41 protein-coding genes and 1 other annotated feature (1 of these 42 running past the window's edge) are annotated in these 43276 nt (G+C 44.6%); of the genes, 18 read left to right on the forward strand and 23 right to left on the reverse strand.

What is annotated here, in order from left to right; genetic code table 11:
- The 3 genes from AB6D06_RS01235 to AB6D06_RS01245 all read right to left on the reverse strand — a co-directional run.
- Positions 1-847 carry the 5' portion of a pyridoxal-phosphate dependent enzyme gene (locus tag AB6D06_RS01235; protein ID WP_229647088.1) on the reverse strand. It extends 89 nt beyond the left edge of the window, so the window shows 847 of its 936 coding nt (coding positions 1-847); the start codon lies at positions 845-847; the stop codon falls past the left edge of the window.
- A 138-nt stretch (positions 848-985) separates the two neighbouring features.
- Positions 986-2272: a sensor histidine kinase gene (locus tag AB6D06_RS01240; RefSeq protein WP_372100498.1), complete on the reverse strand. Its 1287-nt coding sequence runs from the start codon at positions 2270-2272 to the stop codon at positions 986-988.
- Entirely contained in the window at positions 2269-2946 is a 678-nt protein-coding gene (locus AB6D06_RS01245) for a response regulator transcription factor (RefSeq protein ID WP_065585153.1), read from the reverse strand. Before AB6D06_RS01245 ends, AB6D06_RS01240 begins: the two co-directional genes overlap by 4 nt.
- A 125-nt stretch (positions 2947-3071) precedes the next feature.
- On the opposite strand from AB6D06_RS01245, the gene AB6D06_RS01250 reads away from it, so the two are divergent.
- The 3 genes from AB6D06_RS01250 to AB6D06_RS01260 are packed head-to-tail and all read left to right on the forward strand — an operon-like array spanning position 3072 to position 6026.
- Complete coding sequence (locus tag AB6D06_RS01250; protein ID WP_102398635.1) at positions 3072-4091, forward strand: glycosyltransferase family 2 protein; 1020 nt, start codon at positions 3072-3074, stop codon at positions 4089-4091.
- Positions 4088-5575 (forward strand): ArnT family glycosyltransferase, encoded by a 1488-nt coding sequence (locus AB6D06_RS01255; RefSeq protein ID WP_372100500.1) that lies wholly within the window; start codon positions 4088-4090, stop codon positions 5573-5575. The genes AB6D06_RS01250 and AB6D06_RS01255 overlap by 4 nt, the downstream gene beginning before the upstream one ends.
- Positions 5562-6026, forward strand: a complete 465-nt coding sequence (locus AB6D06_RS01260) for a GtrA family protein (RefSeq protein ID WP_372097804.1) — start codon at positions 5562-5564, stop codon at positions 6024-6026. The genes AB6D06_RS01255 and AB6D06_RS01260 overlap by 14 nt, the downstream gene beginning before the upstream one ends.
- 85 nt (positions 6027-6111) lie before the next feature.
- Here the strand turns inward: AB6D06_RS01260 and AB6D06_RS01265 are convergent, their stop codons facing one another.
- The gene (locus AB6D06_RS01265; protein ID WP_372109835.1) at positions 6112-8496 is read right to left on the reverse strand and encodes a YgiQ family radical SAM protein; all 2385 of its coding nucleotides are present in this window, start codon (positions 8494-8496) and stop codon (positions 6112-6114) included.
- 237 nt (positions 8497-8733) lie between these two features.
- On the opposite strand from AB6D06_RS01265, the gene AB6D06_RS01270 reads away from it, so the two are divergent.
- Entirely contained in the window at positions 8734-9414 is a 681-nt protein-coding gene (locus AB6D06_RS01270) for a hypothetical protein (RefSeq protein WP_029235143.1), read from the forward strand.
- A gap of 115 nt (positions 9415-9529) precedes the next feature.
- Positions 9530-9730, forward strand: coding sequence for a DUF4250 domain-containing protein (locus AB6D06_RS01275; protein ID WP_010437991.1), 201 nt, complete (start codon positions 9530-9532; stop codon positions 9728-9730).
- A 138-nt stretch (positions 9731-9868) separates the two neighbouring features.
- Here AB6D06_RS01275 and AB6D06_RS01280 read toward each other — a convergent pair whose 3' ends face one another.
- On the reverse strand, positions 9869-10780 hold the full coding sequence (locus tag AB6D06_RS01280) for a LysR substrate-binding domain-containing protein (protein WP_010437993.1): 912 nt from the start codon (positions 10778-10780) through the stop codon (positions 9869-9871).
- Between the two features lie 281 nt (positions 10781-11061).
- On the opposite strand from AB6D06_RS01280, the gene metE reads away from it, so the two are divergent.
- Positions 11062-13416 carry a 5-methyltetrahydropteroyltriglutamate--homocysteine S-methyltransferase gene (metE, locus tag AB6D06_RS01285; RefSeq protein ID WP_016789268.1) on the forward strand — a complete coding sequence of 785 codons (2355 nt, stop codon included), beginning with the start codon at positions 11062-11064 and terminating at the stop codon, positions 13414-13416.
- A 107-nt stretch (positions 13417-13523) separates the two neighbouring features.
- Here the strand turns inward: metE and AB6D06_RS01290 are convergent, their stop codons facing one another.
- From AB6D06_RS01290 to AB6D06_RS01315, 6 genes are all read right to left on the reverse strand, one after another.
- A complete protein-coding gene (locus AB6D06_RS01290) occupies positions 13524-13919 on the reverse strand; it encodes a GspS/AspS pilotin family protein (RefSeq protein ID WP_010437997.1) in 396 nt (131 codons plus the stop codon).
- 1 nt (position 13920) lies between these two features.
- Positions 13921-14217 (reverse strand): YciI family protein, encoded by a 297-nt coding sequence (locus tag AB6D06_RS01295; RefSeq protein ID WP_010437999.1) that lies wholly within the window; start codon positions 14215-14217, stop codon positions 13921-13923.
- Positions 14218-14412: 195 nt separating this feature from the next.
- Positions 14413-14811, reverse strand: coding sequence for an acyl-CoA thioester hydrolase YciA (gene yciA, locus AB6D06_RS01300; RefSeq protein ID WP_010438001.1), 399 nt, complete (start codon positions 14809-14811; stop codon positions 14413-14415).
- 188 nt (positions 14812-14999) lie between these two features.
- Complete coding sequence (locus AB6D06_RS01305) at positions 15000-15566, reverse strand: septation protein A (protein WP_372109836.1); 567 nt, start codon at positions 15564-15566, stop codon at positions 15000-15002.
- A gap of 133 nt (positions 15567-15699) precedes the next feature.
- A complete protein-coding gene (locus tag AB6D06_RS01310; RefSeq protein WP_017069991.1) occupies positions 15700-15948 on the reverse strand; it encodes a hypothetical protein in 249 nt (82 codons plus the stop codon).
- 285 nt (positions 15949-16233) lie between these two features.
- Positions 16234-17121 carry a LysR substrate-binding domain-containing protein gene (locus tag AB6D06_RS01315; protein ID WP_017063534.1) on the reverse strand — a complete coding sequence of 296 codons (888 nt, stop codon included), beginning with the start codon at positions 17119-17121 and terminating at the stop codon, positions 16234-16236.
- A gap of 181 nt (positions 17122-17302) precedes the next feature.
- Between AB6D06_RS01315 and hisC the strand changes: the two genes are divergently transcribed.
- The 5 genes from hisC (at position 17303) to AB6D06_RS01340 (ending at position 22645) form a co-directional block, all read left to right on the forward strand.
- A complete protein-coding gene (gene hisC / locus AB6D06_RS01320) occupies positions 17303-18445 on the forward strand; it encodes a histidinol-phosphate transaminase (protein ID WP_102427834.1) in 1143 nt (380 codons plus the stop codon).
- A gap of 10 nt (positions 18446-18455) precedes the next feature.
- Complete coding sequence (locus tag AB6D06_RS01325) at positions 18456-19229, forward strand: ABC transporter substrate-binding protein (protein WP_029235360.1); 774 nt, start codon at positions 18456-18458, stop codon at positions 19227-19229.
- Positions 19230-19809: 580 nt separating this feature from the next.
- On the forward strand, positions 19810-20769 hold the full coding sequence (locus AB6D06_RS01330) for a TRAP transporter substrate-binding protein (protein ID WP_017063537.1): 960 nt from the start codon (positions 19810-19812) through the stop codon (positions 20767-20769).
- A gap of 67 nt (positions 20770-20836) precedes the next feature.
- Positions 20837-21316, forward strand: coding sequence for a TRAP transporter small permease (locus AB6D06_RS01335; protein WP_017094468.1), 480 nt, complete (start codon positions 20837-20839; stop codon positions 21314-21316).
- 21 nt (positions 21317-21337) lie between these two features.
- A complete protein-coding gene (locus AB6D06_RS01340) occupies positions 21338-22645 on the forward strand; it encodes a TRAP transporter large permease (RefSeq protein WP_010438025.1) in 1308 nt (435 codons plus the stop codon).
- Between the two features lie 102 nt (positions 22646-22747).
- Here the strand turns inward: AB6D06_RS01340 and AB6D06_RS01345 are convergent, their stop codons facing one another.
- The 8 genes from AB6D06_RS01345 to AB6D06_RS01380 form a co-directional block, all read right to left on the reverse strand.
- Positions 22748-24067 carry a dicarboxylate/amino acid:cation symporter gene (locus AB6D06_RS01345; RefSeq protein WP_346393668.1) on the reverse strand — a complete coding sequence of 440 codons (1320 nt, stop codon included), beginning with the start codon at positions 24065-24067 and terminating at the stop codon, positions 22748-22750.
- Between the two features lie 310 nt (positions 24068-24377).
- Positions 24378-25184, reverse strand: a complete 807-nt coding sequence (gene trpA, locus AB6D06_RS01350; protein WP_017070760.1) for a tryptophan synthase subunit alpha — start codon at positions 25182-25184, stop codon at positions 24378-24380.
- Positions 25184-26374, reverse strand: a complete 1191-nt coding sequence (gene trpB, locus AB6D06_RS01355) for a tryptophan synthase subunit beta (protein WP_017067402.1) — start codon at positions 26372-26374, stop codon at positions 25184-25186. The genes trpA and trpB overlap by 1 nt, the downstream gene beginning before the upstream one ends.
- A 131-nt stretch (positions 26375-26505) precedes the next feature.
- Entirely contained in the window at positions 26506-27945 is a 1440-nt protein-coding gene (trpCF, locus tag AB6D06_RS01360; protein ID WP_372100514.1) for a bifunctional indole-3-glycerol-phosphate synthase TrpC/phosphoribosylanthranilate isomerase TrpF, read from the reverse strand.
- Positions 27946-27970: 25 nt separating this feature from the next.
- Positions 27971-28966: an anthranilate phosphoribosyltransferase gene (gene trpD / locus AB6D06_RS01365; protein ID WP_017063543.1), complete on the reverse strand. Its 996-nt coding sequence runs from the start codon at positions 28964-28966 to the stop codon at positions 27971-27973.
- A gap of 9 nt (positions 28967-28975) precedes the next feature.
- Positions 28976-29584 (reverse strand): aminodeoxychorismate/anthranilate synthase component II, encoded by a 609-nt coding sequence (locus AB6D06_RS01370; RefSeq protein ID WP_017063544.1) that lies wholly within the window; start codon positions 29582-29584, stop codon positions 28976-28978.
- A gap of 2 nt (positions 29585-29586) precedes the next feature.
- Complete coding sequence (locus tag AB6D06_RS01375; RefSeq protein ID WP_017063545.1) at positions 29587-31176, reverse strand: anthranilate synthase component 1; 1590 nt, start codon at positions 31174-31176, stop codon at positions 29587-29589.
- 125 nt (positions 31177-31301) lie between these two features.
- Positions 31302-31416, reverse strand: a sequence feature (Trp leader region).
- The gene (locus tag AB6D06_RS01380; RefSeq protein WP_009848753.1) at positions 31363-31488 is read right to left on the reverse strand and encodes a trp operon leader peptide; all 126 of its coding nucleotides are present in this window, start codon (positions 31486-31488) and stop codon (positions 31363-31365) included. Its footprint overlaps the feature before it by 54 nt.
- A 120-nt stretch (positions 31489-31608) precedes the next feature.
- Here AB6D06_RS01380 and rnm point away from each other — a divergent pair, with 120 nt between their 5' ends.
- From rnm to rluB, 3 genes are all read left to right on the forward strand, one after another.
- Entirely contained in the window at positions 31609-32463 is an 855-nt protein-coding gene (gene rnm / locus AB6D06_RS01385; RefSeq protein WP_017061496.1) for an RNase RNM, read from the forward strand.
- A gap of 62 nt (positions 32464-32525) precedes the next feature.
- On the forward strand, positions 32526-33146 hold the full coding sequence (locus tag AB6D06_RS01390; protein WP_009848751.1) for an L-threonylcarbamoyladenylate synthase: 621 nt from the start codon (positions 32526-32528) through the stop codon (positions 33144-33146).
- A gap of 159 nt (positions 33147-33305) precedes the next feature.
- Complete coding sequence (gene rluB / locus AB6D06_RS01395; RefSeq protein WP_017055112.1) at positions 33306-34340, forward strand: 23S rRNA pseudouridine(2605) synthase RluB; 1035 nt, start codon at positions 33306-33308, stop codon at positions 34338-34340.
- 193 nt (positions 34341-34533) lie between these two features.
- Here the strand turns inward: rluB and AB6D06_RS01400 are convergent, their stop codons facing one another.
- The 3 genes from AB6D06_RS01400 to yeiP form a co-directional block, all read right to left on the reverse strand.
- Positions 34534-35016 carry an RNA methyltransferase gene (locus AB6D06_RS01400; protein WP_017061495.1) on the reverse strand — a complete coding sequence of 161 codons (483 nt, stop codon included), beginning with the start codon at positions 35014-35016 and terminating at the stop codon, positions 34534-34536.
- A gap of 147 nt (positions 35017-35163) precedes the next feature.
- Positions 35164-35493: an HI1450 family dsDNA-mimic protein gene (locus tag AB6D06_RS01405; RefSeq protein WP_004741258.1), complete on the reverse strand. Its 330-nt coding sequence runs from the start codon at positions 35491-35493 to the stop codon at positions 35164-35166.
- A gap of 10 nt (positions 35494-35503) precedes the next feature.
- Positions 35504-36073, reverse strand: coding sequence for an elongation factor P-like protein YeiP (gene yeiP, locus AB6D06_RS01410; protein ID WP_017055115.1), 570 nt, complete (start codon positions 36071-36073; stop codon positions 35504-35506).
- Positions 36074-36210: 137 nt separating this feature from the next.
- On the opposite strand from yeiP, the gene AB6D06_RS01415 reads away from it, so the two are divergent.
- Complete coding sequence (locus AB6D06_RS01415; RefSeq protein ID WP_017061494.1) at positions 36211-36978, forward strand: hypothetical protein; 768 nt, start codon at positions 36211-36213, stop codon at positions 36976-36978.
- Between the two features lie 93 nt (positions 36979-37071).
- Here the strand turns inward: AB6D06_RS01415 and AB6D06_RS01420 are convergent, their stop codons facing one another.
- Positions 37072-39435: a DNA polymerase II gene (locus tag AB6D06_RS01420; RefSeq protein ID WP_372109837.1), complete on the reverse strand. Its 2364-nt coding sequence runs from the start codon at positions 39433-39435 to the stop codon at positions 37072-37074.
- Positions 39436-39860: 425 nt separating this feature from the next.
- Here AB6D06_RS01420 and uvrY point away from each other — a divergent pair, with 425 nt between their 5' ends.
- The 3 genes from uvrY to pgsA are packed head-to-tail and all read left to right on the forward strand — an operon-like array spanning position 39861 to position 42957.
- Positions 39861-40505 (forward strand): UvrY/SirA/GacA family response regulator transcription factor, encoded by a 645-nt coding sequence (gene uvrY / locus AB6D06_RS01425; protein ID WP_004729778.1) that lies wholly within the window; start codon positions 39861-39863, stop codon positions 40503-40505.
- A 15-nt stretch (positions 40506-40520) separates the two neighbouring features.
- Entirely contained in the window at positions 40521-42353 is a 1833-nt protein-coding gene (gene uvrC / locus AB6D06_RS01430; protein WP_372109838.1) for an excinuclease ABC subunit UvrC, read from the forward strand.
- A 46-nt stretch (positions 42354-42399) separates the two neighbouring features.
- The gene (pgsA, locus tag AB6D06_RS01435; protein WP_017061490.1) at positions 42400-42957 is read left to right on the forward strand and encodes a CDP-diacylglycerol--glycerol-3-phosphate 3-phosphatidyltransferase; all 558 of its coding nucleotides are present in this window, start codon (positions 42400-42402) and stop codon (positions 42955-42957) included.
- The last annotated feature ends 319 nt before the right edge of the window (positions 42958-43276 follow it).

Here is a 43276-nt window from a genome sequence, read left to right on the forward strand (position 1 = left end):
TGCCACCTTGGTGGATATAGATGACGGTTTTTGTTGGGTTCTCTTCTTGCCATTGCTCTAGGCATTGCCACATCAATGGGTCGTAGAGCAGGTCGAATTCAATATCCGTCTGTTCTTGCAGATCCAACCAAGTTTGATAGTCCTGCTGGTAAAGCTTACCAAAGTGGTGTTTGGCTTTAAGTGGTAATATCTGCGGGTGATCGGTTTCGCCGAGTTCATTGAACTGCTGTGTTAGGTAATCACTGCCGCCAACACAAGCGCAAGTTAACACTGGGATGTTGTGCATTTTTAAATGCTTATGCAGATACAGAGCTGTGCTGCCTGTGCCTGCTGGAAGTGCTACCACGAAATCGTGTTTGTTTTCGAAACGCGTCCAGCTGAGTATTTCAATCGCCAGTTGCTTCACGCCGTATTCAGAAAGCTGAGAGCGTCCACCTTCTGGTAACACAATGCATTGTGAGTCAGGTTGTCTTACTTGCTCAATATACTCTTGTGGATGAAGCTCAGAGCCTGTTTCTTTGACTGAAATAACCTTAGCCCCGAGATCGATAGCGCCACGGTAGTTGCCGAGTGGGCGTTCTTGTAGCCATTGAGGCAGGTGGTCGACGTAAAACTCAAGCGTCCAGCCTTTGATTTTCGCAAGTGCGGCGAGTGAGAACAAGGAGTTAGCCTGAGCGGAACCATAGCTTATTAGAGTGGTGGTGTTTGGGCTATCGTCTTCCAGTAGCTTCATGAACTTTCTGGCTTTGTTGCCGCAAAAGTGGGAGTGAAGCTGATCGTCACGCTTTAAGAAAAAGGTGTGCTCGTTGTATTGATGTTGAGTTACAGGGCTATTATTTAGTTTCATCGCACTTAGACAAAATGCTGACTCAGAGCCAGCATTTATAGTTCAAATAGGACTGACGAGTATCTAGTAGCTAGGGACCGCTGTAAACCAACTAAATCAAGTTTTCGTTCGATATTGAGCTTCGAACTATGAACTCATTTACTCTGGGGTGGATGCGGATAGATCGGTTTGAAAGGTGATCTTAGCGGTACATCCACCACAGCTGCGATTGACCAATTCAAAGCCCCATTGGAAGCGTTGACATAAGTCCTCGACAATCAATAAACCTAACCCATGCCCATTTGGATTGTATTGTTCTTGGAGGCCTTCTCCTTGGTCTTCAATCACAACACTCTCGTGGGACAGAGTGACCGTTACGGTGCCACTATTGGTCGCTGCAATGGCATTTCTCAACAAGTTTCCGACCAACATGTTCATTATCGCGCTGGTGGCTTGAATGGTGGGTTCGGATTGAGCATGCATGGAAATTTCGACGTCTTTCTCATCTGCCTGTGCTGAGTTTTTTGAGACGATAGCCTCTAACTCTTGTTGGCTAAACAATCGCAGTGGCGCATCGTCACTGTTTCTTTCGTAACGCACGAGGCCGAGTAGGGCATCGACCATCTCTGACATCTGAACAATGGCTTCATCAATGCGCTCAATCTGGCGAGATTGAAACTCGGTGGTTTCGCTTCTTAGCAGTAATTTATTTGCGCCACGAGCGACCGTTAACGGTGTTCTTAGTTCATGACTTGAGTAGCGAGCAAAGGCTTGTTCACGTTTGAGTAAGGAATTGATTTCTCTTCGGTACTGATTGAGTTGATCTGTGAGCTGACGAAACTCAACTGCGGCGTCGTCATTGACACTAAATTCTTCATTGAGGTTGAGCTTATTGGATTCCAATTGTTCGGAAATAGAATTGAAGGGTTCAATCAGTCGTTTAGATAATCGATAGAGCAGAGCACCAAAGCTAAAAATTAGAATAGAGAGTAATGTTAGTACAAAGGTGGTCGCATAAACCAGTTCGTAAATCTCAAACTCGACGCGGTCGATCTCGGAAAGCAGAACGATTGGGTGGGTTTGACCTTTATCAGAATACTCACCAACATACACCATGCGAGAGTTAGGTTCTTCACCTACCTCGCCAACAAAGCTTTCTTTGCCTTTAATGTATTTGAGGTATTCGGCAGGTATCAATGAAAGATCATTGTAGGCGATTGTCAGGTCATCAATTCTTAACGTACCGCTTTCCCCTGCTTGGAATAAACCAACCGCATAGTTACGGTCGATCAGGATGCGTCTTTCACCGACGCGATCTTCTGACATGTAGAGTGCGGCAACAAAGACTAAATAGACAAAGGCCGATACAATCACGGCCATTAACCCAAAGAAAACCGCTAAGCGGCCGGTTAGGGTTTTGGTGCTCGTGAGAACATTTAAAATCAATTCGATGACTCCAGACGGAATCCAACTTTAGGGACGGTAATCAACATCTGAGTATCAAACGGCTTGTCGAGTTGGTTACGTAATTGATAGATGTGACTGCGCAACACGTCATTGTTGGGTTCGTCTTCTTCCCAGAGTTTGTAGGAAATATCTTCGCGAGTAACCACTTCTGGTGCTTTTTGGCACAACATCTCAAGGATGGTGTAAGTGGTTGGGTTGAGTGCGAGTAACTTATCTTGACGGTAAGCTTTACGCGTTTTTTGGTCGATGGTGAGTTCATCAAACTGCAATTTAGAAGAAGCCACTTTTCCTCGGTAACGACGAACAAGCGCTTTCATTCTGGCTTCCAAAATATCCAAATCAAAAGGTTTGGTTAGATAGTCATCGGCACCATGCTCAAACCCTTTTAACATATCATCGCGGCTATCTAACGCAGTCAACATCAAAATAGGTGTCGCGTTGCCTTGGTCTCGCAGTTTATTACAAACCGTGAGGCCGTCCATTCTTGGCAACATCAGATCCAATATGATGATATCAAATGAGTTTTCCAACGCGAGTTGCAGGCCGAGTTCGCCGTTGTCCGCATAATCGAGTTCCATGCCAATACACTCAAAATAATCAAACAAGACACCTGCGATTTCACGGTTATCTTCGACTAATAGAACTCGTTTCATTTTGATTCTCATACAGAAATAGACGGTAACATTATCCTGAGTGAGCGTGAAAAATATGTCAATAACATAACTTTCACTTATGAGGGGGTAGATTGGATTCAGATTAAAAAATAGAAGAACGTATTATGTCTGAACTTCATATTAGCCGACCTAAAGTCTCCACATCACGGATCAATCCCGCCGTTTCACTATCGATCATTGTGCCGTTTTACGATGAACAAGAGGTGTTAGAAGAGTTTCATTCTCGCTTAACCAAGGTACTGGATAGCTTACCCATCACCAGTGAAATTGTTTATGTCGATGATGGCAGCAAAGACAACAGCTTGGATTTGGTGAGTTCATTCACTTCAATCAATAGCTCAATTTCTGTGATCGGTTTAAGCCGTAACTTTGGTAAAGAATCAGCGATGAGTGCTGGTCTTGAGCATTGCCGAGGACAAGCGGTGATCTTGTTAGACGCAGACCTGCAAGATCCGCCGGAGCTGATCCCACAAATGGTTGCCAAGTGGCGCGAAGGCTATGACGTTGTGAATATGCAGCGCAGCCAGCGTGATGGTGAAACGTGGTTTAAGAAGTTTTCAGCAGCAAGCTTTTACAAAGTCATGAACGTGGCAGCGAAGATCGATGTTCCAGAAAATGTCGGTGATTTCCGACTGTTAAGCCGAGAGGTTGTCGACCATATCAACCAACTGCCTGAACGTAACCGTTACATGAAAGGCATCTTTTCATGGCCAGGTTTTAGACAAGCAACGATTCAGTTTAAGCGCGATGCTCGCTTCTGTGGCGAGACGAAATGGAACTACCTGAAACTCATCGGATTGGCGATGGATGGCATCACATCATTTTCTATCCGCCCACTGCGTATTGCGACGGCCGTTGGTGGATTAGTGGCGCTTACCGCTTTTGTGTATGGCGTCTTCATCGTGTTCAAAACCATGATGTTTGGTGAGCCTATTACTGGCTACCCATCCATGATGGTGGTTCAACTTGCCCTTGGCGGCATTCAACTTCTGAGTATTGGTTTAATGGGGGAATACATAGGTCGTATTTTCATTGAAACCAAGAACCGCCCTTTGTATCTGATTCAATCGGTGGTCGATACCCCAGCATTAAAAACACATTTTAAATTAGAGGAGTCAGCATGAGCCTGAACCGAACGCACCTATGGTATTTGTTGGCTTTTGCATTGGTTCTAAGGCTCTTATCTCTGGCGACATACCCTTTAATGGATACTACGGAAGCGCGCTATGGAGAAATGGCTCGCTTGATGGTAGAAACCGGCAATTGGTTAACCCCTCAATTTGATTACGGCATCCCTTTCTGGGGTAAACCACCGTTGTTCACATGGATGAGTGCGGCTGGGATTGAGCTGTTTGGTTTGAGTGAGTTTGCTGTGCGTGCACCACACTGGCTAGCAGGTTTTGCGACGATTCTGTTGGTTGCATACATGGCTAAGCGTACCGGACAAAGTGCCTTGGTGGCGGCTGTGGTATTGGCGACATGTGGGATTTTCTCTATTGCGGCGGGTGCTGTGATGACCGACATGGCGTTAACGTTAGCGATGACCATTGCCATGTTAGGTTTTTACCTATGTTGGTTAGGAGGAGAGAGTTGTAAGGGAGAGGGCAATGCTGAGACTAATCGGTCTTGGGGTTATGTTGGTTTCATTGGTTTAGCACTAGGCTTGCTTGCAAAAGGGCCGGTAGCGATTGTGATCATGGGTATCGCTGTTTTCCCTTGGTTAGTATTGCAACATGGCTTCTTTGGCGCTTTCAAAGTGTTATGGCAACGCTTTCCACTGTTGTCTGGCTTAGGTGTGATGCTGGCGATTGCCTTGCCTTGGTACATCATGGCTGAAATGGCAACACCGGGTTTTATTGATTACTTTATTGTTGGCGAGCACTTTAAGCGTTTTGTTGTGAGTGGCTGGGAGGGCGATTTATACGGTTCTGCCCATGACCAAGCAAGAGGCATGATCTGGTTGTTTTGGCTTCAAGCGGCTGCACCGTGGTCGATTGTGTTGCCTATTTTGACTTTCGCCCGTCGTAAGAAAATCGCAGAAGTTAACGCTGAACATAGTGGATTGTTTTCATTCCTCGTGTGTTGGTTGGTCTCTCCTCTGATTCTTTTTACCATGGCGGGTAATATTCTTCCTGCCTATGTGTTGCCAGGCATTCCTGCCCTTGGCTTGTTGGTGGCAATGCTTGTAGTAGAAAAAGATAAGAAGTGGTTCTCGAGTGTGGCTTTAGTGCTACCTGTGTTGCTAATGATTGCAATGGTCTACCTCAACTTAGGCAAAGCGAATGAGAAAAGTGACCGTATTATCTTCGAACAGATTACGGATGAAGCGCCGAGCTTTTATGTCGGTAAACGACCGTTCTCCGGGCAGTTTTACAGTCATGGACAAGCGAAAAAGTTACTCGATGTTGAACAGTTAGATGGTATCGACAAGTTCTATCTGATTGGTAAAAGAGCGGAAGTAGAAACCAAGATTAAAGACAACGCGTTAACCTGTATTTTAGAACCGACGGTGAAGATCAAGCGCGCTCTATTTAGTTGTCATAGCCAAAATATCAAACCAAATCTATCGTTGAGCCATATTCGAAGTGATGGCGATGTTCAATTTTAACTCGTCATCGAGACTGTTTAGCCACAAGTTCGACGCGCTAAACAAAAAACTACAACCTCACCATAAGATGATTAAATTCGCTATGGTGGGGGCGGGTGGCTTTGTTGTCGATTGTGCCGTGTTTGCATTGCTGCATTACGTTATTGGACTGCCTTTGATGAGTGCTCGAATTGGCTCTTTCATCGTTGCAGCAACGACAACCTGGTTTGGAAATCGAGTGTTGACCTTTGAATTCAAAGGGCAGGGGAATTGGTCCGAAAAGCTGATTCAATGGCAAAAGTTCATGTTCTCTGCATCAATATCGGCGATACCTAATTTGCTGTGCTTTAAGTTGATGACTGAATTGCTGCCTGCATTTACTGGGGCAGTGTTTATCGCAATGGCGGTTGGCATCTTGGTGGGCATGGTCAGTAACTATTTGCTTAGTCAGTATTGGGTGTTTGCTCGTTAGGCTATCTTGTAACAGACACAAAAAAGCGCAGCTAAATAGCTGCGCTTTGTGTTTTTACGATAGCGAAGTCAATCGGTTCGCGATATTAGCGTTGTGCTGCGCGCTGGCGGTTCTTGCCGTTACTTGCAGGTTTGCCACCTTGACCATTGCCCGCTTTGTTACGGTTTGGTTTGCCATTTCCGCCGCCATTACCTTGTGATTGCTGACCACCAGGACCTTTCTTAATGAAGCCAGTCGCTGGTTTACGAGCATTGCCATTACCGCCACCTTGGTTAGCATTACCTTGGCTACCGTTACCATTCGGCTTCTTGCCACCCGGTTTCTTACCAGAGTGGTTACGTGGGCTTTCGCCACCAAGACCTGGCTGAGATTTACTGTGCTTAGTCGCAAAGCGTTGTGAACCGTGACGACCAGACTTACGACGTTGTGCCGGTGTTTGTGCATCAAAGTCTTCTGCTGGTACTAGGCAGTTTGCTTTGTCACCAATTAGGTGCTGTTTACCCATGCTGATCAGTGCTTCACGGATGATTTTCCAGTTTTCAGGATCGTGGTAACGAAGCAGTGCTTTATGCAGACGACGTTGACGATCACCTTTCGGCACAGGAACATCTTCACGCTTCTTATATTTCACGCGTTTCAGAGGGTTAGTCTCTGAGTAGTACATCGACGTTGCATTACACATTGGCGATGGGTAGAAGTTCTGTACTTGGTCACACTCGTAGTTGTGCTTTTTCAGCCACATTGCTAGGTTAAGCATGTCTTCATCTTCTGTGCCCGGGTGAGCAGAGATAAAGTAAGGAATTAAGTACTGTTTCTTACCGGCTTCAGCGCTGTACTTCTCGAACATCTCTTTGAAACGATCGTAAGTGCCCATGCCCGGCTTCATCATCAGATCCAGTGGGCCTTTTTCAGTATGCTCTGGAGCAATCTTCAAGTAACCACCAACGTGGTGAGTCACAAGCTCACGAACGTATTCTGGAGATTCAATCGCTAAGTCGTAACGTACACCAGAAGCGATCATGATCTTCTTAACACCCGGTACTTTTCTCGCAGAGCGGTACAGGTCGATAGTGTGTTGATGGTCTGTGTTTAGCTTTTCACAGATTTTCGGGAACACACATGATGGACGACGACAGTTAATTTCAGCTTTTGGATCTGAACAACCTAAACGGTACATGTTCGCCGTTGGGCCGCCCAAGTCAGAAATAGTACCTGTGAAGCCCGGTACTTTATCTTTAATGTCTTCGATCTCATCCAAGATAGATTCTTTCGAACGGTTCTGAATGATGCGACCTTCGTGCTCTGTGATTGAACAGAAAGAACAACCACCAAAACAACCACGCATGATGTTAACCGAGGTTTTGATCATGTCGTATGCTGGGATTTTCGCTTTGCCGTACATCGGGTGCGGAACACGCTTGTACGCAAGGCCAAACACGTAGTCCATCTCTTCTGTGGTCAATGGAATAGGCGCTTGGTTAATCCAAAGCTCGCGATCACCGTGACGTTGAATCAGAGCACGACCTGAGTACGGGTTTGTCTCAAGGTGCAGAATACGACTAGCGTGAGCGTAAAGAATACGGTCATTGTTTAGCTTTTCGTAACCTGGGATACGAACCGCTGTAGTTTTTGCATCGTGACGAGAAGGGCGAATAGTAATAGGTTGCGCTTTTACTTCTTCTTTTTCGTCTTTCTTGGTATCACACTGAGTTTCAACTTCGTACGGGTTAACCGGAACATACGCTTTGTTCGGCTTTTCGATACGAGAAGAGTCAATGATCTTGAAGCCTTCAGGGGCCGCAGGAAGATTGATAGCAGTACCGCGGATATTGGTCAGCGTAGACATGTCTTCACCATCGGCAATGCGGTGTGCTACTTCAACCAATGCACGCTCAGCGTTACCAAAAAGAAGAATGTCAGCTTTTGCATCAAACAATACAGAGCGGCGAACTTTATCTGACCAGTAGTCGTAGTGAGCTACACGACGTAAGCTCGCTTCAATACCACCAAGCACGATTGGCGTGCCTTTGTAAGCTTCACGACAACGTTGAGAATAAACCAGAGTTGCACGATCAGGACGCTTGCCACCTTCATTGTTCGGAGTATAAGCATCATCGTGACGTAATTTGCGATCAGAGGTGTAGCGGTTGATCATGGAGTCCATGTTACCCGCTGTGATGCCGAAGAATAGGTTAGGTTTACCTAGCTTCATGAAGGCATCTTTATTGTCCCACTTTGGTTGAGCAATAATGCCCACGCGGAAACCTTGAGCTTCAAGCAGACGGCCGATGATAGCCATACCAAAGCTCGGGTGATCGACATAAGCGTCACCAGTTACAATAATAATGTCACAGCTATCCCATCCAAGAGCATCCATCTCCTTTCTACTGGTAGGCAAAAAGGGTGCAGTTCCGTAGCACTCGGCCCAGTATTTTTTGTGTTCGTGAATAGGAGTGATATCGCTGTACATATTTCAACCTCTGATTTTTGAGGCGGGAATTATAGCGGCATGAGCCTAGACTAGCCAGTAGAACATGCCCCTGTTAGTTCTGGTGTCTTTCGTCTTTTTACGGTAAATGGCGATAAAAGAGCCATACAACAGCATAGTTGAAGCCTTGAATAACGTCGCTAATTTGTGATTTTGATTAGTGTTCGCAGCAGTTTTTGATATTATTCGCGAAAATAAGTCTGAAGAAGTAGATCCACAATGGTCGAAACGTTATTAGTACAATTTGCTCCGATGCTTTTAGGAACCCAACTGATCTTAACCCTCATCTTGGTGAAAGGGGATATTTGTCCGGGGCAGCGTGGTCGGATCCACAAGATGTTACCTGCGATTGGCGTGCTGTGGCTTGCCGTCGCTTCAGTAAAAATTGAAGCCTTTCTGGTCGTGTTCGCGATCTTTTATTTCTATTCTCAAGTTCAAACCAAGAAGACTCGCGATTCTGGTCCTATCTGGGTGATGTACTTGGCCTGTGGTTTAGCGTTGTCATATGTTGCTATACAAGCGACTGAGCAAGCAACCGCTGTTGGTATCATTACTACTTTGCTGCTAGTGGTACTGTTAGGAGCAGCGTTTGGCCATCTACTACTGACGATTGCAAGGACACGGTTGCAGGCATTTCATCGAGTGCTTCCTGTTGTGGGCGTGCTAACCGGTATGTTGGTAGTACTGGCGACCGTCGTGAGTGTTTACTCTTTGTCTGAAGCTCAATTAGAACCTGTGATTTCCACTTTGCTATTTAGTTTTGCTTTGTTGATCTCCTCAATCGTGGTGTGGTGTTGGCATTTACTGTTCGCAAGAACGCCTGAAAAGCTTCAACTGAGTATTTCGTTGTTGATGTTATTGGTGGCCGTTGTGGGTTTAACGCCAGTTTGGGCGCTTTAATCACGCACTTTCATTAATTACGTATTCTTGTTAAGAAGTGTGATCTGTTTTTTAGCGTGACGTTGGTAAGCGTTCTAAACTTAACTCTAGTCAGTGTGTTCGTAAGGAGTACGAGATGGATTTAAGCAACGTCAAAGGTTTCGATAGCATTATTTTGCTAGGAATCGTTAATGAAAAACTTCGCCTAGAATGCGATAGCTTTGAAGAGCTGATCAGCATGTATGAAATGGATACAGAAAGTGTTGTGGGCAAGCTCGATATGCTTGGCTATCAATACGATCCATTGACTAACCAGTTTAAGTCTTACTCGAGATAAGCTAAAGATTAGCGCATCTTTTATCGAAAATGACATGCATCGCGTGTTGTGGGTGTTGAGAGAAAAAAAGTCACAGATTATCTGTGACTTTTTTGTTTCTGACGAATCGATCGAGCTTAACTTAGCCATAAATCATCTTTAAACGACCTCTATGCCATCTAAGTGACTCTTACTTTGCTGTCTTGCCGTGCTAAAGAAAGCTTGCAGGTAACGTTTATCTTTCTCAGAGTTTCTTACCGCTGCGAACAGTCTTCTTGATAGTCCTTTGCCTAATGGCTTGCTGGCAATCAGCCCTTGTCTTGAGAATTCACTGATCGCCCAGTTTGGTAGAGCCGCTACTCCCAAACCTGCTGATACCATTTGAACTAGCATTAACGTGTTGTCCGCTTGTTTCCACTTTTTAGGTTCTACACCCGCAGGCTGTAAAAAGTGCTTCACGACATCTAAACGCTGTTTTTGAACAGGGTAGGTGAGCATGGTGAGATCGCTAAGATCTTGCGGTTCAATGCTCGCTTTTTCTGCCAAAGGTGAGTTGATTGCGGTGATCAAACGCATCTCAAAATCAAAGAGTGGTTCGTAGTGAACCTCAGAGCGAGGCTGTATATCAGAGGTGATCACCAAATCTAGCTCGCCTGCCATTAGCGCGGGTAGCGGCTCAAACCCAAAGCCTGACGAGAAATCTAGCGTTACGCTTGGCCAAGCCACTTGATATTCCTTCAAAGCAGGCATTAACCATTGGAAGCATGAGTGACATTCAATCGCCATGTGCAAACGACCATTCACATCCTCTTTCAGGCTCGCGAGTTCGTTCTCCGCTTTAGCTATTCTTGGCTGTATCTCATCGGCAAGCCTAAGCAAAATCTCACCTTCAGAGGTGAACTTAACTGGTCTAGTTTTACGTAGGAAAAGCTGACCACCGATACGCGCCTCAAGGTCTTTCAGTTGGTGAGAAAGCGCCGACTGAGTCAAGTGAAGAGAAGTTGCCGTCGCTGTTAGCGAGCCGCTGTCTCTTAAGGTAGTCAATGTTCGAAGGTGTTTAAGCTCTATCATGAGTTTTCCTCATATTCCCTAAGCTAATTCAATATTTCTTAATAATCACCCTACGGGGTTTTCTTCCATTTGTAAACGTCTAGATGTCCAGATGGATTTAATTTTTTCAGCTTTAGATTATTCAAGATGAATATTTTTAATAAACAAGATGAATATTTGGACGTTGTTCATCGTTCAGATTAGGGAGATAGTTTAGCCATCCAGACGCCTTATAAAGAACTTAAACCATAAGCTAGGCAGTTTGATCGAACACTAAAAATTATTGAATAAGGAACAGGTTCATGACTACGACAACGCATATTTTAGGCTACCCACGTATCGGCGAAAAACGCGAACTCAAATTCACTTTAGAAAAATACTGGCGCGGTGAGATTAGCCAATCAGATTTAAAGCAACTCGGTAGCGAACTAAGAAATCGTAACTGGAATGTACAAGCTGACGCGAATCTTAGCTTTGCAACTGCGGGTGACTTCGCATGGTACGACCATGTATTAACAACGACTTTACTTCTAGGCCACGTACCAAAGCGCCATACTGGTGGTTCTGAAGATGAAAAATCCTTCCCAGATTTAGATACTTTGTTCCGTGTGGGGCGTGGTCAATCTCAGGTTCAGTCGACTTGTTGCGGTGGTACGCATACGTCTAGTGACGGCACTAAAGATAGCTCTGCGGCTTCTGATATGACTAAGTGGTTCAACACCAACTACCATTACATTGTGCCTGAGTTCAGCAAAGACGATTCCTTTGAAGTGAGCTGGCCACAACTGTTTGACGAAGTGAGTGAAGCGATAAAATCCGGGCATAAGGTGAAGCCAGTTTTGTTAGGCCCGTTATCTTATTTATATCTTGGTAAAGAAGTGGAGGAGGGTTTTGATCGTTTATCTCTTCTTCCGCGCCTTCTTACCGCTTACCAAGCAATTTTGGCAAAACTCGCTAAGTTGGGGGTTGAGTGGGTTCAAATCGATGAACCAATTCTTTCGCTTGAGCTTGAGAGTCAATGGGCAGATTCATTCAAGTTGGCGTATCAAGTGATTCAAGGTGATGTAAAACTGCTGCTCACTACTTATTTTGATTCGGTGACTGATACCTTAGATAAGATAGTAGAGCTACCAGTTAATGGCCTACATATCGACTTAGCAGCAGCACCACAGCAACTTGATGAAGTAGTGGGTAAGTTACCTGAACACTGGGTACTTTCAGCAGGGGTGATTAATGGACGAAACGTTTGGCGAGCTGATTTAGCCGCTCAACTAGAGTTACTACAACCAGTGAAAGAGAAGCTAGGAGACAAACTTTGGGTAGCAAGTTCATGTTCACTTTTGCATAGTCCAGTCGACCTTGAGTTAGAAGATTCACTCAGCGATGAAGTGAAGAGTTGGTTTGCTTTCGCGAAACAGAAAGTGACCGAGGTGAGTATATTGGGTGCGGCACTAGACGGTAACCACAATGCTATCTTGGCGTGTGAAACCTACAGCCAGCCGATTGTTGCACGCAAGAGCGCGACTCATGTGAATAAGCCGCAGGTTCAAGCTCGTATTAACACCATTACCAAAACCCTAACCGAGCGAAGTGCTCCTTATGCCGAACGCGCTTCACATCAGTCTGAGGTGTTAGGTTTACCATTATTGCCAACCACAACAATTGGTTCATTTCCACAAACCGGAGAGATCCGTGTTCAGCGTAGTGCTTACCGCACTGGCAAACTGAGTGAAGCGGAATACAACACCGCGTTGAAAGGTCATATTGCGGATGCGGTGAAACGACAAGAAGCACTTGATTTGGATGTACTGGTTCATGGTGAAGCTGAACGTAATGATATGGTGGAGTACTTTGCTGAAAATCTAGCAGGCTTCCAAACTACCAAATTTGGTTGGGTACAAAGTTATGGCTCTCGTTGCGTGAAACCTGCGATTGTGGTTGCGGATATCGAGCGTGAAAAACCAATGACGGTGGAATGGTCGACCTATGCTCAATCTCTGACTTCAAAGCAGATGAAAGGCATGCTAACTGGGCCTGTTACTATCTTGTGTTGGACATTCCCACGTGAAGATATTTCACGCAAAGAGATAACCAATCAACTGGCGTTTGCGTTGCGAGATGAGGTGTCTGATTTGCAAGACGCAGGTATCAACATTATTCAAATTGATGAGCCTGCCATTCGTGAAGGTTTGCCATTGAAAAAGCGTGACCATGCAGAATACTTAGAGTGGGCAGTGGATGCCTTTAAGATTTCAGCTGCGAGTGCTAAACCAGAAACTCAGATTCACACCCACATGTGTTACAGCGAGTTCAACGAGATCATTGATTCAGTCGCTGCGCTAGACGCCGATGTGATTACCATAGAGACTTCTCGTTCGAACATGGAACTGCTGAAAGCGTTTGAAGAGTTCAACTACCCGAATGCGATTGGGCCTGGCGTTTATGACATCCACTCACCAAACATTCCTTCAGAAGAGTGGATTGTTGATTTACTTAAGAGAGCGGCAAAGAAAATCCCAGCAGAACGTTTGTGGGCAAACCCTGATTGTGGGCTGAAGACGCGTAACTGGGCAGAGACAGAAGCGGCACTGGCTAATTTAGTTTCAGCGACTAAAATGCTGCGTAAAGAGTGGGAGTCGGCAGAAGCATCAGCATAATTAAAGCTAGGGTGTTATCGTTCTAAAAACAAAAGTCTGAGAAAAGAAAGGCCTCGCATCTGCAAGGCCTTTCTTGTTTGTTACTAGCTTAACGTTAGAAATCAAATCTAGTTAATGCTCTGACATGTCTCTTTGCTGATTAGCTTTTCAACCATCAGTTGTCCGCGAGTGTTGCGAACCTTAATGTTGTAAGCCAAGCCCATGTCAAGGTTTGCTCTAACTTCAGAGTTGGTGCAGTAGCTGTTAACACTCATATCTACGACTTGGTTTAAAGGCTTAGCACCTTTAGCGTCTTGGTTGTAGATCATCATGATCTCGATAACGGTGTTTTTTGCCAGTACACGCATGACTGACAGTGGGCCATACTCAATCGGCAGGCCGGCAGATAAAACGCCAGCACGGTGTTGCGCCATCATTTCAAGCTGTCTTTGTTGGTCTTGCTCACTTGAAGCACAGCCTGCGAGCAGAGCTAAAGCCAGAGAGCCAATAATCCATTTTTTCACGTTAAAATACTTTCTTGAATGGTTTTACAATGACATTTTGGTAGACACCTGCCTCAATGTACGGATCTGCGTCTGCCCATACCTGTGCGTCCTCTAAAGAATTAAACTCAGCAATTACAGTAGAGCCAGTGAAGCCGGCTTCACCAGGGTTGTCTGAATCAATCGCAGGCATTGGGCCAGCAGTCAAAAGTCGGCCTTCATCGTGAAGTGTTTGCAGGCGTTCTAGATGTTGTGGGCGAACACTTAGGCGCTTTTCTAATGAATTTTCGACGTCTTGAGAAAAAATCACGTACCACATATTGGTATATCCTTATTTTACTTCACTGAATTGGGGGCGTTTAAATTCGCTATCTTGCTAATTTACGCGAACTAATTGGTATTGGAAGAGCTAATGATAAGAAATTGTGAAATGGTGCGAGAGAGAAGTATGGTCTTTAGCGATTTCATTCGTTGAAACTAAAGACCGTCTACATTAGCAGCTTGGTGAAAAGTACTATTTATTGATCGGGCGAGGCTTACCACCCTCATCGACAGCAACGTAGTTGAATGTCGCGCCACAAACCTTGTAGCGGTCGCCGATACCGTGATCAAGTACAGGCTTAACCCAGACTTCTAGGTCGATATTCATCGAGCTGCGACCAATCTTAGTGCAGTCACCATAAACACACACAACATCACCCACTGAAACCGGCTGTTTGAACTCGATACTCGATACTGAAACCGTGACTATCTTGCCGTTAGATATCTCTTTTGCCAGTATGCCGCCAGCAAGGTCAAGCTGTGACATTATCCAACCACCGAAAATCTGGCCTGCTGCATTTGTATCAGAAGGCATCGCTAATGTGCGAAGAAGTAAAGAACCAATCGGGTTCAAAGTTGATTGAATAGTCATTGTCGTACTCTTAATGGTATTGATTGTTTTATATAAAAATAGATGTGTTTACGAGACTCGTGGTGGTCTAATTTTTAACGTCTTCACCGAACACAAATAATCAGCGGCCAATGATCACGAGTATCATTGGCCAATCGCATATTGATAATAATTGTATCAAATAGGGTATGAGGACTCATCCCTAAGGGCTATTTCTCGTCGGTATTTTTATCCGTTAACTCTTTCTGCTGGTCTTTTGGTAGATGCTTATAGATATAAACACCAGTGAGCAAGGTGAAGAGCAAGGTCGCGATGAGTAGACCAAACACTTTGAAGTTGACCCAAACATCCAACGGTAGGCTGAAAGCAACGTAAACGTTGAGAACGGCACATAGGGTAAAGAACAGCGTCCATGCCCAGTTGATCTTGCCCCATACCGAATCAGGCAGTGTGATCTCTTTGCCTAACATACCTTTAATCGCTGATTTGCCTATGATGTGACTGACCGTCAGGCCAATCGCAAACAGTGCGTAAACGATGGTGACTTTCCATTTAATGAAGTTGTCGTCGTGCAAGAAGATGGTCATGCCACCAAATACGGCAACCATTAGAAAGGTGATGACCTGCATTTTTTCGACTTTCTTGTAGATGAAATAAGTCAAAATAATTTGAACTGCAGAGGCAACGATCAAAGCGCCGGTCGCGGTATAGATGTCGTACATCTTATAAAGCGCAAAGAAAATAATGAGAGGAATGAAATCAAGAATTTGTTTCATGAGACACTGACTATCCAGTTAGTTGAGTTGCTGACAGTCTAACGAAAACTGTCTCGATGCTAAATAGCTCGAGACAATTGGGTGCCAATTAATTCAATCTAACCACTCATCGTGTTTAAAGAGTTGAAGCAGGTTATCGCATTGACGAGGTTTGATAGCGAGGTATCAGCTTTTTGATATCTTCAAGGTAACCTTCGCTCTTTAAGCTGTCTAAGGTGTTTTCGAGCTCTTGCTCACTCATGGCAAAACATGTCGATTTACCGGTCGTTAAGTCGAGATACTCGTGATATTCACGCTCTGTGAAGTGGCCAATTCTGTCCATTAATAGGGTTTTAATTCCATGGTGAATCAAGCCGTAATACGTATGTCTTTGTAAGGTCATAGCCTATCCTCCGTGACAAGCTGCAGTGAAACTGGTGCAACCTGCTGTATATTGGTTGGGTTATCTATGACAAAGCAACTCGAATGCCATTTTCTCCAACGGAACAGAATAAATTCCAGGCTAAATAGAATTGAACTTCTTTTCAAATAGTTAAAGGAAGGTACGTTCTATTCTCTGACAATCAATACGAAACAGACATCAAATAGTTTCATTTTGAGAACGGAAAAATTCTCATTATGACGCTCTCCTGCCGCTTATAAAGAGGCCTACCAACAATGATTGCCGCTAATCGACGAGCCAATCAACAAGCGTAGATAAGGATGTATTTTGTCGATTCTTGGGTTGCAGCAAGAAGTAACCATTTCCAGAGAAGACACTGCCTTCACTCACTTTCACCAATCTACCCAAATCAATATCTTGCTTGGCCAGCGTGATGTCGCCTATGGCAATGCCAAACCCTTGAATGGCGGCGTTCATAGCTTGATCGAGTGTTGCGAATTGTTGGTTGTTCTTGCTTGAAAGGTCGTGGCTGCCTATGTGCTCTAACCAAAGTCGCCAATCACTTTGCTCATTGTTGGCGTGTAGCCAAGTGTATTGGGCAAGCTTGTGTGGCTTGATGATGGTCGATGCGTCGTCGACAAGATGGCTCTGTGTAATGCTTTGTGCTTGGCAAACGGGCGCTAGCTGCTCGTTAAACAATAATTGGCTGATAATCGATTGTTGGTTTGGCTTCTTACCATAGGTAATTACGGCGTCAAACGGATCAAAGCTTGGTTCGAAGACGTGCTTGATGGTCGACGTCAGTTCGACATCAATTTCAGGATAGGCTTGCTGAAAAGACATCAACTTAGGTAGTAGCCAAGAGGTAATACAGCTCGGTGCGTTGAGTTTGATCTTAGACGGAGAGCTAGCCACTTGATTTAGAGCCGATTGCAGCTGATGAATCGTTCCTTGTATCAGGGGAACCAGTTCTTCTCCTTTCGGCGTTAAAGACAATCCGCGAGCATGGCGATAGAAGAGATCACAGCCAAGGCTTTCTTCAAACGACAATACCTGACGACTCACTGCACCTTGCGTAACATTGAGCTCATGTGCCGCGCGTGTAAAGTTGAGGTGCCTTGCCGTAGACAAAAACGCGAGCAAGGTTTTGGTTGAAGGAAGTGTGCGATTCATATCTTTACCTATGACTTTTTATCATGGCTATTATGTGATTATTTCGATTCATTTATCAATAGTGTTCTGTTTGAATGTAAATACTTAATCATCATTTGTGATTCAATATTTGTATAAGTCACATTTTTTGAATATGAAGGCAATGATGAAGACATTGTGATTTTGTGAAAGGGATAGCTTCTTGACATCTTTTATTGATAGCTTAGTGCCTCAGGCTGTAAAAAAATTAATACCTTATCAATCGGCAAGAAGAATTGGTGGTGATGGACGTGTCTGGCTAAACGCCAATGAATTGGAAAGCTCGCTGTTTCAAGGAGAAGCAAGTCACAACCGATACCCAGACTTCTTACCACAAGATATTGCTAAGGCTTATCAAGATTACTGTAGTACCGATGCCGCGACTGTGGCTGTTCGTGGTGCAGATGAAGCGATTGATTTGCTGATCAGAACATTCTGTAAACCGGCGTGCGACAACATACTTATCTGCTCTCCAACGTATGCGATGTATGAGTTTTGCGCTGATGCATTGGCGATTAATACCTTGGACTCTCCATTGCAGGAAGACTTTAGCCTGAACGTCGCTGATATTGTGAATAAGGCAGAACTGGCGAATATCGTGTTTCTTTGCTCACCAAACAATCCAACGGGCAATGTGATTCCTAAATCGGATTTGATTCAGGTATTGGAAGGCACGATTGGGAAGTCGCTAGTGGTCGTCGATGAAGCGTATATCGAATTTGAACCACAAACGTCAGCCGTTAGTCTTATTGAACGCTATCCACATTTGGTTGTGATTCGCACCTTGTCTAAGGCATTTGGACTGGCTGCGGTTCGTTGTGGTTTTATCTTAGCGAGTCAAAATGTGATGCAGTATGTCGCGAAGCTGATTCCACCGTATCCGATGCCAGATTGCTCATCTCAAATCGTGCTAGACGCTTTGTCCGATGAACGAGTCTCAGTGATGCAAGACGCGACGCAAAAGCTGGTTGAACTACGTAACTGGTTTGCTTGTGAGCTAACGCGGTTTGATTTCATCGAGTCTGTTTACCCTTCATCGACAAACTTCATTTTGCTGCGTCAAAAAGCAGGGCACCAAGTGTTCAGTGTCTTGGCGAAGGACGGCATTGTGACAAGGAACCAAAACCATGAACCGGCTTTGCGTAACTGTGTTCGAATCAGTATTGGTAGCCAAGAGAGCATGCTAGAAGTGATAACGTCACTAACACGTTACCAAACCGAATTAGAACAGAGTCAACAAGGCAAACAAATTCAACAAGCTCAACATAAAGAAATTCAATCTCAACTCGATAAAGATCATATCTAGGATGGCAATGATGAAAAAGATAATACTAGGACTCGCTTGTGCGGCCGCTTTACTTGGTACAACGGTACAGGCGAAAGAAATCCGTTTAGCGTCGGACTTTACGTATCCGCCATTCAACTATAAAAACAGCGACGGTGTGCCTGTCGGGTTTGATATTGAGATAGCTGACGCCTTGTGTGAGCAAGCTAAACTCGATTGTACTTGGGTTTCACAAAGCTGGGATTCGCTAATTCCAAGTTTGTTGGCAAGAAAGTCGGATGTGATCATGGCTTCGATGCGCATTACCGAAGAGCGTAAGCGTAAAATCTTATTTACTGACAAGTACTACCAAACACCAGCCGTATTTGTTGCTGCTAAAAGCGCAGAATTCAGCGTTGATGAGGCAGGCTTAGCGGGTAAAACCATCGGTGTTCAGCAAGGTACGATTCACGATCGCTACGTAACCGACAAGTTTGGTAGTGTTGCCAACATTAAGCGTTACACAGGGCAAGATGAAGTGTATCTGGATCTGCAAAACGGTCGCTTAGATCTAACCTTCGGCAACTCAGATCAACTGTCATTGGCTTTCTTAGATAAGAAAGAAGGCGAGGGTTTTGAGTTCAAAGGCAAAGCCGTTACCGACAAAGCCTACATCGGTGAGGGTACGGCGTTAGCATTAAGAAAGCAGGATTCAAAATTGGCGAAACAATTCAATGCTGCGATTGAAGAGATCAGAGCAAACGGTACTTACGACAAGATCGCCGCTAAGTACTTCACGTTTGATATCTATGGCGCTGATTTGTAATTCGTTTAACGCCTAAAAATTAGAACACCAAAAACAAAAATCCGAGGGCTGTAAGGCTCTCGGATTTTTGTTACAAACAATTCATCCTCTCAAGCTTCTCTCTATTGCCTTTATCTATTCTTGTTACCTAAATCCAACCGAAAACCTTGCCTTCATCACCTCACAAAGCACTGTTCACGACTCGCGTTTTCGAGCGAGGAGACCTTCTTTGTCGTGCTCCATAACTGAATTTAATGTCTTAAAATAACATAAATAGATCGATACTCTTTTACTAAGAGATTGTTCTTAAAGCAGTTGAAAGTAATCGAAATTACAAAAAAATCCAAAGTAGAACTGATTAATGGTCTAATTAGTCCCAAATATGATTGGTATCACAATCAATTAGGTTCTCAGGCCAATAGATAAACCTTAGTTCACAAAATATACATATAGTATTGTAATACAAGATTCATAGGGTAAGAATATTGTAATGAAACGTTACTGCTATGAGCGATGTGCAATTGAACGTTAGATTTCAAACTTAGCTATAGCGTTGCATATAAAAACTGTACCTCTTACAAAATGGATTCTGGAGAAGAACATGAAAAAACACCTACTGACGATTGCAGCGGCTTCAATTCTTATGGCATTTGGCGCTCAAGCAAAAACTTTGACGTTAGGGCATGCAATGTCATTAGAAAGCGCAGCTCACCAAGGCATGGTGATCATGGCTGATAAAGTTAAAGAAAAATCGAATGGTGAACTTACGATTAAGATCTTTCCAAACGGTCAATTAGGCTCTGAACGTGACCAAGCGGAGCAAGTTGTTACTGGCGCGATTGATATGGCCAAAATCAATGGTGGGTTAGCCGAATCTTTTGAACCAACGTTTAAGGTTAATGCACTGCCTTTCTTATTCCGTGACGTTCCACATATGAGAACCTTCATGCGAAGTGAAGCTGCACAAGAGATGCTGCTTTCAAGCGAAGGTAAAGGTTTCATCGGTCTTACATTCTATGATTCAGGCACACGTAGCTTCTACGCTAAGAAAGCCATCAACTCACCAGCAGATCTAGCTGGCATGAAAGTTCGAGTTCCTGGTTCTCCAACCATGATGGAAATGGTTAACTTACTTGGTGGTAAAGCAACACCTGTACCTTTCAATGAGGTATACACGGCTCTGCAACAAGGTGTAATTGATGGTGCTGAGAATAATATTTCTAGCTTAGTTGAAATGAAACACAGTGAAGTTGCCAAATTTTACTCTATGGACCAGCACATGATGACACCTGACGTGATCATCATTTCAGAATACAAATGGGGTTCATTAACGGCAGAAGAGCAAAAGATCTTAAAAGAAGCTGCTGCTGAGTCTCTTGAAGAGCAGATCAAAATCTGGGATGCAACAGATGACATGAACAAAGAGAAAGGAATGAAAGAAGGTGTCACGTTTGTTGAAGTTGATAAAGCCCCTTTCCGTGCAGCTGTTAAACCTATGATTGATGAGGCGAAAAAAGATCCAAAACTAGCTCCATTCATTGAAAAAATTGAAGCTCTTTAATCAGTCTTAGTGAAAATATAATTTTGCCTTGGCTTTGCTAAGGCAAAATTTTTTGAGGTATCACACCATGTTAGCAACTTTCAGAAACCTACTTGATAGGCTGATTCTTTTTGTCTCTTCTTTTGCACTAATGTTACTTGTCGTTACTGTCACTTGGCAGGTCTTTAGTCGCTATGTTTTGAATGATCCAAGTAACTGGACTGATGAACTTGCTCGTTATGCGATGGTATGGCTTGGCTTATTAGGAGCAAGCTACTTATTCGGTATCAAAGGACACTTAGCAATAACGTTATTGGATGGTTATCTTAAGGGTAAAGCACATATCGCATTACATGTGCTCATCAATTTCATTTCTGGCGCATTTGTATTTCTAGCAATGCTTCAAGGTGGCATCGCCTTAATGGGAAGAACCACACAACAACTCTCTCCAGCACTACAATTACCGATGTCGACGGTGTATTCAATCTTGCCGATTTCAGCCGTTATTATCCTCATCTATTTGGTCATGAATACGTTTGATCTTTTTTGTGAACCCAACAAAAAATAAGTTTTAAAAGGACTCTATATTATGGATTTGTCCATTGGTGTTTGGCTGCTAGGCCTATTCTTATTCATGATCGCGATAAGCATGCCGATTGCGATTGCAATTGCCATGTCATCTTTAACCATCATGTATTTCATCTTACCGTTTGAAGTCGCCAGTATTACTGCGGGTCAAAAAATCATTACCGGTATTGATAGTTTCAGTTTATTAGCCATCCCTTTCTTTATCCTCGCGGGGAATATAATGAATGTAGGTGGCATCGCGAGTCGACTCATCAACCTTGCAAAGCTCTTGGTTGGTTGGATCCCGGGCTCACTTTTTCACGTGAACATCTTCGCCAATATGATGTTTGGCGCCGTTTCAGGATCAGCCGTTGCAGCAGCAGCTGCGGTTGGTAAAACCTTAGGCCCAGAATTAGAAAAAGATGGTTATGATAAAAACTTAGCAACAGCAGTAAACGTTGCATCTTGCCCGGCAGGCTTATTAATACCGCCGAGTAATTCACTGATCGTATTTTCAGTGGTATCGGGTGGAACATCCGTTGCGGCGTTGTTTATCGCAGGGTATGTCCCAGGTATTCTAATGGGCTTAAGTTGTATGGTCGTCGCCTATTTCATCGCTAAAAAGAAGGGCTACAAAACAAGTGCGAATGACGGCTTCACAACGAAAGATGTGCTGAATATTGTTTGGCAAGCAACACCAAGCTTAGGGCTTATTGTTGTTGTTATTGGCGGTATTATTGGTGGTATATTCACTGCAACAGAAGGGGCATGTATAGCGGTTCTATACTCTTTTATACTGTCACTCTGTTACCGAACCCTCAAATGGGCACACTTTCCGATAATTTGTAGAGAAACGGTTCAGGTTACTGGCATTATGCTGTTCTTGATTGGTGCTTCTACCATTATGTCATGGGCAATGGCGTTTACCGGTCTACCAACCATGATCAGTGATTGGATGCTCTCTATTTCAGACAATCCAATTATCATCTTTATTCTGATGAACCTGATTCTACTGATTGTGGGTATGTTTATGGACCTTACGCCAGCCGTATTGATCTTTACCCCTATCTTTATGCCGATTGCTGAGCATTTAGGCATGCATCCAATTCACTTCGCGATGATGATTATCTTCAACTTATGTATTGGCATTGCAACGCCACCCGTTGGTACGGCGCTATTTGTGGGTTGTAGTGTCAGTGGCTCTAAGATTGAAAACGTTATAAGAAGTATCATGCCGTTTTGTGCCGTATTGATCGTCACACTGTTGGCCATTACTTTTATTCCTGAAATTAGTTTGGCTCTGCCTCGTGCGTTTGGACTCATCAATTAGCCTGACAAGGGTGAGATTTACCGAATCAATATCGATCATTACCTAATAAAAAAACCGCCTCATGAAGGCGGTTTTATTTATCAATCAAACTGAAGCTTAATATTACGCTTGCTGTTTTTGTAGCTCAGCTTCTTTCGCTTCGTCTTCGATTAGAGAATCAACGATGACTGCACATGCTGCATCACCAGTGATGTTTAGAGCAGTACGGATCATGTCGAAGATACGGTCTAGAGCGAACAACAGAGGTAGACCTTCAATAGGGATACCAGCTGCTAGAAGAACCGCAACCACTAGGAAAGAAGGACCTGGAACACCTGCTTGACCAACTGCGCCTAGAGTCGACGTTACGATGATAGCAATGTAAGCGCCCATAGACAGGTCGATGTTGAACAGCTGTGCGAAGAAGATAGCAACTAGGCCGTAGTAAATTGCGTTACCAGACATGTTGATCGTCGCACCAAGTGGCAGAACGAATGAAGCCGTAGAGTTACGAACGCCAAGTTCTTTCTCTACCGTTTCCATTGTTACTGGCAGTGTCGCCATTGAAGAGGCTGTTGATAGTGCAACCGCTTGAGGCTTCTTCATTGCCACTAGGAACTTCTTAGCAGAAGTCTTAGTGAAGATTTGAATCATTAGCGGGTAAGCAACAAAGCCGAAGATCAGAATCGCAGCGATGTAGACAACGAACAGTTTGAACACAACCATAAGTGCGCCAAAGCCGAATGTACCCACAGCTTCTGCCATTAGGCCGAATACGCCTAGTGGTGCAATGATCATAACCTTGTTGATCATCCAAACCATAGCGTCAACAATCGCGTTTACGCCATTGATGATAGGGTCACGTTTCTCTTTCGCTTGTTTAGAAATCGCAATACCGAAGAATAAGCAGAAAACTAGAATTTGCAGAATGTTTGCTTCATTCAGTGATTGGAAAACGTTGGTCGGGATCATGCCTGTGATGGTTGCCCAGAACGTTGGAAGTTCACCTTTCGCAGCGTATTCAGAAGAGAACATGCCTTCAACGCCAGAAACATCGATACCACGACCTGGTTCGAATATTTCACCCATTACTAGCGCTAGTGCTACAGCAAGTGCAGACGTTAGTGCAAAGTAACCTAGAGTGGTCACGCCCACTTTACCTGCTGATGAGCTGTTGCCTAGACCAGCAGCACCTGAAATTAGGGCAACCGCGACTAGAGGGATAACCAGCATCTTGATCAAATTGATGAAGATAGCACCCAGTGGAGCGAACATAGTTGCGCTGTCACCCATCATCGCACCGACTAGGGTACCGATGATCATTGCAATAACGACTTGAACGCCGATGTTGCTTAGTAAACTCTTTTCTTTTAACACTTCCATAACCTCTGTGCTACTAAATATAAAAATCCCAGAACTACTCACCAATGTACGATGTACCATTGGATTAATATTTCGCGAGAAGTTTTACACGTATCTTTTACATTTATCAATATGAGCAGAGATGAAAGAACACCAAAAAGCAGTAATCAAATGTCATTTGATGATTTTTCACACTAAAGCAAACGTTTGCCTTTTGGTTTGTCATTATTTTTATAAATGGTGGTGATGTTTTGGTGGGGTATTATAGGTGTGCTACAGGTTTGTATGAGGTGTTGTTTTTATCAGGAATTTAACAATTGAGAGGGTTTGGACGTGTTCTCGGAGAAAAACTCCCACAGCGCAAATTATCGCACTAGTGGGAGCCTATTTATTATTTTTGCGTTGCCGCTTTCATTGGCGTAACAAACTCAGCAAGTGCTTTAAGCATTGCTTCTGGTTGTTCAACGTTGTTTTCAATGATTTTCACAACCGCAGAGCCAGAGATAGCACCAGCAGCGCCAGCTTCGATGGCTTCTTTTACTTGCTCAGGAGCAGAGATACCGAAACCAAGCAGTGCTGGTGGCGCATCAAACTTGTTCAAACGGTCAAGTAGGGCTGTCACAGGCATGTTTGCTTTGGTTTCTGCACCCGTTACGCCAGCACGAGAAAGTAGGTAAGTGTAACCACCACCTAGCTCAGAAACCGATTGAAGCGTCTCATCACTTGCTGTTGGTGGAGCAATAAAGATTGGGTGAATACCAAACTTCTTAGCTGCAGCAACAAACTCGCCACTCTCGTTGGTTGGTACATCAGCAATCAATACTGAATCGATACCTGCATTCGCACAACGCTCGTAGAAGTTCTCGATACCACGTGCGTACACCAAGTTTGCGTACATCAGTAGGCCGATTGGCAGATCTGGGTATTTAGCACGAATTTGACCAATAAGATCAAAACACACATCTGGCGTTACTTTTGAATCTAACGCGCGAATATTTGCGCCTTGGATTGTCGGGCCATCTGCAAGCGGATCGGAGAATGGAATACCAAGCTCAAGTGCATCTGCACCCGCTTCAACCAAAGTTTCCATGATCTTAAGAGACTGCTGAGGGTTAGGATCGCCAACCGTTACGAATGGTACAAATGCGCCCTGATTCTTTTCAGCTAAGCGAGTGAAGAGTGATTGATAGCGATCCATTATAATGCTCCTTTCTCTTTAAGAATGTCGTGTACAGAGAAGATGTCTTTATCACCACGACCAGATAGATTAACCACTAATAGCTGTTCTTTCTCTGGGTCATCGTGAGCCATTTTAACAGCATGAGCCAAAGCATGAGATGACTCTAGCGCTGCGATAATACCTTCTTTACGTGCAATCAATTGGAACGCTTCTAGCGCTTCGTCGTCGGTCACGTTGTCGTATTCAGCACGGCCAATAGCATTTAGGTGCGCGTGTTGAGGACCAACTGATGGGAAGTCTAGACCCGCAGATACAGAGTAAGACTCTTCTACTTGGCCGTTCTCATCTTGCATCAGTGGCGCTTTCATGCCGAAGAAGATACCGGTTTTACCGTGCTTAAGCGGCGCGCCGTGTTGGTCGGTATCAATACCTTTACCAGCAGGCTCTACACCGATTAGGCGTACAGACTCTTCTTCAATGAAATCCGCGAACATACCGATAGCGTTTGAACCACCGCCGACACAAGCGATAACCGCATCAGGAAGGCGACCTTCACGAGCTAGAATTTGGTTCTTCGTTTCTTCACCAATCATGCGTTGGAAATCACGAACAATCGTTGGGAATGGGTGAGGACCCGCTGCAGTACCCAATAGGTAATGCGCGTCTTCATAAGTTGCAGACCAGTCACGTAGTGCTTCGTTACACGCATCTTTTAGCGTTGAAGAGCCAGAATGAACAGGGATAACCTCTGCGCCCATTAGCTTCATACGGAACACGTTCGGGCTTTGACGTTCAACGTCTTTTGCACCCATGTAAACACGACACTTAAGACCTAGTAGAGCACACGCTAGAGCCGTTGCCACACCGTGTTGGCCTGCGCCAGTTTCAGCGATGATTTCCTGCTTACCCATACGTTTTGCTAGCAATGCTTGACCAAGAACTTGGTTTGTCTTGTGAGCACCGCCGTGAAGTAGATCTTCACGCTTTAGGTACAGTTTTGTTTTTGTACCTTTTGTTAGGTTGCGTGCTAGCGTTAGTGCCGTTGGACGACCAGCGTACTCTTGAAGAAGCGTCATGAATTCGCTGCGGAACTCAGGATCGGCTTGTGCATCGATAAATGCTTGTTCAAGTTGGTCTAGTGCTGGCACTAGGATCTGCGGTACGTATTGACCACCGTATTCACCAAAGTAGGCATCGAGTTTAGCCATTGTGTTATTCCTTCAATTCTACTGATGTGTATTCACACCAAGTCATTTAATCTTGTTTGAGCTTCGCAAAAGGCAAAGCTCACAAATATGTTTTTAGTTTCTGCTTTCTAATTTCTAGCGCCGAGCTTGGACTAGTAATTACGAATCGCAGCAAAAGCACGTTGCAGTTTGTCTGCGTCTTTTTTGCCTGGAGCAGATTCAACACCAGAGTTTAGGTCTAATCCTAAGCAACCCAACTTAGCCGCTTGGTTAGCATTTTCTGGGGTTAGACCACCCGCCAACATGATTGCGCTTTGGTTGTTGATTAGGTTCCAATCGAACACTTGGCCTGTGCCACCAGTTTGAGAACCCACTTTAGTATCTAGCAGGTGACGAGTCACGTTGCTTTCCAGTAATTCTGGTAGCGAGCTCTCAGCATCGGGAGAAACACCGTAAGCTTTCCAAATCTCAACGCTTTCAGGTAGTGACTGTTTTAGCTCATCGACAAACGCTTGAGACTCATCACCGTGCAATTGCACAGCGAACAGGCCTAGCTCAGAAACCGTTTTCGCAACGTCAGTAACGCTGTGGTTTTGGAACACACCCACGTAGTTCAAAGGTGCGCCGCTCATAGTCAAACGAGCCGCTTCGATATCCACATGACGCTTAGATGCTTCAACGAATATCAGACCACCGAATACCGCACCAGCTTGATAAGCCTTTGCTGCATCGTCAGAGTGAGTTAAACCACACACCTTGTTTTCACCCAGTGTTACTTTGCGTACCGTAAGCTCGAGGTTCTTCTCTGCCATTAGAGAGCTACCGATTAGGAAGCCATCTGCAAACGTTGAAAGGTCACGAACTTGTTGATGTGTGTAGATGCCAGACTCTGAAATCACAACTGCGTTTGGAGCCAGTTCGCGAATCAGCGGCGCCAACTCTTTAGTACGGTTCAAATCAGTCGAAAGGTCACGAAGATTACGGTTGTTAATGCCGATCACCTTAGCGTTTAGAGCGACTGCACGGTGAAGCTCTTCTTCGTTGCTGACTTCGGTCAATACACCCATGTTGAGTGAGTGAGCGACTTCCGCCAGCGCTTTGTACTCTTCGTCATCTAATACCGATAGCATTAACAAGATAGCATCAGCTGAGTAATGACGAGCTAGATACACTTGGTAGGTATCAACCATGAAGTCTTTACACAGGATAGGCTGCTTAGCAATGCTGCGAACTTTAGGTAAAAACTCAAAGTCACCTTGGAAGTACTTCTCGTCTGTCAGCACAGAAATCGCGTTTGCGTGGTTGTTGTAAACAGAAGCAATGTAGTCGAGGTCAAACTCGTCACGGATTAAACCTTTTGACGGAGAGGCCTTTTTACATTCAGTGATGAAAACCGTTTGTTCTCCGCTCAGAGCGTCATAAAAGCTGCGGTCTGTTGCAGTTAGTGACGCTTTAAACTCGTCTAATGGTTGAGTCTGCTTACGTGCTTCAACCCATTGGTATTTATCACGAACGATTTTTGCTAATACTTCCGCCATTTCAGCTTCTTTGACTGAAACGTGGGTCGACAGTTTATCGGTAGTCTGTGTCATGTTCTTTGTCTCGATTCGTCGTTCGTTAGGCGTGTGCAGCAAGCTTTTGTACAAGCTCGTATGCTTTGCCAGAGTTCATCGCGTCAATTGCTTGCTGTGCGTTGGCTTTTAGGTCTTCGTGACCAAACAGACGCATCAGTAGAGCAACGTTGACTGCCACTGCGCCAACTTGACCATCAGTGCCTTTACCCGTCAGGATATCGGTTGTGATGGCTTTGTTCTCTTCTGGCTCGCCGCCCTTGATTGCTTCAAGAGGGTGAGTGTTCAAACCAAAGTCTGCTGGTGTCACTGTGTATTCGTGAATTGTGCCATCTTTGATTTCAGCAACCATGGTTTCGCCGTGAATCGCTACTTCATCAAGGCCGCTACCGTGAACAACCGCCGCGCGCTTCATGCCCATTTGCAGCATGGTTTCTGCGATAGGGCGTACCAGCTCTTTGCTGTAAACACCCATTAGCTCGATGTTAGGGCGAGCAGGGTTAATCAGTGGGCCAAGAATATTGAAGATAGTGCGCGTTTTCATTGTTTGACGAACCGGCATCGCGTGACGTACACCAACGTGATATTGCGGAGCAAATAGGAATGCTACGCCAAGTTCATCAACAGCCGTACGTGTGTCTTCAGCTGTCATCGCTAGGTTGATACCGAACGAATCCAGTAGGTCAGAAGAGCCTGATTTGCTCGATACGCTGCGGTTACCGTGCTTCGCGACTTTTAAGCCACACGCTGCGGCAACAAATGCAGAAGTCGTCGAGATATTGATGGTGTTGTGACCGTCGCCACCTGTACCTACGATGTCTGCGAAATCGTAATCAGGGCGCGGGAACGGGTTTGCATTCGCAAGTAGTGCTTTTGCTGCGCCTGCAATTTCATCGGGCGTTTCGCCTTTGATTTTCAGTGCAGTTAGCGCAGAAGCCATCAAGATTGGGTCTAGTTCACCCTTGATGATCACATCAAATAACTGTTGGCTTTCTTCTTGAGTAAGAGACTGCTGTTCGTAAAGTTTATTAATCTGTTCCATGATCGTTTCCTATTTTCCAGTCTTTTCAAGGCGAAGAGGTTTCTCAAGAGCCCATTCGATAGCGTTTGCTAGAAGCGTTGCACCGTAGGTCGTCATAATTGATTCAGGGTGGAATTGGAATCCACACACCTTGTCTTGTTCTTGAACCACAGACATCACCAAATCATCTACTTCAGCGGTCACCGTTAGGCTATCAGATACATGCGTTGCCACTAAAGAGTGGTAGCGAGCGATAGCCAATGGCGAAGGTAAGCCTTGGTAAGTCGCATGGTTTTGGTGTTCCATCATCGACACCTTACCATGAATGATTTCGCCAGCGCCTGCAACGGTGCCGCCATAGGCTTCAACAATCGCTTGGTGGCCTAAGCAAATACCAATCATTGGCACTTTACCTTTTAGAAGCTGAATCAGCTCTGGCATACAGCCCGCATCTGCTGGAGCGCCAGGGCCTGGTGAAAGCAGTGCAACAGGGTTGTCTAGTTCGTTGATCGCAGCTTCAACAACCTTTGCCGGAATGTTGTTACGGTAAATCTTTACGCTGTGACCTAATGAACGAAACTGGTCTACAAGGTTGTAAGTGAACGAGTCGAAGTTATCGATGAATACAATATCAGCCATGATTACGACTCCTTCTTATTTGTTAGGTTCTTAGTATGAGCTGCTTGAATCGCTGAGATAACCGCTTGTGCCTTGCCGCGAGTTTCATCGGCTTCTGCTTGTGGGTCTGAATCGAATACCACACCAGCGCCAGCTTGTACTTGTGCTACGCCATCTTCAACGTAAGCAGAGCGAATTACGATACAAGTATCTAGAGTCCCTTCACCGGTTAGATAACCGACTGCACCACCGTAGCTACCACGACGCGTTTTTTCTACGTCACGAATAAGCTGCATTGCGCGGATTTTTGGTGCGCCCGTTAGCGTGCCCATGTTCATACAAGCTTGGTAAGCGTGCAGAGCATCTAAGTCTTCACGGAGCTGACCAACAACACGAGAAACCAAGTGCATTACATGGCTGTAGCGGTCTACTTTCAGTAAGTCTGCTACGTGGCGAGTGCCAGCTTCGGCAATACGTGCCACATCGTTACGCGCTAGGTCAACTAGCATCATGTGCTCGGCGTTTTCTTTCTTGTCGGTACGCAGTTCAAGCTCGATACGGCTGTCTAGGTCGAAATCGATTTGACCGTCAGGGCGCTTACCACGACGACGAGTACCAGCAATCGGGTAGATCTCGATTTGGTTGGTTTCTGTCTCGTATTTCAGCGCGCTTTCTGGAGATGCACCGAACAGAGTAAACAGCTCGTCTTGCATGTAGAACATGTAAGGGCTTGGGTTGCTTTGTTTGAGTTCTTTATAAGCCGCCAGTGGGGCAGGGCAAGGTAGAGTGAAGCGGCGTGAAGGTACCACTTGGAATACATCGCCTTTAACTACGTACTCTTTTAAATCACGAACCGTTTGGCAGAAGTCTTCATCTGAAACGCTAGGTACAGCTTCAACGTTGTCTAACGGCGTTACTTCAGTGATGGCTTTCAGGGACTGACACTGAGTTTGAATGTCGGCTAGACGGTCAGTTAATTGCGCTTTGATGTTGTCATCTTGAGCAAATAAGCTCGCGTGAAGTAGGCCTTCGTTCTCTTGGTGATCGAAACGCAATAGTGTTTCAGCTACGTAGAATACAAAGTCAGGACAATTGTTGGTTGCTTCAGCATCACCTAGTGGCTCAAAGTTTGCCACGATGTCGTAAGCGAATAAGCCCGCCATGAATAATGCGTGTTTGTTATCCGCGTCTTGCTCAAAGCTGTGCTGAACCAAACGCAGTGCATCGAATGAAGAGGCTTCTCTTAAACGTGAGTCTTCGTCTAATTCGTTGCTTGGTTCGATAAAAGTCAGCGTCAAAACGTTATCAGTAAGGTCAGATTTAATTTCTGCTTTCACGTTTTGAGTGAGATGTTCGATAAGCGCTTGACCGTTTTCAGTCAATGCTTGAAAGGTTACTTCATGTCCGCGACATACGATGCGAACAGCAGAGTCGATAAGGAGTAGGCTTGTCAGGTTCTGTTTAGATTCAATCTCGGCAGATTCCAACAAAAGACTATCAGTTTTGTTTTCACACAAAGTATGAAAAACGCTGGTTGGATCTTGCGAGTAAGGAACTGAGGAATTGATGACCTCAATGGTTCCCAGCTTTTTGATTTCAATGGCCTTGTTCACAAGACCTCCTTTATGATTCTTTAAATTTCCTGCCGTACATAGTCGCATAAAGATACCTTTCACCCAATCTAGAATATGGTCAATTCGATGATTTGTTAGTCAGTTGAATGTGAGATGTTCGACAAATTAAAAAGCCCGCTATTAAAGCGGGCTTAGTGATAACTTTTTTATAAACAAACTGTTTAACTAGAAGTACACGTTAGCCCACCAAGAACTTGTCCAAGTGCGCCACCAATTAAGCTCTGAACTTGCTTCTACTGAAGAAAGTTCTAAAACTTTATCTTTATGGTTTTGGTTAAATTCTTGTAACATGGTGAACCTATCAAATGTGATACTTCGTATTTTTGTACTAGTTAACTAGTTTTCTGCTTGCGGGTCAAGTGTGTTGACACAAATATAACGATAAAAATTGAAAACAATGAAAAAGAATATATGAGAATTGATCTACATAGTCATACAACAGCCTCAGATGGCCGACTTACTCCACCTGAGCTAATTGACCGAGCGCTTGGCTTTAACATCGAAGCGCTAGCGATTACAGATCATGACACGACTGATGGGCTTGCTGAAGCACGCAGCTACATTGCGGATAACAACCTTCCTATTCAGTTGATAAACGGCATTGAGATTTCGACTGTTTGGCAAAACAAAGATATCCATATTGTTGGGTTAAACGTTGATCCTGAGTCACCAGAACTCAAAGCGCTCATTGAACAACAGAAGCAACACCGTATTGGGCGTGCTGAGATGATCGCTCACCGTCTTGAGAAAGCGACTCGTGAAGGGGTGTTAGAAGAAGTTAAATTGATTGCGGGTGATGCACCAATCACTCGCGCTCACTTTGCTAAGTGGCTAGTCGACAATGGCTATGCGAAAACTATGCAGCAGGTGTTTAAAAAGTTTCTTACTCGTAATAACCCAGGTTATGTGCCGCCAACTTGGTGTTCAATGAGTGATGCTGTCACGGCTATTCATGCTGCTGGTGGACAAGCCGTGCTCGCTCACCCTGGGCGATATGGCCTTACAGCCAAGTGGGTTAAGCGCCTGCTAGCGGCATTTGTTGAAGCGAAAGGGGATGCGATGGAAGTAGCTCAACCTCAGCAAGCGCAACAAGAAAGACGCACACTCGCGGATTATGCTATACAATACAAACTATTAGCCTCCCAAGGCAGTGATTTCCATTACCCATCTCCGTGGATGGAACTTGGACGCAATCTCTGGCTACCTTCTGGGGTCGAAGAAGTATGGAAAGATTGGGAGTTTCAAACGGTTTCACCATCTGAATAGTCTTTAGGTGAGCCAGCTCCTTCTGATGATAGAGTCGAGAGATTCGATAACGAGGATCAATAATGAGCCAGTTTTTTTATGTACACCCAGATAACCCACAAGCACGCTTAATTACTCAAGCGGTTGCGATTATTCGCAATGGCGGCGTTGTGGTTTATCCAACAGATTCCGGTTATGCGCTGGGCTGTCAGCTTGAAAACAAACAAGCACTTGAACGTATCTGTAAAATTCGTCGCATCGATGACAAGCACAATTTCACCTTGTTATGTCGTGATCTTTCTGAATTATCACTGTATGCACGCGTCGATAACGTGGCTTTCCGTCTACTGAAAGCACATACACCAGGTGCTTACACGTTTATCTTTAAAGCAACCAAAGAAGTGCCAAAGCGTTTGATGAACGCCAAGCGTAAAACGATTGGTATTCGTGTTCCAGACAACAAGATTGCACTCGACCTTTTGGAAGCGATGGGTGAACCATTAATGTCGACGTCTCTGATTCTGCCGGGTAACGAGACTACGGAGTCGGATCCAGAAGAAATTCGTGACAGCCTAGAGCATGCGGTTGATGTGATTTTGAATGGCGGTTACTTAGGTGAGCAACCGACGACGGTTATTGACTTCAGTGACGATGATGCCGTGGTTCTACGTCGTGGTGCTGGCGATCCTGCGCCGTTTGAATAATCGCTTTACTGATTAACAGTCTGTAACGATACAGCAAACCTGCCACAGTAAATAACAAGTGCTTTTTGGCAGGTTATTTGCGATAATACGCGACCGCGATTTGGTCGCGAAAAATTCATTCGACGTCTGTGAAGACGACAATTAGGTAGAAAAGAGTAAATGAGCGAAAAATTACAGAAGGTTTTAGCGCGAGCTGGTCACGGTTCTCGTCGTGAACTAGAAGGTTTAATCAAATCTGGTCGTGTAAGTGTTAACGGTCAAGTTGCGAAACTGGGCGAGCGTCTTGAAGACGAGAACTCAGTGATCCGTATCGATGGCCATACTGTTTCAGGCAAGGCTTCTGAAGAAGTGGTTTGTCGTGTACTTGCTTACTACAAACCTGAAGGTGAGCTTTGTACTCGTCACGACCCTGAAGGCCGCCGTACTGTTTTCGATCGTCTACCTAAGATCCGTGGTTCTCGTTGGATTTCAGTTGGTCGTCTTGATGCAAACACATCAGGCCTTTTGCTTTTCACTACTGATGGTGAGCTTGCAAACCGTCTAATGCACCCAAGCCGTCAGGTTGAGCGTGAGTACCTAGTACGTGTATTCGGTGAAGTGACTGAGCAAAAAGTTAAAAACGTTACTCGTGGTGTACAACTAGAAGACGGCATGGCTCGTTTTGAAGATGTTGTTTACGCTGGTGGTGAAGGTATGAACCATACTTTCTACGTAGCGATTAACGAAGGTCGTAACCGTGAAGTTCGTCGTCTTTGGGAATCTCAAGAAACGACAGTAAGCCGCCTGAAACGTGTACGTTACGGTGATATCTACCTTGATAAGAAACTGCCTCGTGGCGGTTGGAAAGAGCTAGATCTTCAAGAAGTTAACTACCTGCGTGAGCTTGTTGAGCTTAAGCCTGAGAAAGAGACACTGTTGGATCTTGATCCTTCAAACACTTCTCGTAAGCGTGAGCGTTCTCGTAGCCAAAAAATTCGTCGTGCTGTTAAACGTCACGAAGAGCGTGCAAACGCACCAAAAGGCCGTAGCAACCAAACTAAGCGTAAGAAGCCTGCAACTCGCGGTACTACAACACCTGATTCAGGTCGTAGCGCTCCAGCTGCAAACAAAGGTAAACCTCAGGCTAACAAAAGTAAGCCTAAACTGAACAACGGTCGTCCGGCTAAACCAGCTAAGCCAAGAACACGTCAGTAATTACGTAATTTCTTACGCGTAAAGCTTCATTAGCTGAAAGCACTGAATACTAAAAAACCTGCTCATTGAGCAGGTTTTTTTACGTCTGGAGAAATAGCAGATGCGGGATGCGAGTAACCGAGTATCGAAAACATGCTGCCATAAGTGACAGTAAGCGAGCTTTTCGCATCTCTTATCTCGTATCTCGTTTCTTTTACTTATGATTCGAAAAGTTATCGCCTTTCGCCAGTCGGTCGTAAAGCACAACATTCACTGATGCCGCTAGATTCATACAGCCGTTGGTCGGAACGTAAATCGTCTCACGACAGAAATCTGTGATTTCTTTCTTTAGCGTGCCATCTTCTGGGCCAAAAATGTAAAACGCACGTGGTGGGTGCTTGTAATCAGGTAGAGGCTTAGCACCTTCAATCAGATCAACAGCAACCGGCACGCAGCCTACTGGAATAATATCTTTCAGCTCTTCAACACCAATCAAAGGCAGGGCTAAGTGCTTTTCTTTGGTATCGGTATGGAATTTTCGCGCATGGTCGTAGCGTGTGCCAGTGTAAAACACAGAGTTGGCGCCGTAGCAGCCAGCTGCTCGCATCACTGAGCCTACGTTTTCTGGCGTCTTTGGGTTAACTAGGCCAATGCAGGCATAGCCTTTTGATTGTGTGTCTGTTTTTGCTTTGGTCATAATCAGTGAATCTAACGTTGATGATGAAAGTGATGAATCACGATGGAAAATAGCGTGATAAAAATAGCCGAGCAATGGGCTCGGCTAACTTTTAACTCGCTTACATGAATACTTGTTTACTCATGCAGATGAGCGTCAACAGCGGTATTAGTCGCGTTTCCACAGCATGTGACAGAACTTATGTTCTGGATCACGGCTGATTAACATGCGAGCAAATACGTCGTCTAGAACGTCATCAGCTTCATTCACAAGACCAATGCGCACTTCAGCGTAGATTTCTTTGTCGACTTCAAAGCCAACATGTTCAACCCAATCATCGCCAGTTTCAACAAGTTCTGCAGCACCACGATCTTCAAACTGAGCTGTGAATAGAATCACGTCTGCAGGTTCAAGATTATCAGGTGCCATCTCTAGAAAGATGTCGTATGCAGTATCAATTGCATCGTCGTAAGACATTAGGTCGTTAGCTTCGGTCATAATAAGTATCTTAGCTTGCGCGGTTCATGTATTTACGTTCAGCAGTGTTTACTACTACTTTGTCGCCAGTCGCGATGTATTCAGGTACTTGAATAGTAAGACCTGTAGAAAGACGAGCAGGCTTAGTACGAGCAGACGCTGATGCACCTTTGATTGAAGGATCAGTCTCTTCGATAACTAGTTCAACAGATGTTGGTAGCTCAAGCGTTGCAGCGTTGCCGTCGATAAGGATCGCGTACATGCCTTGAGTTTCTTCGTTGATGAACAGTAGTTCGTCTTCGATAGTCTCACCGTTGAAGATGAATTGTGTGTAATCTTCGTTGTCCATGAAGATGTACTCGTTGCCATCAACGTAAGAGAACATTACTGCACGCTTAGTTACGTCAATAGTTTCAACAATTTCGTCAGCCTTGTGGCGAACTTCAGTTTTAACGCCAGTTGCTACATCGTTACCACGGAAGCGGTAAATCTTTTGGCCGCCACGGCCGCCTGGTGTTGTTACTTCGATATCTTTAACGATCACTGTTTTGCTTTCTACTGTGATAGCAAAACCTTTTTTAATTTCACTTGCTCTAGGCATTTTGTGTTTGTCCTTAGTGGGTCTATCCGCTGATTATATCTCGGAGATGCTATAAATAGGAATAGCTTGAATCATAAAGTCACCTAGGCGATCATAGAGTTATAGTTAAATCATTATTTTATTTACCGAAACGACCTATGCAGCTACCCGTTATTGACCCAACACAGCCTTTTCAACCTGAATTTCAACCTGTGGTTAACGATCTGATTACCTTTCTAAAAGGTGGGTTAGGATCTAATCTGCACAGTATTTATATTTATGGCAGTGTGGCTCGTAAGCAAGCCGTCTTCGGTCGCTCCAATCTAGATGTGGTTGTGGTGACCCATCGACCGTTTCCTGACCAACGAACCACTTTGTTGAACACCATCAAATGGCGTTTCCAAAAGAGCTTCCCGCAGGTAACTCAAGTGGCGATAAAAACTACCTTAGTGAGTGAGATAGTCGATTTCGACAATATCTTCACTTGGGGTTTTATGCTCAAGCATTTAGCCGTGTGTGTGCATGGTGAAGACTTATCAGACTGCTATGGTGATTTTGAAACAAGTTGGGAAATCGCTAAGCACTGGAATATGGATGCGGAAAACTGGTTGGCGGTGTATCGCAACAAGATCGCACGAGCGACAACGCCAGAACAACAAGTCGCTGCGCAGGTGATTATTGCCAAGAAGCTTCTACGGGCGAGTTACTCACTGGTGATGTACCGCGATAAATATTGGTACGATGATCCTGTTGAATGTGGCCAACAGTTCTTGAAGTATCACCCAGATCGAGAAGTCGAAATCCAAAGGTTGGGCATTTTACTTTCTGGTCGACCAATCCCTAAACGTTCGGTGATCGGTATTCTTGATGGCTTTGGTGAGTGGTTGATTAAGCAGTATCAGAAAACCGAGTTCAGAATCGGATAGAGATTTATAACCGATCCATTGATACTAAAAAGCAGAGTGTGCTGAAGAACATATCTCTGCTTTTTTCGTTTTAAGAGCATATTGAATATAGTGCTAGAACAAACCCAACTGCTGCCCACTAACTCTTTCAAAGTCTAAACCGATGAAGGGCAGTATTGCCTCTGCGACCGGTTTAATTTGCTTGTCGATATAGTGCTGATAATCGATACCACTCTTTAAATACTCCTTGGGCTCAGGGCCACTCAGAGTAATCAAATACTCAATGCGTCCTTTATTTTGGTATTGAAGAGGGCGCCCTAACTGAGCATTGATTTCATCGGCCATACGAGCTGCGCGAACCTGCGGCGGAATGTTCTTTTGGTATTCATGTAATTTGCGGCGTAAGCGCTTTTGATACACCAATAAATCATCATGTTTGCCAGCAGAGGTTTCATCAACAAACTGTCTGACGTAGTCGGTTGGATCTTGATCGTGAAACACCATCTCATACAAGGTTTGTTGGAATTGCTGTGCGAGAGGTGTCCAATCGGTGCGTGCACTCTCAAGCCCTTTAAATATGATCTTTTCTTTATCGCCTTGAGTGATTAATCCGGCATAACGTTTCTTCGAGCCGGTTTCTGAACCTCTAATGGTCGGCATTAGAAACTTGCGATAGTGAGTCTCGTATTCCAATTCGAGTATTGAGGCTAGGTTGTGGGTCTCTTTTAAGTGATTCGTCCACCAATCGTTGATGTAAGCGACCAGTGTGTTCCCGATCTCGTCTGCTTTTTGCTGATCATAACTGCCGTTCAGAGACACGAAGGTTGAATCGGTATCGCCGTAAATCACTTGATAGCCTTTGTCTTCGATCAGAACCTTGGTTTGCTTCATGATCTCATGTCCACGCATGGTAATTGAAGACGCTAACCGGGTATCGAAGAAACGACAACCAGACGAACCTAACACACCATAGAATGAGTTCATGATGATCTTAATCGCTTGAGAAAATGCTTTTTCGTTGTTCTTCTTAGCCACATCACGTGCTGCCCATAGGTTCTCAATCATTTCTGGCAGAAAGTGTTTAGAACGGTGGAACTGACCACCTCTAAAACCTTCGACCGCTTGGTTTTCTCCTGGGCCTAGTTCCAGCTTCAACCCTTCAATCAGCCCCATAGGATCAATCAAGAAAGAGCGGATGATCGATGGATACAGGCTTTTAAAGTCGAGAACTAAAACTGAGTCGTACAGGTTGGGAATCGAATCCATCACATAACCGCCGGGACTCGCAATCCAGTTCTCCGGCTCTAAGTTAGGCGCGACATACCCCGCTCTGTGTATCTGAGGCAGATATAAGTTAGTAAAGGCCGCAACAGAGCCACCAACGCGATCCAGCTCAACACCGGTTAATCGAGAGCGCTCAATCGCGAAGTCGAGTAGGTGAGTGTGCTCGAAGATGCTGTTTACCAGTACGCAGTCTTGAAGGTTGTACTTAGCGAGTGAGGGTTTATCGAACTTAAACATTCGGTTTATCTCATCCATACGGTCATGAACGTTATGGATGTCTTTGCCTTCCCCAAGCAGCTCTTGCGATACCGACTCAAGAGACCAAGAACGGAAGTGGTAGGTCGCTGTCTTGAGCATATCAATACCATCCAAGACAACGCGCCCCGGAATAGTGATAAAACCTTGCTGATTTTGAGCAGAACTGCGGAAAAAGCTCGGTTGGTTGTCTCTGCCGATGTTGAGCTTCACTTCGTTCCATTCTGAACGTTTGTGCAGCAGCCTAAAATCGAAGTCGATAACATTCCAGCCAATGATGATGTCAGGATCAAACTCCGAGAACCAAGCTATCATCGCTTCAAGCAGCACTTTTTCGTTGACAACCCATTGGATGTTGGTGTCTGCTTCTTGTGGTTCGCCGACCATGATGACTCGGCTGTCCATCGGGCTGTCTAAGCCAATGGAATAAAGCACGCCTTTTTCTGAGCATTCAATATCAAGTGACACTACTGACAAGTTAGGTAAGTAATCACCTGCTCGGCATTTTGCGTTTGAGACTCGACGATGCTGATTTTTTTGCACAGCAGATCCGGTGAACTCAATACTTCCCTTGATAAAACGTTCCATCAAGAATCGATCGGCGAGTCGAATATCGCTTTCAAAGGTTTGGATTTCTTCGTTGTGAAAGGCTTGCGCTAAACCAAAGCTGCTTCTCGACAGTGAGGTGTAACACGCGGCGAGAGGTGTTTGCTCGAATGTGGCTAATTCTAGAGGCTTAAATTGGCAATCGATCGACTCTTTCGCTGCGATTGCCTGACATGCCTCAACGTCAGATTGAGCGACAAAAAATACCGGTTTTTCATTTTGAATCGTCAGCAGAGTAGGGCCTTGAGGGGTGCTTAACCACAAGTCGATTTGTGTGCGCCCTGAAAAATCTCTTGCTTGTCTTGTGAGTACAAAGCCTTGCTGAATATCCAATGTAGTAACCTATTGAAATGGGGAATCGAATACTACCATCTAGCGACCCTCTGCGCACAAAAGGCAGTAAAAATACTAACTAAATTCTAGTTAGTAGAGGCAAATAACGGGACTCTATAAGCAAATAAGTGAAATTGTCGCGAATGGTTATTCAATGGTATTGAAAATATCTTTATCTTATGTAATTTTATTGGGTGTTGTTTTAACTGGTTGATTTTTAGAAAAAGCTTGTTGTTTTAGTTAGCTTATTTGTTAATAAGTACTTGCTAAAGTTCGTGTTTCAGCACATATTCAACAGAGCTTTTTTTTAGTAATTAAGTTAAGATGTACTCAATGCTGCATCCACTGTTCCTTTGTTCAATTGTTTCAAACAGATGAAATGACACAGTGGTTGCAGAGCCAATTAATAGTGTGGAGATACAAGTTTGATAAATGTTTTCCTTGTAGATGATCACGAGCTGGTTCGCACAGGGATACGACGTATTATTGAAGACGTCCGTGGAATGAACGTAGCAGGGGAAGCTGAAAGCGGTGAAGATGCTGCAAAATGGTGTCGTACTAACAATACTGACGTTATTTTGATGGATATGAATATGCCTGGTATTGGTGGCTTAGAAGCAACCAAGAAGATCTTGCGTTTCAACCCTGATGTTAAAATCATCGTTTTAACTGTTCATACGGAAAATCCGTTTCCAACTAAAGTGATGCAAGCTGGAGCTGCTGGTTACCTTACTAAAGGGGCAGGTCCGGATGAAATGGTAAATGCAATTCGAGTGGTTAATAGTGGCCAACGATACATTTCACCAGAAATTGCGCAGCAGATGGCTTTGAGCCAATTCTCGCCTGCGTCTGAAAATCCATTCGCAGACTTATCTGAACGTGAACTTCAAATCATGATGATGATTACCAAAGGTCAGAAAGTGACGGATATTTCAGAACAACTCAATCTAAGTCCTAAAACAGTCAACAGTTACCGCTACCGCTTGTTCAGTAAGCTGGATATCAGTGGCGATGTAGAGCTGACGCATTTAGCGATTAGACATGGAATGTTAGACACTGAGACCCTTTAACACTGAGATCGTATAGTGACCAACTTGTTTGACTCAGTCTCATTCCTCAAGACAGTAACAGAGCAGCCCGGCGTTTATCGAATGTATAACGCCGAGGCTGCCGTTATTTACGTCGGTAAAGCTAAGAACCTCAAAAAACGCCTTTCCAGTTATTTCCGTAAAAAAGTCGACAGTGAAAAAACACGCGCTCTAGTTAGTAATATTGACAAGATCGATGTCACTGTAACGCACACGGAAACAGAAGCGCTCATTCTTGAGCACAACTACATCAAGCAGTACTTGCCTAAATACAACGTACTTTTGCGTGATGATAAGTCGTACCCTTATATTTTTATTAGCGGTCACAAGCATCCTCGTTTGTCGATGCACCGTGGTGCTAAGACGAAAAAGGGCGAATACTTTGGTCCTTACCCTGATTCCGGCGCTGTGCGTGAGACGCTACACCTAATCCAAAAGATTTTCCCTGCCCGCCAGTGTGAAGATACGGTTTATGCCAATAGAACGCGCCCGTGTTTGATGTATCAGATTGGTCGTTGTGCTGCGCCATGTGTTAGCTCAATCATCTCTGATGAAGAGTACAGTGAACTTATCGACTACGTTCGTCTGTTCCTGCAAGGGAAAGACAAATTAGTCCTTGAGACGCTCATCGACAAAATGGACAAGGCAAGCCGTGAGCTTCGTTTTGAACAAGCTGCCGCTTTCCGTGATCAACTCCAAGCGATTCGACGTGTGCAAGAACAACAATACGTATCTGACGATTCAATGGAAGATATGGACGTGTTGGGATTTGCTCAAGAGAATGGCGTAGCGTGTATTCATATCTTGATGATTCGCCAAGGCAAGGTTTTAGGCAGTAGAAGCCATTTCCCTAAAATTCCCAACAATACGGTGCGAGAAGAGGTCTTTTCGAGCTTTTTAAGCCAATACTATCTTGCGCATAGTGAAGCGAGAACCATCCCAACCCGTTTGATTCTCAATGCCGATTTGATGGAAGATGTCACACCGATTCAAGAAGCCTTGTGTGAAGTAGCGGGTCGTAAGATTCACTTCAATACCAACCCTTCAGGTACTCGAGGTCGTTACCTTAAATTGTCTAATACCAATGCATTGACGGCTATTACCACCAAGATTAATCACAAGATGACGATTAATCAGCGCTTCAAAGAGCTCCAAGAAGTGCTGTCGATGGATGCTATCAAGCGCATGGAATGTTTTGATATCAGTCATACCATGGGTGAAAGCACGATTGCGTCGTGTGTGGTGTTCAATCAAGAAGGCCCGGTTAAACCAGAGTACCGTCGTTACAACATCACCGGCATTACAGGTGGCGATGATTATGCAGCGATGGCTCAGGCGCTTGAGAGACGTTATTCGAAGCAACTCGATGTCGACAAGATCCCAGACATCATCTTTATCGATGGTGGTAAAGGTCAGCTAAACCGCGCTCATGAGATCATTTCTCAATATTGGGGTGATTGGCCGTTTAGACCAAGAATGATGGGTATTGCGAAAGGCGTGACGCGTAAACCGGGTTTAGAAACTTTGGTAACCCTTGAAGGTGAAGAGTTTAATTTACCTAGCGATGCACCAGCGCTGCATCTTATCCAGCACATTCGTGATGAGAGCCATAATCATGCGATTGCAGGGCACAGGGCGAAACGTGGTAAAACGCGCAGAACCAGTGCTTTGGAAGGAATTGAAGGGGTAGGACCTAAACGTCGTCAAGCTTTGCTGAAATATATGGGTGGCTTACAAGAACTTAAGCGTGCAACTGTCGAAGAAATAGCCAAAGTGCCGGGCATTAGTCATTCTTTGGCAGAAAACATTTATCAAGCATTGAAACAATAGTAAAAATCCCGCACCATTAAAGCGCAATTAATAAGAGCCCAATAATATGCGTTTGAATATACCTAACATTTTGTCCTTACTGAGACTATTTTTGATCCCAGTATTCGTTGTCGTTTTCTATCTACCTTATCAATGGGCTCCTTTCGCTGCTGCGATGGTGTTTTGGGTAGCCGGTTTCACTGATTGGCTAGATGGCATGCTAGCTCGTAAGTTAGGGCAAACGTCTCGCTTCGGTGCCTTCATTGACCCTGTGGCTGACAAAGTGTTGGTCGCTACGGCTCTTATCCTGATTACAGAGCATTACCACTCTATTTGGATAACTATTCCAGCCGTGACCATGATTGCTCGTGAGATCATCATTTCAGCGCTTCGTGAATGGATGGCTGAAATCGGTAAACGCGCAAGTGTTGCGGTATCTTGGGTTGGTAAAGTCAAAACGGTTTCTCAGATGTTCGCTCTTTGGGTACTTATCTGGAGATACGACGACTGGATGGTGTGGGTAGGTTACATTGCACTGTATGTCGCCACCGTTCTTACTTACTGGTCAATGGCACAATACTTGATGGCTGCCAAAGACGATTTGTTAGACGAAAAACATCATTGATGAAGAAGCGAGCTGAGGCTCGCTTTTTTGATCTTTAACCTAAGGTTAAGTTATCAATAGTGGATATCTAATGTGATATAGATCTCCTTTGAATAACCCGCTCACAGTGTGTTTTGAACATAAAGTCAGCTATTTGGCCTGTTTCGTATGAAATCTATTCAAACGAATTAAAAATACAAAAATAATATTGACTCAATCGTCTGAATCCGTAGAATGCATCCCGTACCCAAGAGGATGGCAATGAGCGATTCGATTGGAGTTACTAAGGCGCCTTGGCAGAGTGGCTATGCAGCGGATTGCAAATCCGTGGACCTCGGTT

Source organism: Vibrio sp. 10N.239.311.G01, assembly GCF_041465805.1.
Taxonomy (GTDB): Bacteria; Pseudomonadota; Gammaproteobacteria; order Enterobacterales; family Vibrionaceae; genus Vibrio; species Vibrio crassostreae_C.

Excerpts from the sequence above, each read along its gene's own strand:
- AB6D06_RS01245 (WP_065585153.1), bottom strand. The coding sequence starts at position 2,946 with ATGAAACGAGTTCTATTAGTCGAAGATAACCGTGAAATCGCAGGTGTC.
- AB6D06_RS01250 (WP_102398635.1), top strand. The coding sequence starts at position 3,072 with ATGTCTGAACTTCATATTAGCCGACCTAAAGTCTCCACATCACGGATC.
- AB6D06_RS01255 (WP_372100500.1), top strand. The coding sequence starts at position 4,088 with ATGAGCCTGAACCGAACGCACCTATGGTATTTGTTGGCTTTTGCATTG.
- AB6D06_RS01260 (WP_372097804.1), top strand. The coding sequence starts at position 5,562 with ATGTTCAATTTTAACTCGTCATCGAGACTGTTTAGCCACAAGTTCGAC.
- AB6D06_RS01265 (WP_372109835.1), bottom strand. The coding sequence starts at position 8,496 with ATGTACAGCGATATCACTCCTATTCACGAACACAAAAAATACTGGGCC.
- AB6D06_RS01270 (WP_029235143.1), top strand. The coding sequence starts at position 8,734 with ATGGTCGAAACGTTATTAGTACAATTTGCTCCGATGCTTTTAGGAACC.
- AB6D06_RS01275 (WP_010437991.1), top strand. The coding sequence starts at position 9,530 with ATGGATTTAAGCAACGTCAAAGGTTTCGATAGCATTATTTTGCTAGGA.
- AB6D06_RS01280 (WP_010437993.1), bottom strand. The coding sequence starts at position 10,780 with ATGATAGAGCTTAAACACCTTCGAACATTGACTACCTTAAGAGACAGC.
- metE (WP_016789268.1), top strand. The coding sequence starts at position 11,062 with ATGACTACGACAACGCATATTTTAGGCTACCCACGTATCGGCGAAAAA.
- AB6D06_RS01295 (WP_010437999.1), bottom strand. The coding sequence starts at position 14,217 with ATGTGGTACGTGATTTTTTCTCAAGACGTCGAAAATTCATTAGAAAAG.
- yciA (WP_010438001.1), bottom strand. The coding sequence starts at position 14,811 with ATGACTATTCAATCAACTTTGAACCCGATTGGTTCTTTACTTCTTCGC.
- AB6D06_RS01305 (WP_372109836.1), bottom strand. The coding sequence starts at position 15,566 with ATGAAACAAATTCTTGATTTCATTCCTCTCATTATTTTCTTTGCGCTT.
- AB6D06_RS01310 (WP_017069991.1), bottom strand. The coding sequence starts at position 15,948 with ATGACCTTACAAAGACATACGTATTACGGCTTGATTCACCATGGAATT.
- AB6D06_RS01315 (WP_017063534.1), bottom strand. The coding sequence starts at position 17,121 with ATGAATCGCACACTTCCTTCAACCAAAACCTTGCTCGCGTTTTTGTCT.
- AB6D06_RS01325 (WP_029235360.1), top strand. The coding sequence starts at position 18,456 with ATGAAAAAGATAATACTAGGACTCGCTTGTGCGGCCGCTTTACTTGGT.
- AB6D06_RS01330 (WP_017063537.1), top strand. The coding sequence starts at position 19,810 with ATGAAAAAACACCTACTGACGATTGCAGCGGCTTCAATTCTTATGGCA.
- AB6D06_RS01335 (WP_017094468.1), top strand. The coding sequence starts at position 20,837 with ATGTTAGCAACTTTCAGAAACCTACTTGATAGGCTGATTCTTTTTGTC.
- AB6D06_RS01340 (WP_010438025.1), top strand. The coding sequence starts at position 21,338 with ATGGATTTGTCCATTGGTGTTTGGCTGCTAGGCCTATTCTTATTCATG.
- AB6D06_RS01345 (WP_346393668.1), bottom strand. The coding sequence starts at position 24,067 with ATGGTACATCGTACATTGGTGAGTAGTTCTGGGATTTTTATATTTAGT.
- trpA (WP_017070760.1), bottom strand. The coding sequence starts at position 25,184 with ATGGATCGCTATCAATCACTCTTCACTCGCTTAGCTGAAAAGAATCAG.
- trpB (WP_017067402.1), bottom strand. The coding sequence starts at position 26,374 with ATGGCTAAACTCGATGCCTACTTTGGTGAATACGGTGGTCAATACGTA.
- trpCF (WP_372100514.1), bottom strand. The coding sequence starts at position 27,945 with ATGACACAGACTACCGATAAACTGTCGACCCACGTTTCAGTCAAAGAA.
- trpD (WP_017063543.1), bottom strand. The coding sequence starts at position 28,966 with ATGGAACAGATTAATAAACTTTACGAACAGCAGTCTCTTACTCAAGAA.
- AB6D06_RS01370 (WP_017063544.1), bottom strand. The coding sequence starts at position 29,584 with ATGGCTGATATTGTATTCATCGATAACTTCGACTCGTTCACTTACAAC.
- AB6D06_RS01380 (WP_009848753.1), bottom strand. The coding sequence starts at position 31,488 with ATGTTACAAGAATTTAACCAAAACCATAAAGATAAAGTTTTAGAACTT.
- rnm (WP_017061496.1), top strand. The coding sequence starts at position 31,609 with ATGAGAATTGATCTACATAGTCATACAACAGCCTCAGATGGCCGACTT.
- AB6D06_RS01390 (WP_009848751.1), top strand. The coding sequence starts at position 32,526 with ATGAGCCAGTTTTTTTATGTACACCCAGATAACCCACAAGCACGCTTA.
- rluB (WP_017055112.1), top strand. The coding sequence starts at position 33,306 with ATGAGCGAAAAATTACAGAAGGTTTTAGCGCGAGCTGGTCACGGTTCT.
- AB6D06_RS01400 (WP_017061495.1), bottom strand. The coding sequence starts at position 35,016 with ATGACCAAAGCAAAAACAGACACACAATCAAAAGGCTATGCCTGCATT.
- AB6D06_RS01405 (WP_004741258.1), bottom strand. The coding sequence starts at position 35,493 with ATGACCGAAGCTAACGACCTAATGTCTTACGACGATGCAATTGATACT.
- yeiP (WP_017055115.1), bottom strand. The coding sequence starts at position 36,073 with ATGCCTAGAGCAAGTGAAATTAAAAAAGGTTTTGCTATCACAGTAGAA.
- AB6D06_RS01415 (WP_017061494.1), top strand. The coding sequence starts at position 36,211 with ATGCAGCTACCCGTTATTGACCCAACACAGCCTTTTCAACCTGAATTT.
- pgsA (WP_017061490.1), top strand. The coding sequence starts at position 42,400 with ATGCGTTTGAATATACCTAACATTTTGTCCTTACTGAGACTATTTTTG.